Genomic DNA, 49,034 nt, shown 5'->3' with positions numbered 1-49,034 from the left:
CCCGATGCTTGGAGCAGGTCCATCCTGACTCCGTGACACCATCAGTGTGAGGGATGACCACCAGCCCATCAATCTGGCTGGTGAGGCAGCCCGTTACCCCATCTATGATCCCGACAAGTTCATCGCGGTGATGCAGAAATGGGCGTCGGCCTACGCGCCATCGCCGATCACGCCGGTGCCGGGCATGACCCCGCGCGATTTCGCGCGCCTGACCATGCCGACGCTGGTCTTCCGATCCGGCAGGAGCGACCTGTCGCACACCAGGGCAACATCGGAATGGGTCCATCGTCTCGTGCCGCATTCGGTGATGCTTGATCCGCCCTGGGGCGAGGACGAATGGAACTATCGTTCGGCCCAGACGATGTCCGGCAAGGACGGGCATACGCTGTTCAGGTCGTGGCCCCGGCTGGTGCCGCTGATCCTGGATTTCATCGCCGACTGATCGCTGCGCGCCGGGAAGTTTCGGACCAGGAAAGGATAATCGGCAGGCGCCTTGCGGTGTGGCCATCGAGGGCGCCGGGCTGGGTCCGGCCTGAGATTGTTGAAGGGTCGAAGGGTTCGACATTCCTGATCTGTCCGGCTAAGGGCGCACGCATCATGCAGGATACCGACCGCGATCTTCTGCCCGAGGGGCTGGGTGACAGGCTGCCGCAGCAGGCCGCCGCTTCGCAGCGCGTACGCCGCGCCGTGCTCGACGTCATGGCTGGCCATGGCTACGAACGGGTAGAGACGCCGACCATAGAGTTCGAGAAGTCGATGGCGAGCCGCATGGCCGGCGTGCAGGTGCGCCGCATGTTCCGCCTGGTCGATCCCGTATCGCTGCGCACTCTGGCGCTGCGATCGGACATTACCATGCAGGTCGGCCGCGTCGCCGCCACCACACTTGCCGCCGCCGCCCGGCCGCTGCGTCTGTGTTATGCCGGGCAGGTCGTGACCATCAAGGGCGACGGCCTCGATCCCACCCGCGAACGTCTCCAGATCGGCGTGGAACTGATCGGGAGCGATTCGGAGGCCGCGGCGGCCGAGATCGTCGAGGTTGCGATCGAATCGCTCCGCGCCGCGGGCGCCACCGGTATCTCGGTCGATTTCACCTTGCCCGATCTCGTCGATGCCCTTTCCGCCGAAGCGCTGCCGCTTGCCGCAAGCCAGGTAGAGGACGTGCGCCAGATGCTCGACGCCAAGGACGCGGGCGGGCTGGTCGATGCCGGCGGCGAGGCTTACCTGCCGCTGCTCTACGCCGTCGGCCCTTTCGATACCGCGATCGAGCGGCTGGCCGAGTTCGACAGGCTGGGCGTCCTGGCCGGCCGCATCGCGGGTCTTCGCGCCATCGCCGCGCGTGTCGACGGCAAGGCACGCCTGACGCTCGACCCGTCCGAGCGGCATGGCTTCGAGTATCAGTCCTGGTTCGGTTTCACGGTCTACGCCGAGGGCGTTTCCTGCAGTCTTGGCCGGGGCGGTACTTATCGCATTCTCGGCGGGCAGGAGGGCGAGCCGGCTGGCGGTTTCTCGCTCTATCCCGACCCGCTGATCGAAGTGCTGGCCGCCGAGGGGGGAGAGCGCAAGGTGCTGTTCCTGCCGCTCGGCCATGACAAGCAGATTGCCGAGAGGCAGCGCGCGATCGGCTGGACGACGCTGGCCGCCCTGTCCGAAAGCGACGACCCGGTCGCGCTGGGCTGCTCGCACCGGCTGGAGAACGGCGAGGCGATCCCGCTGTAACGCCCCGTCATCCCGGACTTGCTCCGGGACCGGTGGCGGTGTTTACGCGCCGCCTCGCCGAGAGGGCCTGCCGAACGACCGCCACCGGTCCCGGAGCAAGTCCGGGATGACGTTTATCGTCACCCGTGCCTTGCCCTCCGGGCCGGACTCCCCTAGGGCGCGCGGCGGACTTCAGAAACAGCAGTGAAAGCGTCAAACGTTGGCCAACGTAACCGTGATCGGCGCCCAGTGGGGCGATGAAGGCAAGGGCAAGATCGTCGACTGGCTGGCAAGCCGGGCAGACGCCGTGGTGCGTTTCCAGGGTGGGCACAACGCCGGCCACACGCTCGTCGTCGGCGAGCAGGTCTACAAGCTCTCGCTGCTTCCCTCCGGCATCGTCACCGGCACGCTTTCGATCATCGGCAACGGCGTGGTGCTCGATCCCTGGGCGCTCAAGGCCGAAGTCGAGAAATTGCGCGGGCAGGGCGTCGAGATCAACGACGACAACTTCGCCATTGCCGACAACTGCCCGCTGATCCTGCCGCTCCACCGCGACCTCGATGGCCTTCGCGAAGCGGCCGCCGGCGCCGGCAAGATCGGCACCACCGGTCGCGGTATCGGCCCCGCCTACGAGGACAAGGTCGGCCGCCGCGCGATCCGGGTGTGCGATCTGGCCCACCTCGACGCGCTCGATCCCCAGCTTGACCGGCTCTGCGCCCACCACGACGCCCTGCGCGCCGGGTTCGGCCAAGACCCGGTCGACCGCGAGGCGCTGCTCAAGGAACTGCGCGAGATCGCGCCTTTCGTGCTGCAATTCGCGCAGCCCGTGTGGAAACGCCTCAAGAAGGTCCGCAAGGCCGGCGCGCGCATCCTCTTCGAAGGCGCGCAGGGCGTGCTGCTCGATGTCGATCACGGCACTTATCCCTTCGTCACCAGCTCGAACACCGTGTCCGGCACCGCCGCCAGCGGTTCGGGCCTCGGGCCTTCGGCGACCGGGTTCGTCCTCGGCATCGTCAAGGCCTATACCACCCGCGTCGGCTCCGGTCCGTTCCCGACCGAGCTGGAGGACGAGACCGGCCAGCGGCTGGGCGAGCGCGGCCACGAATTCGGCACCGTCACCGGCCGCAAGCGCCGCTGCGGCTGGTTCGACGCGGTGCTGGTGCGCCAGTCCTGCGCGATCAGCGGCGTGACCGGCATCGCGCTCACCAAGCTCGACGTGCTCGACGGGTTCGAGAAGGTGCGGATCTGCACCGGCTATCGCCTGAACGGCAAAGTCCTCGACTACTTCCCGAGCCACGCCGGCGACCAGGCGAACGTCGAGCCGATCTACGAGGAAATGGAGGGCTGGCAGGGTACCACGGCCGGCGCTCGTTCCTGGGCGGACTTGCCGGCGCAGGCGATCAAGTACATCCAGCGCGTTCAGGAACTGATCGAAACGCCGGTCGCGCTGGTTTCGACCAGCCCCGAACGCGAGGACACGATCCTCGTGCGCGATCCCTTCCAGGACTGACGGCGATGCGGGGCTGGCGCAAGATTGCCCCGCTTCTCCTGCTGGTGACCTTGGGCAGTGCGGCGGACGAGCCGCTTGTCCTGCCCGAGATCGACTTCATCCGCGTCGACAAGTCCGAACGGACCATGGAACTCTATGCGGGCGAGGAACTGGTCCACGTCATCGAGGGAATCCAGCTCGGCGGCCAGCCGGTCGGGCCAAAACGGTTCCAGGGCGATCAGCGGACGCCGGAGGGGCTCTACGCGATCGACTGGGCCAATCCCGACAGCGCCTATTACCTCTCGCTCCACATCTCCTATCCGAACGAGGCGGACCGGGCCTATGCGGCCACGAAAGGGCGTTCGGCGGGCGGGATGATCATGATTCACGGCCAACCCAACGCCCTGCCGGCGGGCCGTATTCCGGGCGACTGGACCGACGGCTGCATTGCCGTTTCCAACGAGGAGATGGACGCCCTCTGGAAGGCGGTTCCGGACGGCACGCCGATCGAGATCGGCGCCTAGAGCGGCGTGCCGCTCGAGGGGATCAGAAATCTACCGCGATGCCATTGCGCACCCAGTCGCCGTAGCGGGTGGGTGAAAGGTCGCCATCGGGATCGAGCGCGTCCTTGTCATCCTTTGCTCCTAGCGGTTGGGGTGCGGGATCGTTGGTCCAGTGCGCTGGCTTCCTGAAACCCTCGGGACGTCTGGTGGCGCGTTCGGTCATGCGGCCCATGTGGTGCGACTGGCGGTAAAAGGCAATGCGCTGTAGGGCGCTGCCATGGATATTCCCGGCCTACCGGCGCGCCGCGCCGCGCTCAACCTTATCGATGCCGTCTTGCGGCGAGGCGAAACGCTGGATCGGGCGGCAGGCGCTGCGCTGGCGCGAGTGCGGGGGGATGCGGACCGGGCGCTGGCCCGCGCGATTGCCGGGGAAGTGTTGCGCTGGAAGGTCGATCTCGACGCCCTGATTGACAGCGCCACACACCAGCGCTTGCCGGACGACGCAAAGCCGCGCGCCGTGCTCCAGCTGATGCTGGCGCAGGTCCTGCGGCTGGAAACCCCGCCGCACGCCGTGATCGCGACGGGGCTGCCGCTGCTGGCGGGCGGGCCGAGGCGGCTGGCGCACGGCGTGTTCTCAACGCTGGTGAAGAGGCAGGTCTCGCTGCCTGACGTGCCGACCCTGCCCGAAACGATCCGGGCACGCTGGGGCGGGCGGGCAGAGGACATCGCAGCCGGCCTCGCCGTTCCGCCGCCGCTCGATCTCGCGCTGCGCGATCCGGGAGAGACGGCTGCCTGGGCCGGGAAGCTGGGCGGCGTGTCGCTTATGCCCGGCCACGTTCGCCTGCCGCGAGGGTCGGCGGTCGGGAATCTGGAGGGTTTCCGCGAGGGCGCATGGTGGGTGCAGGATCTCGCCGCCAGTATTCCCGCACGGCTCCTGGGGAATGGAGAGGGACGGCGCGTGCTCGATCTCTGCGCGGCGCCGGGCGGCAAGACGCTGCAACTCGCGTCGGCGGGTTGGGATGTAACCGCGCTCGACCTCAGCAAGCGGCGCCTCGAACGGCTGCGCGAGAATCTCGATCGCACCCGCCTTTCCGCACAGGTCGTCCGGGCCGATGCGCTTGAATGGCAGCCCGATGCGGCGTTCGACGCGATCCTGCTCGACGCCCCCTGCACCGCGACCGGCACTTGCCGGCGCCATCCGGACGTGCTGCACCGCATCGGCCCGCGCCAGATAGAGGAAATGACGCAGCTGCAAGAGCGGCTGCTCGAACGCGCCGCCGGCTGGCTGCGCCCGGGCGGCGTGCTCGTCTACGCGGTCTGTTCGCTGGAGCCGCAGGAAGGCGAGGGGCAGGCGGCGAACCTGTCGCTGTCGCCGTTGCCGATCGGGAAGGACGAGTTGCCGGCGGGGCTTTCGCCCACATCCGAAGGCTGGCTGCGCACCGATCCAGCGATGCTCGCCGAGGCCGGAGGCCTCGACGGCTTTTTCATCGCGCGCTGGCGAAAGGTCTGAACGGTCGGGCGGATCAGGCCCGGCGCGTGCGCCGGCGCCAGAAGGCGAGGCCCACAAGCGCCAGGCCGAACAGCGTCAACATGCCCGGTTCCGGAACGGAGGTTCCACCGGAAGAACTGCTGCTGCTGCTTGAGCTCACAGGCGGATCCTCACTGGAAGGCGGGTAGTAGCCGCCGTTATACGTGCCGACGTGCATCTCGCCATTCTGCTGCAAGGTTCCGAAGACTGCGGAGCCCTGGATGTAATTCCAGGTCTTGGCATCGGCATTCGGCGCCAGCACCGATCCGCCCCAGGCGGTGCTCAGCGACAGGTCTTGCGCATCGGGGAAATTCCAGATGACGTGCTCGCCCAGGTTGTTGGTGCCGCCCAGGAAGTTGTCGTTGAGGTTGATCGCGGGGCCGGAGACGTTGACGATCGCGGTGTCCGCGCTGTTGAGGTTGAACTGAATCTCGCCGATCTTGTCGAGATCCGCCGAACTGATGTTGAACACGGCGACGCCATCGGCGCCGGGCTGCGCATTGAAAGTGCCGCGATTGCCACTGATCGCAAGCTGGCTGTTCGCCGCAAGCGTGCTCATCGAATGGCTGAGGCTGCCCATCGAAGTCTCGATCTGGCTCTTCTGCTGATGGAGCTGCTGGATGAATGCCGGGTCCGATGCGGCAAGGCCGGATGTCACCGTGTTGTTGTTGACATTGGTGTTGCTGATCGACCCGCCGACCTGAACCGTTTGCGGATTGCCGTTGAGATTGAAGCCACTGTTGACGTTACCGCCGACGACCGCGCCCGAACCGTTGTTGAGGTTCTTGTGGCCGCCGTTCACGTCGCCGACCACGGTGAGGCCGGGAACCGAGGTCTCCGGCAGGGCCGTGATCTGGTAATTTGAGGCATTGCCCTCAAGATTGCCCCCCACGAACGTGCGGCCTTCCACTTCGGATGTGGACGTCAGGTCGCCCAGGACAACGAGGTTCCATGTGCGCAGCACATCGGTTCCGGCCACGGTCCCTGAGGACGCGTGCGCGGCGGTGACGGACAGGACGGCGGCCATTGCCGCGAGAGAGGCGGCGGATGTACGGAAAAATGCCACGTTTTCAAAAACCTGCAACAGAGGAGAAGAGAGAGTGGCGCCGTACTATCAATAAACTAATTCGAAAATCTTAATTGCGGCGCCGTCCCGCTTCGGTACACCGCCAGCGCCTAACCTTGCCGGCCGCAAGCATCGGTCGGGCATGGCTGCGCGGCGGGGCCGCCGAAGTTCAGAGCGGAAGATATGCGTGCCTTCTTCCGGGCCGCTCCGCCGCAGGAGAGAGGCCCGGAGACGTCCGTCAATCCTCCTTTGACACCAGTCCGCGTGCGTTCAGCATGGGTTCGATCCGCGGGTCGCGTCCCGTGAAGTCGCGGTACATCTGCGCGTAGTCCCTGCTATGGCCCTGGCCAAGGAACGTGGCGCGGATGTGATCGCCGTTGGCGCGGGTCATGCCGCCGTGATTTTCGACCCAGTCCCACCCGTCATGGGCCAGCATCTCGGTCCAGATATAGGAGTAATATCCTGCTTCGTAGGAGTTGCTCCAGATATGCCGGAAGTAGGGCGTGCGATAGCGCGGGGGAACGAGGTCGGTCTTGAGGCCCATCCGGCCGAGCGACCTGGTCTCGAAGGTCATTGGCGGCTGGCTCGCCTCGGCGGGGGTGAGCGTGTGCCAGTCCATGTCCAGCATCGCCGCTTCGTCGATCTCGCCGAACTTCAGACCCTGGTTGAACTTCTCCGCCGCTTCGATCTTCTTCATCAGTGACGCCGGGATCGTCTCGCCGGTCTTGTAGTGCTTCGCATATCGTTGCAGCGCTTTGGGAACAGTGGCGAAGTTCTCATTGAATTGGCTGGGAAATTCCACGAAGTCGCGCGCCGTCTCGGTGCCGGAGAGCGAAGGGTACTTCTGGCTTGCGAAGAGGCCATGCAGCGCGTGGCCGAATTCGTGGAACATCGTCGTCACATTGTCCCAGGTGGCGAGCGCGGGCTGGCCCTCGGCCGGGGGCGTGATGTTGAGCGTGTTGTGGATCACCGGCTTGTCGCCGGTCAGGTACGACTGCTCGACGAAGTTGCCCATCCAGGCGCCGCCCTGCTTGTTGGGCCGGGCGAAAGGATCGAAGTAGAACAGCGCCAGCTCGCTGCCGTCCTTGTCGTAGACCTGATAGACCCGCATCGTCGGGTGATAGACGGGCAGGTCGGTGCGGCGCTTGAAGGTTATCCCGTAGGTCTGCGTGGCCGCGTAGAAGACGCCGTCCTCCAGCGTGCGCCAGACCTCGAAGTACGGCTTGATCTGTGCATCGTCGAGATCATACTTCGCCTTGCGGACCTGTTCGGCGTAATAGCCCCAGTCCCACGGCTCCAGCGTGATGCTGTCTCCCTGCGCGCGGGCATAGTCCTGCAGCATTTTTGCCTCGCGCGACTGCGTGTCGGCGAGAGCCGGGACGAAGCCTTTCATGAACTCCATCGCCTTGGCGGGGCTTTTCACCATGCGGTCGTACATCTGGTAGGTCGCATAGTCGGGCTGGCCGAGCAGCGCCGCCTTCCTCGCGCGCAGCACGGCGAGCTCGGAGACGATCTTCGTGGTGTCGAATTCGCCGCCGCTGGACGTGCGGTTGATGCTCGCCTCGAACAGCTTTTGGCGGCTCGCGCGGTTCGTGAGATGGGCCAGCGCCGGCTGCTGCGTGGTGTTCTCCAGCGCAAGCACGTATTTGCCGGTCATGCCCTTTTCCTCGGCGCGCTTGGCGGCCGCGGCGATGTCGGCTTCCGACATGCCGGCAAGATCCGCCTTGCTGTCGAAGGTAACGGCAGCGGCGGCGGTGCCGTTTGTCAGGTTCTGCGAGAATTCGGTTTCCAGCGCGGCGATGCGCTGGTTCATCTGCTTGAGCTCGGCCTTCTGCCCGGCAGAGAGCAGCGCGCCCTCATGGACGAAGTTCTCGTAAGTGGTCGCCAGCAGCATCGCGTCCTCGCCGGTCAGGGCCTTGCCCTCGGCGCTGTCGTGGACGGCCTTGACCCGGGCGAAGAGCTTTGCGTCGAGGTACATGTCATCATCGAGCGCGGCGAGCATCGGCGCGGTCGCGGTGTCGACGGCGTCCAGCGTGTCATTCGTGTTGGCCGAGACAAGCTGGTCGAACACGTTCTGGACGCGCTCCAGCAGGCTGCCGGTCTTTTCCAGCGCGACGATCGTGTTTTCGAAGGTCGGCGGTTCGGGACTGTCGGCGATCGCGGAGACTTCGGCGCGCTTGGAGGAGATGCCCGCTTCCATCGCGGGTTGGAAGCCGCTGTCCTGGAACTTCGTGAAATCGGGCGCGTGGAAAGGCAGGGTGCTGGGCCGGGCGAAGGGGCCGTCATAGGCGGGCACTGCCGGCGCGGCGCGCGCGGGCGCTTCAGTCGCGGCGGGCATGGTGGCACAGCCGCCAAGCAGCGAGGCCCCGAGCACAGCGGGGGCCGCGGCCGTCATCAGCCGAATCTTCATGTACGAATCTCCTGGGGGCGGCATCCCGGAAGGGAAGGCGGGCACCGAAATAGGCGCGTGCGCTATGGGATGCCGACATTGTCATGCCTGCGGTTTGAACCGCAGAAATCCCAGATTTGCAAGTGTTTGAGCGGTTTTTTTGAAAGCTTGCGCGGCCGCTCGCAGAGGCATTGCAAAAGGAATGCGCCCCCTGCGCGGGGCGCAAATTTCTTGCGCCGGCGGAACGTGCGCAGGGGACGCTCGGTTACGGTCAGTTCTTGCGGAAGTGACCGCCCGACCAGATTCTCATCGGCGTGCCTTCCTCCTCATACTCGCGAACGACGTCGTCACGCTGACGGTCGAAAATCAGCGAACCGGTCAGGCGGGCAAAGGGGTTCCGGCGGAACGGCAGGGATGGGCCGATCTTCGTGGCTTTCATAGCGGTTCTCTCCTTTCGCTCTTACCCTATCATATAGGAAACGGTTCGCTGGCACCAAGGGTTCCTCCTTCAGAGTGTCGCCGGAATGGGTAGGCGGGATTCCACTGCCGCCTGCGCAAGCGTCTGCTTGTCGAGTTCGGCCAGAAAGGCGTGTATCGCCCGGTCGAGCGACGGGATCAGTCCGCAGTGGCGGCGCATGATGCAGTTGTCGCAGTCCGCCGGCTGAAGGTTCGGTTCGGTCAGCCGCACGACGTCGCCCAGCCGGATTTCCCCCGCCGGCCTGCCCAGCCGGAAGCCACCGCCCCGACCGCGCACGGTTTCCAGCAACCCGGCATTGCCCAGCTCGTTCACAACCTTCATCGCATGGTTGCGCGAGATCCGGTGCGCAGCGGCGACCTCCGCGATCGAGAGCAATGCCTGTGGGTCTTCCGCGGCCGTCAGGGCGGCGTGGAGCAGGATGCGCAGGGCGTAGTCGGTATGCGCGGTGAGGTGCAAGGAAGCTCTCCCGAAAAAATGATGCGTTCTATTTACATCTTTTTGCGTCGAAGTATAGATGCATCCAGTTTGCATCTTAAAGGGGATTCGCAATGACACGATCGCTTTCCGAACAGACCATCGCCACCGTCAAGGCAACCGCGCCCGCGCTGCAGCAGCACGGCGTGGCCATTACCACGCGCATGTACGAGCGCATGTTCGTCAATGCCGACGTCAAGGCCATGTTCGATCAGGCCGCGCAGGAGTCGGGCGAGCAACCGCGTCGTCTCGCCGCCACGATCCTCGCCTATGCCCAGAACGTCGACAAGCTGCAGAACCTCACCGCGCCGGTTCAGCGCATGGTGGAACGCCACGTCGACACCGGTGTGAAGCCTGAGCACTATCCGATCGTCGCCGAGGCACTGCTGCCCGCGATCCGCGACGTGCTGGGCGATGCCGCCAGCGACGAGGTGCTCGCCGCCTGGGGTGAGGCGTACTGGTTCCTGGCGGACATCCTGATCGGCAAGGAAGCCCAGCTCTACGCCGAACAGCAGGCAGCCTGACGTCTGCGGTGCCGGCGCGCGGTCAGCGCGCGCCGACGCCGCGCGCGAACTGCCCTTGCAGGTTCGCAAGCGTCGGTCCAGGCACCGGTGGCAGCGGCCGCGCGGCCTTGCCTTCGCGCAGGGCCTTGCGGTCGCGTTCGGCAGGCCGGACAGCCCGCACACGCACCGTCGCTTTCCCTTTCGCGCGCACGCCGAGCAGCTCTGCGGCGCCTTGCGACAGGTCGATGATTCGCGCGGATTCGCCGAAAGGGCCGCGGTCGTTGATGCGCACGATGATCCGCCGCCCGGTGTCGAGCGAGGTCACTTCCACATATGTCGGTAGCGGCAATGTCTTGTGGGCAGCGGTGTACCAGCGGGGGCGGAAGCGCTCACCGTTGGCGGTCTGGTTGCCGGACTCGTTGCCGTACCACGTGGCGTAGCCCAGCATGTCGTATTGCGGATCGGCGGCGGGGGCATAGGTCACGCCGCGGATGGTGTAGGGCGGGCCGATCCGGACCGGGGTGTCGCTGGCGGGGCGATACTTGGTGCCGCCACCGCATGCGGAAAGGGCCAGGGCGAGAAGCCCTGCGAGGCCCATGCGGTATTTGCCCTCTGTAACCCCCGGCATATCGGCAGGGTAACGAGCCCCAATTCGATTTCAAGTCGCCGGCAATAAAGGGGGCGGGGTCAGTCCTGCCCCCTCCCCCCTTGTTCCTGTCAGATCAGAACTCGTAGGATACCTGTGCGTACCAGTTGCGGGCCCGCGCGTAGATCTTCTCGGCATAGCCAAGCGTGCCGAGCGACGCGTTGCCCTGGATGAGATAGCGCTTGTCGAACAGGTTCTGCACGCCTGCGGACAGCTTCCAGCCGGCTCGGCTGTCCCTCAGGGTAAGCGAAGCGTTCCCCAGGAAGTAGGCGTCCTGCTCGATTTCCGGCACGCTGCCGGTAATGAAGGTGAGGCTCGAGGTGTAGCTGCCCTCGAAGCGCGGGGTCAGTTCCAGTTGCTCGCTCAGGGCGAACGGATAAGCGATGCCGAAATTCCCCTGGAACGACGGCGTCAGCGGCAGTTCGTCGCCCGGGGCTATCGTGGCGGTGGCGCCGGGCACTTCGGTGACGCTCAGGATCTCGTCGTCGAGTGTGCTGAGCCCGGCATCAAGGATCAGGCCCCAGGCAGGACGATAGCTGAATTCGGCCTCGATGCCCTGCATCCGCGCCTTGCCGGCGTTGAACAGCAGCGGCACCACGCCCTGGCGGAAGATGAGCTGAATGTCGTCGTAGTTCGCGCGGAAAGCGGCCAGGTTGAGCCGGACATCGCCAAAGTCCAGCTTGGCGCCGACTTCGTAGCTCTCGACCTTCTCCTCGTCGAACGGCACGGGCACGAAGCCCGGCGGCGGCGCGTTGTAGCGGGTATTGAACCCGCCCGACTTGAAGCTGCGCGAATAGGACACGTAGGTGCTGATCGCGCTGTTCCAGCGGTACTGGACGCTCGCCGAGCCGGTAACCGCCGAAAAGGTCGCGCGGTTGGGCGTGGGAAAGATGAACAGCGGCCCGCCATCGGGAATTGCTTCGGTGGGCAGCGGGTCCGGGTCGGGCAGGGTGGAGGGCGACAGGTTGAGCACCGTGCCCCGATACGTCTTGCGGTCCGTGGTGTAGCGCAGGCCGCCCGAAACCTCGAGCCCGTACATCGGCTTGACGGTCACCTCACCGAAGGCCGCCAGCGAGTCGGTAGTCAGGCGGGATAGCTGCAGGTCACGCGTTCCCGGGCCGCCGGCCAGCAGCCGGCCGATGACCGGCGGAGAGGGCGGGAACGAGAGGGGGACGGAGGCGCGCTCGAAGGTCTCCTCACGGAAGTAATAGCCGCCCAGGATCGCGTTGACCGTGTCCCAGCTGAACTGGGCTTGCAGTTCCTGGCTGAACTGGTTGGAATCGGTGGTGAGGTCGGTCGTCAGGATCTCGAAGGGCGTGTTGTCGGCATCGCGCACGCCGCGTGACTTGGTGGAACGATAGGCGGTGATCGATTTGAACGTGAAGTTCTCGGTCACGTTCGCGATGGCTGTGGCGGAAAGGCCCCAGACTTCGGACGTGCTCCGCACCGGTGCGGTGCCGCCGTTTGTGTAGTTGCCGAGTTCCCAGAAATCGTTGGCGCAGCGCGTATCGTCGATTTGCGGCACATTGGGCGCCCCGAAGCGCGGATCGCCCGGAGCGACCGGCGCGAAGGGAATTGTCGCGCCAGGGCAGCCGGCCGCGACGCTGACGATGGCCGGTACCGGCGCCTGCTCGTTGATGCCCGCGAAAACGAAAGGCGCGCCGTTTTCGTCGCGCTTGTTGTAGTCACCGCGAATGACCAGGCTGAAATCGGACGACGGTTCGACCTTGATCGAACCTCCGAAACTGTACGTGTCGTCGTTGCCCAACCGGCGCCCGTCGAAGATGCGCCTGACGTAGCCGTCACGCTTGCGGAAGCCGCCCGAAACGCGCGCGGCCATGATCTCTCCCAGCGGGATGTTGAGTGCGGCGAAGCCTTCGTAGAGGTCGTCGGTTCCGGTGCGCAGGCGCGCCCTGCCGTTCCATTCGCCGAGATCGGGCTCCCGGGTGCGGACCAGAACCGCGCCGCCGATGGTGTTGCGGCCGAACAGGGTGCCCTGCGGCCCGCGCAGGACCTGCACGTCGGCAATGTCGCCGAAGTCGATCGCGCCGCCGACGGCCCGGCCAAGGTAGACCTCGTCGAGATAGATGCCCACGCCGGGATCGACCGCGGCGGTGGGATCAAGCTGGCCGATCCCGCGGATGAAGACGACGGTGGCCGCTGTGTTGCCCGAAAGCTGACCGGCAGGCTTGAATTGCAGGTTCGGCGTGATCTTTTCCAGATCCTGCGTCGATTCCACCTGACGCTGGGCGAGCATTTCAGCGCTGAACGCAGAGATCGCCACCGGCGTATCCTGAAGGCTTTCCTCGCGGCGGCGCGCGGTTACGATGATCTCGTTTCCGCCGATCGCCCGGGGCTCGCTTGCGGCGACATCCTCGTTGGAATCCTGTGCGATTGCAGGAGCCGCCATTCCCATGCCCGTGGCCAGGGCAATAACGGACACCATGGCCGTAACGGCGCGCCTGCTCGCGTACTGCTCGCTCATAACAGTTCCTCCCTGATCTATTGTTTTATGGCTCGATAAATCACAAACCGTTTTGCTATTGTCAATAGCTACGATTTGGTCGGATCCATCGGCCACCAAATAGCAGGGGGAGCGTCGCGGGGCGGAAACTGAATTTTCGTCTAGTTTCCAGCAGGCGCCAAGGCGGCGCGAAAAGATCTGTTCAGCGTATCGGCATGGGCGGGCATGGACGCCGCCGTCCTGCCGATGATCTCGCGCATTGCGGCAAGAACTTTCGCGCGGTCCGCGGCGGGCACGGCATGGGCAAGGCTGTCATGCCCGATGGGCTCGATGCCCTGACCCAGCATGACCGAAAGCCAGCTGTCGCGTCCGAAGACGTCACCGTCCCGCTCCAGTACACGGCCCGTCGCGCGGAACAGATCGACGCGGGTGGCAAGGGTGTCTGGCAGGGTGATGGTCCGGCAATGCCGCCAAAAGGGCGTATCCTCGTGCTCACCAGCGGCATAGTGGAAAATGATCAGGTCCCGCACCGCTTCCCATTCGCGTACGAACAGACGGTTGTACTCATCGCGGACGCGTGGATCGAACGCCTTGTCCGGAAACCATGAGAGCAGGCGGGTTATGGCCGTCTGGATGAGGTGAAGGCTGGTCGATTCCAGCGGTTCCAGAAACCCGGAGGCCAGGCCGATGGCGACCACGTTGCCCACCCATGCCTGCGCGCGCCGACCGGTAGTGAAGCGCAAGGGGCGTGGGTCGTCCTGCGCGGGGGCATCTAGGTTGGCTAACAGTTCCTTGCGGGCATCACCCTCGTCGAGGAAGGCGCTGCACCAGACAAGACCGTTACCGACCCTGTTCTGCAACGGGATACGCCACTGCCAGCCCGCGCTACGCGCCGTCGAGCGGGTATAAGGCATGGGCGGGGCGACGGATGCGGTGGGAACGGCTATGGCGCGGTCGCAGGGCAGCCAGTGACTCCAGTCTTCGAAGGGCGTGCCCAAAGAGTCCCCGATGAGCAGCGCGCGAAAACCGGTGCAGTCGAGGAAGAGGTCGCCGGTCAGGCGCCGTCCGTCGGCCAGCACGAGTTCGCGGACGTGCCCGTTTTGTGGATCGAGTTCTACACCTTCGATCCGGCCTTCGTGCCGTCGGACGCCCTTCGCTTCGGCCCGCCGGCGCAGGAATGCGGCGTAAAGCCCCGCGTCGAAATGATACGCGTGCGAGAACGTGGACCAGACCGTGGTTCGCCCGGCCTGCGATGGGGGCGGACCGAAGCGTCCCTGTTGAGCGGCAACACTGGTAAGCGAATAGGCGGAGAGCGGGGAGTCGTCACCGGATGCTCGGGCGGCAAGCCATTGCTGATGAAAGGGCACCGGACCGAAATCATCACCGTGACGGCCGAATGGATGGAGATAGCGGTTTCCGCGTCGCCACCAGTCGGCGAATTCGATGCCCAGTTTGAACGTGCCTTGCGTCGCGCGGATGAACTCGCCTTCGTCTATGCCCAGCATCTGGTTGAACACGCGGATCGGGGGGATGGTGGCTTCCCCCACGCCGACCGTGCCGATTTCCTCGGATTCGACGAGATCGATGGCGATACCCGTGCCGCGAAGGATGTGAGCCAGGGCGGCTGCGGCCATCCACCCGGCGCTGCCGCCCCCGGCGATCACTACGCGCTCTATCGGTGCGGTCATGCCAGCTCGCGGGCAGCGCAAGTGCGCGAGATGAATTCGTCGTGTGCCGGCATACGCTCGGCGATTTGCGCGAGGAAGCCGCAGCGCTGTTCCATGCGGGTTCGGATCTGGTCTTCGGGCAGGATGTCGGCGCGGGGGTTATAACCGCGCGGCAGGACGCCCTGGCCCACGAGGACCGCGACCCAGCTCGGCTCCTGATGCGATTCCAGATCGTACAGGGGAATACGGCCGCAAGCGTCCCAGACATCAAGCTTGTGTGCCAGCGTTTCCGGCAGGTCCATCGCCGCCACCTCGCGCCAGAGCGGTTCGTCGCGCCGCGTACGGCAATAATGGGCGATGATGAAATCGCGGATGCGCTCGTATTCGAGCACGGTCTGGCGGTTGTATTCCGCCGCCAGAGCGGGATCCGGGCGGGCGGAAGGCAGGAATTCGATGATCCGCGCGACACCGCCCTGGATCAGCTGGATCGCCGTGGATTCCAGAGGTTCCAGAAATCCGGCCGAAAGACCGATGGCGATGACATTGCCCGCCCAGAACCGTTCGCGGCGTCCCGGCGTGAAACGCAGCAGCCGAGGTTCGGCGAGTTGCTCCCCGTCGATGTGGGCCAGAAGCTGTGCGATGGCTTCGTCGTCGGAGATGAAGCGGCTGGCGTAGACATGGCCGTTGCCTGTGCGGCTCTGCAGCGGGATGCGCCATTGCCAGCCGGCGGGCAGGGCGGTCGAACGCGTCAAGGGTGTCAGACGCCCGGCGCGGCTGGAGGGGACCGCTGCGGCGCGGTCGCAGGGAAGCCATTCGCTCCAGTCGCGGTAAGGGACGCCCATGGCCTGTCCCAGAAGCAGCGAGGCGAAGCCGGTGCAGTCGATGAAGACATCGCCCTCGATGTGGCGGCCGCCGTCGAGGACAAGGTGTGAGACAAGGCCGGATTCGGCATCACGTGCGGTTTCGACGATGCGGCCTTCGACGCGCCTCACGCCCTTGCTCTCGGCAAGCCGGCGAAGGTAGGCGGCATAGAGCGCCGCATCGAAGTGATAGGCGTGGCGGAACTCCGCTGCCTCGCCTTTCATCGACTGCGGCGGTGCGAAGCGGTCACGCTTGGCCAGGGCCCAGGGCACCGACCAATCGTCGAGCGGCGCAATCGGGCTGCTCTTGCGAAGCCTCAGCCAATGCTGGTGGGCAGGCAGGCCAGCAATGTCCGCTCCGAAATCACCGAAGCCGTGGAAGTGCCGGTTTCCCTTTTCACCCCAATCGACGAACTCGATCCCGAGCTTGAAAGTGCCATTGGTGGCGGAGACGAAATCCGGCTCGTGGATGCCAAGCAGGGCATTGAGCTGGCCGATCAGCGGGACGGTTGCTTCGCCGACGCCGATGATGCCGATTTCCTCGGATTCAACCAACGTGATGTGCGCCACGGAAGGCGGAAGAAAACGCGCAAGGACGGCAGCCGCGATCCAGCCCGCGCTGCCGCCGCCGGCGACGATGTATCGTGTGATCTGTCCGCCTGGCCCGTTCATGAGGCCTCTCCCGCTTGTCCGACCGGCCCCCGGTCCGGAATAACCGGGCCGGGGGCCTTGGGAGGAGCTATCAGAATCGGGTGCGGACGACCATGGCCACGCGCCGGTCCGTTTCGGTCCAGCTGTAGCGCGGCTTGAGGCCCGGATCGCCCACGCGCAGGAATGTGCGGGAAGACAGAAGGTTGGTACCCTGCAGGCCGATCTTGAAGTGCTCGTTCACCGTCAGGAGGATCGAAGCATCGAGCTGACCGTAGGAATCCGACCAGACCGGATAATTGATGTTTGCCGCGGAGGTGGTCAGCAGATAGCTCGAACGCCAGTTGTAGGCGACGCGCGCGGAGATGCCGTGCTTCTCGTAGATACCAGCTAGGTTGTATGACCACTTCGACAGACCCTCGAGCGGCAGATCCAGGCCGGCGTTGGTCGTCTGGTTGGGGTCGAACACGTTGACGGCAGTGTTCTTGCCGCCGGTCGAGTCGACGTAAGTCACGTTGCCGCTAAAGCCCAGACCACCGAGGGCGCCCGGCAGGAAGTCGAAGAACTGGGTATAGGCCAGTTCCGCGCCCTTGATCGTGCCCTGCGAGCCGTTGGTCTGCTGCGTCACGTCAAACGTGAGAGTCTGTCCGTTGCTGGTGTAGTCCCGTGCGACAAGGCCCGCGAAGATGTAATCCTTGATGTCCTTGTAGAACAGGCCGAGCGTCAGGCTGTTGGAACGGCCGAAATAATACTCGAAGCTGAGATCGAGATTGGTGGCGCGCGTTGGCTTGAGATCGGGGTTGCCGGCGGAGCCGGTAAACGGCGTGGCCCGACCGCCGACGCCGGTGGCGTTAGGCGTGCCGTCCGGGTTGAACGAGAAGTTCAGCGCAGTGTAGGGGTTGAGTTGGGTGAAGCTGGGGCGCGAAATGGCCTTCGACGCGGCAAAGCGAACCTGCAGGTCGTCAGTGGCAAAGAAGCGCAGATTCAGGCTGGGCAGCACGTCGGTGTAGCTGTTGCTGCCTCTTGTTTCCGTGGTTCCGAGATCTCCCTGGATGAAGGTCAAGGCAGCGAAGTAGTCGGTGCAGTCGCCGGTACAGCCAACCGTAGGCGTGCCGACACCGATGGCCGACCCCACAGCGCCGACTTTGGTATGCACGACCCGCACGCCGATGTTGCCGTCAAACTGGCCGACAGGGCTTTCGTCCAGCCCAAACCGCGCAACGGCATAGCCCGCCCATGTCTCCTGTGACTGGTCGTTGATGCCTCCGCCGCTGGTCGTCTGCGAAAAGTCGTCGCTCAACGGAGTCCAGCCCCAGTCAATGCTCTTGGCTGCCTCCAGGTAGCTATAGGCATGAGCGGTGTCCTGGGTTACCAGCCCCGGAGCCGGGAACCACAGGCCGCTGCTGGGGTTGCCAGTCTCTCCCCGGAAGAAGTTCGGGTAAGTAACGAACCGCGACTGTTGCGGAAGGTCGGAAACCTGCGGTCCGCCGGGATATCCGGTCTCATCCAGATAGACCTCGCTGCCCGGAAGCCAGTATTGCGCGGAGAGGATGCCCCAGTTGTAGGGTGTCTGGCGCGTAATGGCGCTGCGATCGGTCCACCGAGCGCCGACCTTGATCGACTTCAGGAAGCCGCCGTCGTCGTCGAAATTGTACTCGGCATCGCCGCGCCAGCTCCACTGATCGGCTTCGTTGTCCTCAAGGTGGTCCATCGCCGCGGCCCACCAGCCGAGGCTCTTGTCCGCGAACGATTGCGCGGGATTGGTGGGAGTTATGCTGAGCTGGGGCGTATTGCCCGACAAGTCGAAGTCGAACGTGGCCGGAACGCTGACGCCGGTGAAGGCGGTCATGCTGTACACCTTGGCCGTCGACTTCACATATTGCACGTCGGTCGAGAACGTCCAGTGATCGTCCGGAATCCACTCGGCCCTGAACGAATAGTCCTGCGTCTTTTTCTTCTGCCTGCCTGCTCGGGTGTTCATGTTGAGCTGACGGTTATGGGCAACGCCCGAGATCAGTTCGCCCGCGTCGCCGAACTGGAAGGTGGGGGTTTCCGCCGCCGGCTGGTTGTAGTCGCCCATGGCGAATTCAAGATCGTTCGGCGTGGCCTTGGAAATCAACGCCTCTCCGGTGAACGTCAGCGTGCTCGACGGACGCCACTGGATCGAACTATCGAAGGCGGTGCGCTTCTGCTGCCAGTCGATGCGGCGATAGCCCATGCTGTTGGAAACATACACGGTATCACCCGCCGAATACCCGTTCACATCACTTTCAAGGACCGTCGGAACATAGCGGCCAGTCGAAATGGAATCGGTGCGGTTGCCGATGTTGCTGACCGAGTAGGAGACCAGCACGCCGATCTCACCCAACGGCGTATCCCAGCGATTGCTGACCAGGGCGCTGCCCGAGATGAAGCTCTTTCCGCGAAGGTCCGCGTAGTTGATGTCGCCCGAGAAGGCGCCGACGAAGCCGGGCGCGTCGAACGGCTTGCGCGTACGCAAGTCGACCGTGCCGCTGATGCCTCCTTCGATGTGATCGGCTGAAGGGTTCTTGTAGACGTCAACGGCCGACATGAGATCGGCCGAAATGTCCTCGAAGGACAGCGAACGGCCGTTCGCGGCGGAGAACACGTCGCGGCCATTGAGTTCGGAGCGAACGAAGGACAGGCCGCGAATGAAAACGCCGCCGCCTTCGCCCGAAAGCCGTGCCGGATCGCGCGCGTCATTCGTGCGCTGCAACGTGACGCCGGGGATGCGCTGCAGGGCTTCGGAAACCGACCGGTCCGGAAGGGCGCCGATGTCCTGGGCGGTGATGGAATCCATGACCTCTTCGGAATTGCGCTTGCGGCCGCGCGCGCTTTCCAGCGAGGCGCGAATACCGGTGACGACGATTGTTGCTTCCTGCTCACCCGAAGCCAGTTCGTCCGGGGCGGATGAGTCCTGCGCCCATGCGGCGCCCGGCAGAGCGGCCGCCGCCAGCGCTACTGCGGACACCCCTATCCGAAGGATGCTCCGACTTCCGCGGCCCACAGCCTTCGAACGAAATTGATCCAAGTTGGTCACGTTCCACCCCTCCATTATTCAGTGACATTCCGCCAAAAACAATAGCGCTATCACTTTTTGCGACACTCAACCGACCGCACGAATCCTTCACAAGGATCGGCTGGTCTGATTAGTATGCTTAATGCGCCAAACAAGTGAGTGCAACCCAAAAATGTTAAACGCTAACATGCTCGGGGAGGCGTCTTTAGGCCGCGCTTCGGATGCCGGATTTCCGGGCCTGGCACAGGGGGCGTCGTCGTTCAGTTGTTACCTTGAAGCAGCGTCTCGCGAATGGCCGCCTCGGCTATCGGGGCCATTCGCGCATAGCCCGCCGGTAGCGGGTGGAGGCCGTCGCGGGTCAGATCGGCCTGCATCAGCCCGTTCGAGTCGGCAAGGGCCGGAGCATAGTCCGCGAAGCCATAGCCGCGCGTGTCTGCCAGTGTCCGAAGCTGGGCGTTGATCCGGCGCAGCGCGGTGGGCTTGCGTTCCTCCACGACATGGCCGGCGGCGCGGGTGTTGGTCACCGGCAGGATTGAGCAGAGCACGACGTGGATTCCGTGCCGGTCGGCGATATCGGCCATGGCCTCGATGTTCGAGACGATGCCGTCCTCGCTCTCGACCTGCAGGAAGCCCGTGATGTCGTTGACGCCTCCCAGTATCACAACCGCGCTTGGCTTGAGGGCGACGACATCCTGTTCGAAGCGCACCAGCATCTGTGCCGTAACCTGGCTGCCGATCCCCCTGTTGACGTAGGGCTTACCGGGAAAATACTTCGCAAGGTCCCACAGGTCGGTGATCGAATCGCCGATGAACACCACGCGGTCTTCGCCTTTCGCCGGCGGGGGCAGGGCGGCGTTGGCGGGCGCGTAGATATACCGCTCGCCGAAGTCCTGCATGAGCGAGGGCACCAGCTTTTCGCGGAACGGCCCCGCCCATGGCCCCCAATCGCGCTCGTCAACGACCGTGCGGCGCTCGGGGCTCGACTGGTAATGATCCGGTTCGCCGGCGGCGATCGACAAGGCGGCGGCAGGCAGGAGGAAGACCAGGCGCTTCACGCCATGAAAATTCCGTGACGCTTGCCGCAGGCGTGGAACAGGTCTGGCCAGACATGGGCGGGGATGCTGTCGGGCAGGCGGACACCAAAGCCGTGGCCGCCCTTGTCGAACCCGTGGAATTCGGCAGGACGCTGCCGGGCCAGCATGGCATTGTACAGGGCAAGGCTATTGCCGATCGGGACGAGGCCGTCATCGCTCGACGCTGTGAGGAAGACCGGAGGTGTCCGCCCGTTTACGCGGGTCTCCACCGAACCTGCCCGGCGCTGCGCTTCGCTCGCGCCCTTTCCGAGCAAATTATCGCGCGACCCGGCATGCGTGAAGGGCGCGGAAAGACTGACCACCGGATAGATCATGCCGGCAAGGTCGGGGTGCGCAGGCAACTGGTCGGCGCTGTCGACCGGGGTGTAGACCACCTCGTCGAAACGCGTGGCGAGGCTTCCCGCCAGATGTCCTCCGGCGGAAAAGCCGAGCACCGCGACGCGCTTGGGGTCAATGCCAAATTCGCCGACGCGTGCGCGGACCAGCCGCACGGCGCGCTGGGCATCCTGCAGCGGGACGGTCGCACGGTTCGCCCAACCCTCGCCGGGGAGGCGATAAAGCAGGATAAAGCAGGTCACGCCTCGCTCAGTCAGCCATCGCGCCTGCTCCTCCCCTTCATTGTCCAGGGCGAGGAAGCCGTATCCGCCGCCGGGGATCAGGATGACGGCGGAGCCATCGGCGTAAGCCGGGCGCCGGACTTCGAGGGATGGTGAGGCGATCCCGGTGATCCAGCGGTCGTCGAACGCAGCGTCGGTGCTGCGCTGCTCGACTTTGCGCACCGGCAGGTTTGCGGGCGCTCCGGGCGGCTTGCCCGGCCAGAGCGGAATGGTCGGTCCCGAATAGGTGATCGCGGTCGGGCCTGCGACGGCCTTGTTCGTGCTCATCGTTGCCACAAGGCCCGCGGCAGCCATTCCGCCAAGCAGGGCGCGGCGCGAGGTCGGGACTCCGTCGGTCATCGATCGGTCTCCTTACTCGGGGCAGACCGCGCCGGCGGGATCAGTTGCGAGGCGCAAGTCGGAGATGGAGATGGCGAGAGGGCTGTCGGCGTTCAGCGTGAAGGGACGGCTGATGCCGCCCAGATAGGTTCCGTGGTTGGCAAAGCACTTGAGCGGGATGCGCAGCTTGCGCCATTCACCCGGCTGGCCAAGCGCCTCGCCAATGCGCACCGGCCCGGAGCCAAGCGCCAGGGTCACGGGGCCGCCGGCGGCCTTGTCGAGGCGGTACGTGATCTCGACGTTCATCTCGGCATTCGCTTCGCGTTCCAGCGTCAGGTTCGGGCCGAGGATCGAGGCGGTTCCCGCGCCGGACCAGGCAAGCTGAATCGCGCCTTCCTGCCGCGTGGGGCTGCCTACCAGGCGGCGGGATACCGCTTCGCCGGTCTCCAGCGCGAACGGCCTGGCAACGATGCCGTCGACAATGAAGAGGCTGGAGTTGGCATCGGCGGCATCGATGCCGGGCTCCTCGCCCAATCTGTCGACGTGACCGCCGTTCGCATAAGTCAGGCCATAGCCGAGTGGGAAAAGCGGGTCATAGTCCGGTTGCCCCTTGTTGAGGGTGAATTGCGCCGCCGTTTTCGGCCAACTGAAGGAGAGCGTGCCGTGAAAGTCGGCATTGCCGCCCACGAGCACGTCGGCCACCCCCGCGCCTTCCGATCCGGGGAACCATGCGGCGACGAAGGCGTCGGACTGGTTGATTTCCGGATTGACCCAGAGCGGCCTCCCGGAAAGGAACACGGAAACCGTGGGGATGCCCGCCGCCTTGAGTTTCTTCAATAGCGCCAGCGCCTTCTTGTCGCCGAGCTGGAACTCCAGCGTGCGGACGTCCCCGCGCAATTCCGCGTAAGGCTCCTCGCCGAATACGACCACGGCCACATCGGGCTTTTCAGCGAAGGTGCCGTCGGTCGAGAGCACGGCCTTGCCGCCACCGGCCTTCATGGCCTCGGAAATTCCGGCATAGATCGACGTCGCGCCGGGGAAATCGGCATTGGTGTTGCCGTCGCCCTGCCACGAAAGGGTCCAGCCGCCCGACTGCCGGCCGATATCGTCGGCCGCGTCGCCTGCGACGAGCACGGTGGCGCTGGTCTTGATCGGAAGTACGCCCTCGTTCTTGAGCAGGACGAGGCTTTCGCGCACGGCCTGCCGCGCGATCGCGCGGTGTTCGGGCGAACCGATTTCCTGCGGCCTTGCCTCATTGGGCCGGGCCGGATCGAACAGTCCCAGCTTGATCTTCACGCGCAGGATGCGGCGCACGGCATCGTCGATGCGCGCCATTGGAATCTTGCCGGATTGGGCAGCGGCGAGCGTCGATTCGAACAGGCCCTTCCAGCTGTCGGGGGCCATGGCCATGTCGAGGCCCGCGTTGAACGTCGCGGGACAATCGGTGTTGGTACAGCCGGGGATCTGGCCATGCCCGTTCCAGTCGCCGACGATGAAGCCATCGAAGCCCATGCGGCCTTTGAGCACGTCGGTCAGGAGGGCCTTGTTGCCGTGCATCTTGACCCCGTTCCAGCTTGAGAAGGAGGCCATGACAGTCATGGTTCCGGCATCGACCGCCTTGGGATAGCCGGCGCCATGGGTATGGATGAGGGTATTCTCGTCGACTTGCGTGTCGCCCTGATCAATCCCGTCCCTGGTCCCGCCGTCGCCCACGAAATGCTTGACGCTGGCCGCGACATGACCGGCTTGCACGGTGGTACGTGAACCCGGCTTGCCTTGCAGACCTTCCACCATCGGCCCGGCGTAGGCGGCAACCAGCGCGGGATCTTCGGAATAGCCTTCGTAGGCCCGCCCCCAGCGATCGTCCTGCGGCACGGCGAGTGTGGGACCGAAGGCCCAGTGTATACCCGCGGCCGCGGTTTCTACTGCCGTCGCACGGCCAATCCGGCGCATCAGGGCCGGGTCGTGCATGGCGCCCAATGCGCTGTTGTGCGGGAAGATGGTAGCGCCCACCACGTTGCTGTTGCCATGCACGGCATCGATACCGAACATTATGGGGATCGGTTCGTGGCCGGCGCGCTTTCCCATCGCGACGGTGTCGAAGGCCCGAACCGTGGCAATCCAGGCGGAGGCCGGCGACCGATCCGGCGCGCCGATCGGCGGCGAATTGCCGCCGGCCAGGATCGAGCCGAGCGGGTATTGCCTGAGATCTTCCGGTTTGATCGAGGCGGTGTCGGCCTGGATCATCTGACCGATCTTCTCGCGCAGGCTCATGCGCGCCATGATCCGCGTGATTCGGGCCTCGGTCTTCGCGTCGAGCAGGCCCGGGCTTTTGGCCGCAGGCCACAGTTCGGGGTGCACCGGAGTCGGTTCGGGAGCTGTCGTCGGCGCCTCGCTCTGGGCAAGGGCCACGGAAGCGCAGGAAGCCAGCGCAACAGCCGGCAGTACACGGTAAAAACGCTTCATTACATCCTCATTCTATCCCATATGGAAGCTCTATGGCACAACAAATGTTTGCGCTACCATTAAATTGTGCGAGTGAAGGGCGACGAGTGCATTTCGCGCATCGAAAACTTCCTGCTAGAGTTGACGCATGACAGATAGTGAGCGCAAACGCCGCCCGGCGAGATCCCGCCAGACCGGCGCCCCGACGATCGCCGATGTAGCCGCGCTTGCCGGCGTGTCGATCATGACTGTTTCACGCGTCATCAATTCGGAGCCCAAGGTTCGTCAGTCGACCCGCGATACCGTCAACGCGGCGATCGCACAGCTCAACTATGCGCCGAATCGTGCCGCGCGCAATCTGGCCGGGGCGGCCCAGATCAGGCTGGGTCTGCTCTATTCCAACCCGTCCGAGGCGTTTCTGAGCGCCTTTATCGTCGGCAGTCTGGAGGAAGCCGGGCGTGCGGACGTGCAGATTATTGTGCAGAAGGTAGAGGATGGGGAAGACCTTACCCTGGCCACCGAACGCATGGTCGCCAGCGGGGTGGACGGTGTGATCCTTCCGCCGCCGCTCAATGAAACGCCAGAGGTTCTGACGGTTCTGGAACAGGCCGGAATGCCGACCGTGGCGGTGGCAACGGCAAAGGCGCCCGTGGGCGTCGCGGCGATCATGATCGATGACCGCAGTGCCGCGCGCGAGATGACCGCGCACCTGCTCGGCCTTGGGCACGAGAGGATCGGTTTTATTGCCGGTCATCCCGAACTTTCCGCGAGCAACGAGCGTCTCGAAGGCTACCGGGAGGCTCTTGCCGAAGCGGGAATTGCCTTCGACGATTCGCTCGTGGCCCAGGGCTATTTCACCTATCGTTCAGGGCTGGACGCGGCCGAACGCCTGCTTTCCCTGGAGGATGCGCCATCGGCGATATTCGCCAGCAACGACGATATGGCCGCTGCGGCAGTGGCGATCGCGCATCGTGGCGGACTGGACGTGCCGAGCGACCTGACCGTGTGCGGGTTCGACGACGTGGCGCTGGCGACCACGATCTGGCCCGAACTGACGACAATCCGGCAGCCGATCGCGCAGATGAGCCGCCGCGCGGTGGAACTGCTCGTCACGCTCCTGCGCAACAAGCGCAAGAGCGAGATCAACACGCACCGCATCCAGGTGGATTACGAGCTGGTGCGCCGCCAATCCGACGCGGCCCCGCGACGCCGCCGGCCGGCGCTGCGTCGTCCCGCCTGATCGGCCGGCGGGCGCTGCCTTTATGCGCTGCGGATGCGCATCGCGATGCCGCTGGTCGCGCCCGGAGCCAGCGGCACCGGTGGCTCCATGTTGACGGCATTGGGCATCGCGCTCTGCGGCTCGGCGCAGAAGAAGTCCTGCTCTGGCGGCACATAGAGGTGCAGGAAAGGTGTGGCATAACCTTCCAGCAGGACATCGCCGTCCTTGCGCGAGAGCCGTAGGGTTCCATCCCAGCCGGCGTAGCAATGATCGACCAGATCGGCCCGTTCAAGGCTCGCGCCCCGGCTCCAGTCTCCCAGCGTGTCGGCCGCCGCAGTGGCGGTTGGCAGCATGTCCGGGTCGGCCAGCCAGACCGCGCGGGCGTCAAAGGCGATGCCTGTCACTTCCCGGCGGCAGAACCAGGGGTGAAAACCAAGGCTGGCCGGCATCGTGCGCTCATCGGTGTTGCGCAGTTCCAGTCGCGCATCGAGACCTGAAGGGGAAACGTGCAGTGTCTGGTGCAGGGTAAACGACCAGGCCCAGTCCGCACCAGCCTTGTGGTGATGCACGAGCGTCACGTGGTGCGCGCCGTGCGCCTCGATTTCCCACGCGCCAAGCCATGCCGTGCCATGCAGCGGATGGCGCTGCCCGTCGTGATTGGGGGGCAGCGTATAGACGGTGCCCTCCCATTCGAAGCGCCCGTGGGAGATGCGGTTCACATAGGGCGCGAGGGGAAAGCATGCGCTCTCGAATGGCTCGGCGCTGCCGGCCGGCATGGGGCGCAGGATATTGCGCCCCCGCCGTGTCAGCGCGCGGACCATGCCGCCGCGACGGGGGGCCAGCTCCAGCTGCCAGTCTCCCGCCGCGATTTTCACCCTTTCATGTCCTCGAGTTCGCGGCCGCGAGTCTCCTGCACCGCCGCGCGGACGAAGAAGAATGAGATGGCGGCCGCGGTGGCGTAGAGGACATAGGTGATCGCAAGGCCCGGCTTGTCCGCCATGCTGGGGAAACTCACCGAGATCAGGGCGTTGGCGATCCACTGCGCGAAGCCCGCAACGGCCAGCGCCGAACCGCGAATCTGGTTGGGGAACATCTCGCCGAGCATGACCCACATGACGGGACCCCAGCTCAGGTTGAAGAAGACGACGTACGCGTTCGCTGCGATCAGCGCGATGAGGCCCGAGTTGCCCGGCAGGACGACCCCGCCGTTCACGCCAGTGACGGCGGTCGAGAAGGCCCAGGCAACGATCCCGAGTGAGACTGTCATGCCCGCCGAACCGACCAGGAGCAGCGGCTTGCGGCCGACCTTGTCGATCAGGGCGATGGTCGCGAGGCAGGCACCGATCGAAAGCGCGCCCGAGAGGATATTGGTCTGCAGCGCGGAGTCTTCGGTGAAGCCCACCGCCTGCCACAATGTCGCGCCGTAGTAGAACACCACGTTGATGCCGACGAACTGCTGGAACACGGCGAGGCCAATGCCGACCCACAGGATCGGCCGGATACGTCCGGTGGTCTTGTCGATGAGGTCGGACAGGCGCGGGCGATGGTGGTCGACGGCGAGCGATGCGCGGATTTCCGCGACTTTCCGTTCGGCCTCGACCTCGCCGAACAGGCGGGTAAGTACGCTGCGCGCCTCGGATTCACGCTCGCGTGCGACAAGGTAGCGCGGGCTTTCCGGGATAAAGAGCAGGGCGACGAGGTAGATCGCGGCGGGGATGGCCTGGAGCCAGAACATCCAGCGCCATGCCGGAAAATCGAACCACAGCGTCGCCGTGGAGCCGCCGGCCCAGCGGGCGAGCACGAAGTTGGCGACAAAGGCTCCGGTCAGGCCGGTGATGATCATCACCTGTTGCACGCTGGACAGCCGGCCGCGCACATGGGCGGGGGTCATCTCGGAAATATAGACCGGCGAGGTAACGCTGGCCGCGCCGACGCCGAGGCCGCCGATGATGCGCGCGATGATGAAGAGCGCCGAGGTATCCGCCGCGCCGGCCAGGATCGCCGAGACGAGAAACAGCACGGCGGAAAGCATCATCGTGCCGCGGCGTCCGATGAGGTCAGACAGGCGACCGGCGATGAAGGCGCCGATCGCCGAGCCCACCAGGATCGCGCCGACATTCACGCCGATGCCCAGTCGGCCCAGATTGAAGGCCGATTCAAGGCCGTGTTGGGTGCCGTTGATTACCCCGGAATCGTACCCGAACATGAAGCCGCCGATCGTCGCGACCGCGACCACCAGCGCGATGAGGCGCTTATTGATTGTGACCCTGTCCATTGAGACGATCCTTTCCCTGTTTCCCGGGTATTGTAGCTTTGCGACCCGGATCGGATTTCTTCAGGTGTTTGCGTGACGGGCCAGTGGTGCGGGCACTTCCACGCGGAACGTGAAAATGTCGCCAGCCAGCGGCTCGGCCGCCCGTTGCGCGTCGGACAAGCCCTGTCTCGCGGTGGTGGCGTAGGCGGTGTGCCCGTCGGCACCGCCGAGCGCGACTTTGGTGATGTTGCTGACGGGAAAGCGCGCTTCATGCGTCAGCGTCCCGTCGGGGGAAAAACGACGCGCGGCACCCCCGCCGAAGAAACCGAGCCAGACGGCGCCCTCGGCATCGCAGATCGCGCCATCGGGATAGCCCCAGTCCGCGTGGGCGTCGTCGTTAAAGTCGAGGAAGATCTCGCCGGCATCGGCAGTGCCGCCGGGCGCGATCGCGTGGCGGATCACTCTCCGCCCGAGCGTGTCGACGTGGTAAAGCCTGGCGCCGCAGGGCGAGATGGCCGGCCCGTTGGTGATTGTGACCGGGGAGAGGGTGGCTTGCGTAACCGCGCCCTTGTCGAGCACGAAGACCAGGCCGGTCGCGCTTTCCTCGAGGTTGTCCATGGTGCCGAACCAGATCCGGCCCTCACCGTCGATGGCAGCGTCGTTCAGGCGATTATCGGGCAGGTCGGCCTGGACATGGGCAATGCGTTCGAACGCGCCTGTTTCCGGCAGGAACCGATGCGGACCGCTCATCAGCCCGGCAATCAGCCCCCGTTGCCCGGAAGGAAGAACCCAGCCGACATGCTCGGGCGCTTTCCAGCGCGCGAGATCGCGCGAGGCGGGATCGAAGCGGAACACCGTGTCGTTCTTGATGTCGACGAACCACAACGCGCCGTCGATCCAGACCGGGCCTTCGCCCAGTGTCGCGCCGATGGAAAGCAGATGTTCGGCCTGCATGTGCGTTACCTCCATCCGGCGTCCACCCACCAGTCGTGGCCCGTGCACATGCGCGCGCCATCGGAGCTGAGGAACAGCGCCAGGGCGGCGACATCCCGGGGCGTGATACGTCCCGGAAGGCATTGGGCCGCGACGATTTCGGCCTCGCCTTCGGGCGTGTACCATTTCTCCTGTCGCGGCGTTTTCACGTTGCCCGGTACGATGGTGTTGACGCGGATGTTGTCTCCCCCGAGGTCGCGCGCGAGACTGCGCGTGAGGCCTGAAATCGCGGCCTTGGCTGTCTGGTAAAGCACCAGATCGGGCAGCGCCAGATGCCAGCTGATCGAACCGAAGTTGATAATGACGCCGCCCCCGGCATTGCGCATCGCGGGCACGACAGCCTGTGCCGCGAAGAACTGATGGCGCAGGTTCACGTTCATGCGTTCGTCCCAGAACGCCGACGTGACATCCTCGATGGCGTGGCGATCGTCATTGGCGGCGTTGTTGATCAGAATGTCAACTCCGCCGAGCTCGCCGACCATGCCCGCGATCCCGGTGGAAACCGCATCGATGTCGGTCAGATCGAGATGCCGGTAGACCGGTGCATGGCGCGCGCCATTCATCAGCCGGGCGGCGAGCGCTTCTCCCTCGTCATCCTGGATGTCGATGAACATGACCTGCGCGCCTTGCGCGACAAAGGCCTCGACCAGTCCGGCGCCGATGCCGCTGGCGCCACCGGTGATAATGACGCGGCGGTCCTGAAGCTCGGGATAGACGGCGCTCAGGCCGCCGAGGGAAGTCTGTTTGTGCATATTGTTCTGGTTGTCCGTCATGCCGTGAGCAGCCCGCGACGGGCCAGGTTGGAAAAGAGATCGCCGATGCCGAACGCCCACGCCGGCGCTTCTGCCGAAGTGGTGACCCGGTTCACCAGCGTGCCGAGGCGGGCGCTGGAAATGGTAACGATATCGCCGGTCTTGTGGGTGAAGCCGCGGCCGGGTTCGTCGCGGTCCTGCGTAGGTGCGAACAGCGTGCCGCAGAACAGGACGAAGCCGTCGGGATACGCGTGTTCGCTCATGGTCTGGCGCAGCAGCTCTTCGGGATCGCGACTGATTTCCCGCATGGTGCTGTGGCCTTCGAGCATGTAGCCGTCCTCGCCCTCGATCGTCATCGAAACGTCGGCGACGCGCACATCGTCGATGGTGAAGCCCTCATCGAACAGGCGGATGAAGGGGCCGAGCGAGCAGGAAGCATTGTTGTCCTTGGCCTTGCCGAGAAGAAGTGCCGAGCGACCCTCGAAATCGCGCAGGTTCACGTCGTTGCCGAGCGTCGCGCCGACTGCCCTGCCATCGGAACCTGCGATCATCACGACTTCGGGTTCGGGGTTGTTCCAGCTGGAATCGGAACGTACCCCGATTGCAGCTTCCTGGCCAACCGTCGCCAGCACCGGGCACTTGGTGAAGATTTCCGCGTCCGGCCCGATCGCGACCTCAAGGTACTGCGACCACATGCCGTCCTCGATCAGCGTCTGCCTGAGTGCGGCGGCCTCCGGCGAGCCGGGCACGGTGCCGCGAATCGAACCACCTAGCTTGGCCTCCAGGCGTTCGCGTATTTCGGCGGCAACGCTGTGATCGCCGCGCGCGCGTTCCTCGATGACGCGTTCCAGCGCGGAAACCGCAAAGGTCACGCCGCAGGCCTTGATGCACTGCAGGTCGACCGGGCTGAGGAGATGCGCGCTATCGAGCACTTCGATGCCGCCTAGGCGCTCTCGGCCGGAAGTGATGCCCGACGCAATCAGGGCCGATACGGTCGGCGCGACCTTCGCCATGTCGAACACGCTTCCATCGCGAATCAGAATCGGGGTGGGGCCGTCCGCGGTTTCGATCCGACCCAGGAAAATGCCGGCTTGCCAGTCATCGGGAAGGCCGCGATCCGCGACACGAGAATTTTTCGGCATTGCATATTCCCCTGAACGAATGTTAGCGTTATCTATAAAGAGTGACGCAGCGTCAAGATGCGACGCCAAATGTGTGCCGATAGCGCCAAAGCAAACAAGAAAGTTGGAATCCGTGGCCGGTTCAAAGGGAAGAGTTGCACAGCCCTGCTGCCGTCGCAGCGCTGGCGGCGGCTGCCGACGCTTCAGCGAACGCTCCGGCTGACGGAGCATCGTCCATGGCGATCTTGAGAGGGAGAGATAATGAGAAAGACCGGATTCATCGCATTGCTGGCGCTCATGACCGCCGGTCTGTCCGCATCGGGACCTCTTCACGCATCGGATGCGCAAACGCCGCTGCCGCGTCTGGAAAGCCGCGATGGTCGTCATGCGCTGATCGTGGATGGGGCGCCCTATCTGATGCTCGGCGCACAGGCCAACAACTCGAGCAATTACCCCGCGATGCTCGAGGCCATCTGGCCGATGCTCGAGACGATCCATGCCAATACGCTGGAAATCCCGATCGCGTGGGAACAGGTCGAGCCGGCCGAGGGCAAGTTCGACTTCTCTTACCTTCAGGCCCTGCTCGATGCGGCGCGTGCGCACGACAAGCGCTTGGTGCTGCTCTGGTTCGGCAGCTGGAAGAACACCGGTCCGTCCTACACGCCGGCATGGGTCAAGCTCGACAACAAGCGCTTCCCGCGCATGAAGACGCCCGATGGTTCGGATCACTATGTGCTCTCGCCGCTTTCAAAGAGCACGATGGCGGCGGACAGGCGCGCGTTCGTGAAGGTCATGGAATATCTGCGCGACCACGATCGGCAGAACACCGTGATCATGATGCAGCCTGAGAACGAGACCGGCTCCTACGGCCTGCCGCGCGACTATTCGCCGGAAGGCAACAAGCTGTTCGCGCAGCAAATACCCGCAGTCCTGGCGAAAAAGACCGGGAAGACCGGGACGTGGCAACAGGCTTTCGGCAAACAGGCGCCGCGCGCCTTCAACACCTGGTATGTCGCCAGTTTCGTCAACGCGATTGCCGAGGCAGGCAAGGCGGTGAAGCCACTGCCGATGTACGTCAATGCCGCACTGGCCGGCCCCTCGGACGTGCCCGATCTGGAAGGCGTTGCCAGCGGCGGACCGCAGTGGGACGTGCTCGACATCTGGAAGGCGGCCGCGCCGGCGATCGATTTCGCCGGCCCCGACATCTACGACCGCAAGAGCGATAACGTAATCAAGTACCTCGACAAGTACGCGCGACCGGACAACGCCCTGATGGTGCCCGAAATCGGCAATGCGAAAGAGTATGCGCGTTTCTTCTGGCCGACCATCGGGCGTGGCGGCATCGGATTCGCGCCTTTCGGCATGGACGATACCGGCTATTCCAATTACCCGCTGGGAACGCGCGTCCTCGACAAGGAAACGCTAGCGGCCTTCGCGTTGCCCTATGCGACACTGGAGCCGATCATGCGCGATTGGGCGCGGATAGCCTTCACCCGCCCGACCTGGGGCGAGGCAAAGCCGGACGACGGCGCGCCGCGCTCAACGGTCATGGGAAAGTGGAGGATCACGGCGACCTGGGGGCTGTCGCAGTTCGGCGAAGCGGATTGGACGTGGCTGCCCGCCGAACCACCGTCATGGGCCGATGAACCGGTTGGCGGTGTGGCCGTCGCACAGTTTTCGGACAACGAATATCTCGTCATGGGCGATCACGTGCGCGTGCGTTTCTCGCCGGCCGGAGGTGAGCCCAACGGCGTGATCCTGTCGGTCGAGGAGGGGACTTTCAAGGACGGCAAATGGGTCATGACGCGCGTCTGGAACGGCGACCAGACCGATTACGGCCTCAATCTGACCGACAGGCCGCAGGTGCTCAAGGTTACCACCGGCTTCTATTCATCCAGGTAAGACAGCCTGACGGCAAGGGATTGGAACTATGAAACACATTGGAATCGCGGCCTTGCTGACCGGCAGTGCACTTTGCACGATGCCCGCGCTGGCAGCCGAAGCGCAAGTCGAGAAAGTGCCCGGCGGCGTGGTCCTCACCCCCGAGGGAGGCCCTTCCGACCGCGTCGAGGTGACCCTGCATGGGGAAGGCATCTTCCATGTCGTCGCCCGTCCGCGCGGGCTCGACGTGCCCCCGCCCAACCAGAGCCTGATGGCACCCAATCCGCCCGCGGCCGGGGCTTACACGGTCAGCCAGAGCGCCGGGCACGTCACGGTCAAGGCGGCCAGAACCGCTGCCGACATCGACCTTGCCACCGGGCAGGTGCGCTTCTTCGATGCGCAGGGCAAGGTCCTGCTGGCGGAATCGGCGCCAACGGTGTTCACGCAGACGCAGGCGGACGGCAAGCCCTACGTCACCGTCTCGCAGCAGTTCAACCGCGGTACCGACGAAAGCCTGTACGGGCTCGGCCAGCACCAGAACGCGCAGATGGACTATAACGGTGAGGACGTCGAACTCGCCCAGCACAACATGGACATCGGCGTGCCGTTCGTCGTTTCCACGCGCAACTACGGCCTGCTGTGGGATAACGAAAGCATTACCCGTTTCGGCAATCCGAAGCCGTACACGCTGGTCGGCGACACGGGCGGAATGAAAGTAACCAGCGACGGGAAGGCGGGCTTCACGGCGCGGTATTTCCTCGATGGCAAGGAAGCTGTGAAACGGCAGGAAGCGACCGTCGATTACCAGTACATCGAGGACCAGTCCAAGTGGCCGGAAGCCGCAAAGGCGAGAACCGCCGCGGCTGCCGAGGGGCAGAACACCGCAGGCAACGCGGTGCAGTCCCAACAGGTGACCTGGACTGGCGATCTGCACCCGGACAAGACCGGCGTGCACAAATTCCAGGTCTACAGCTCGAGCTATTTCAAGGTCTACGTCGACGGCGAACTGGTACTCGACCGCTGGCGGCAGAACTGGAACCCGTGGTACGCGAATTTCGATCTGCCGATGACGGCGGGAAAGCCGGTGAACATCCGCATCGAGTGGGACCCGAACGCCGGCTACATGGCGTTGCTGCACAACGACCCGCTGCCCGTGGAAGACCGGCATTCCGTCTGGTTCACCAGCGACGTCGCGCGCGACAAGGACTACTGGTTCGTGCCGGGCAACGATATGGACGATGTGATCGCCGGCTATCGCCAGCTTACCGGCAAGTCCGAGATGATGCCCAAGTGGGTCTACGGTTTCTGGCAATCGCGCCAGCGCTATGACACGCAGAAGGAACTGCTCGATGTGCTCGGCGAATACCGCAGGCTGCGTTATCCGATCGACAACATCGTGCTCGACTGGCGCTACTGGAAGGACGACACGTGGGGCAGTCACGAGTTCGATGCATCGCGTTTTCCCGATCCCAAGGCCATGGTCGACAAGGTACACGAGGAAAACGCGCAGATCATGATCTCGGTCTGGCCGAAGTTTTATCCGACCACCGACAACTTCAAGGAACTCGATGCCGCGGGCGCCGTCTATCACGGCAACCTCGAACAGGGGAACACGGACTGGGTGGGGCCGGGCTATCACAGCACGTTCTATGATCCCTACTCGGCCGAAGGACGCGCCATCTTCTGGCGGCAGATCAAGGATCGGCTCGGCATTCTCGGTTTCGACGCCTGGTGGGCCGACGCCAGCGAACCGGACATGCACTCCAACCTCTCGATCGAAAAGCGCATCGACACCATGGGGCCGACAGCGATCGGTCCGGCCGCGGAATTCTTCAATTCCTACCCGCTGATGAATGCGCGCGCGTTCTACGAAGGCGCGCGCGCATTCAAGCCCGAGGTCCGTCCGTTCCTGCTGACCCGATCGGGCTTCGGCGGTGTGCAGCGCTACAGTTCGGCGGTCTGGTCAGGCGACGTGGCGACGCGCTGGTATGATCTTCACGCGCAGATTTCGGCCGGCGTAAACACGGCGATGTCGGGCCTGCCGAACTGGACCCATGACATCGGCGGCTTTTCGGTCGAACCGCGCTACACCGTGGAGAACCCCAAGCCCGAGGATCTGGCTGAGTGGCGCGAACTCAACTTGCGCTGGTTCCAGTTCGGCGCGTTCACCCCGCTGTTCCGCAGTCACGGCGAACAGCCCTGGCGCGAGATCTTCGAGATTTCGCCGGAAGGTTCGCCGATGCGTGCCTCGATGGTGTGGTACGACGAGCTTCGCTACCGCCTGATGCCCTACATCTACACGCTTGGCGCCGACACCTTCATGAAGGACGGTTCGATCATGCGCGGTCTCGTGATGGATTTTCCCGAGGACCGAGAGGCGCGCACGATCAACGACGAGTATCTGTTCGGCAAGGCCTTCCTGGTGGCGCCCGTGACGACCTACAAGGCGCGCGAGCGCGAGGTCTATTTCCCCGGCGCGGGGGAAAAGGGGGGCGTGACCTGGTACGACTTCGAAAGCGGCAGGACGTACGCGGGCGGTACGAGCGCGACGGTGCCTGCGCCCGCCGAACGCATGCCGCTGTTCGTGCGTGCCGGCTCGATCGTGCCGATGGGGCCGGTCACGCAATATACCGACGAGAAGCCCGACGCCCCGGTTACGCTGGCGGTCTATACCGGTGCCGACGGTTCGTTCTCGCTCTACAACGACGATGGCCGTTCGGAGCAGTACAAAGCCGGTGCATGGAGCCGCATGCCAGTGAGCTATGATGATGCCAGCGGTACCGTGACGCTCGGCGCGCGCGAGGGCAAGGGCTACGATGGCATGCCCAAGAGCCGCAAGGTGCGCGTCAAGTGGATATCTCCCGGCGAGAGCGTGGCCGGGCAGACCACTGCCGATGTCGAAGTGACGTGGAATGGCAAGACGTTGCAGGTGAAGCGCCCGCGGCGCTGAGTGGACCGGCCTGTCCCGCCCCCGTGTCTCTTCCCGTCGGGCGGGGGGCCGGTCTTCGGCTAAACCGGGAACCGGACCGGTCCTGTCGGGTCGGGATCATTTCGGACGTTCCTGAACTGAAAGGCGGCAGACCGACATCATGAGAGACATCACGCCCGATCGCCGGACTTTCCTGGCTGCGGCCCTCGCGGCCGGGACTTCCGCGCGCGCGCTGGCAGCCGCTCCGCCCGCCATGGCCAGCGGGCCGGTGGAACCGAGCTGGAATTCGCTCGTCGCCAACTACCGCTATCCCGAATGGTTTCGCGATGCCAAGTTCGGCATCTGGTCGCACTGGGGGCCGCAATCGGTGCCCGAGCAAGGCGACTGGTACGGACGCTTCCTCTACATGCAGGGGCATCCGATGTACGAACATCACCTCAAGACCTACGGTCATCCGGCCGATACGGGCATGATGGAGGTTCAGAACCAGTGGAAGGCCGACCGGTGGGACCCGGAGGGCCTGATGCAGCGGTTTGTGAAGGCGGGCGCAAAGTATTTCGTGAGCCTTGCGTGCCATCACGACAACCTCGACTGTTTCGACAGCACGCACCACGCATGGAATTCGTTGCGTGTCGGTCCAGGGCGCGACGTGGTCGGAACCTGGGAGAAAGTCGCGCGCGCGGCCGGGCTGAAGTTTGGCGTCTCCAACCACACGTCCCACGCCTGGCACTGGTATCAGCCCGCCTATGCCTACGACCCGGAAGGCCCGCGCAAGGGCGAGCGTTACGATGCCTACAGGCTCACCAGGGCGGACGGCGTCGGCAAATGGTGGGAAGGCCTCGACCCGCAGCAGTTGTACACCGGCCGCCATATGGTCGCGCCCGACGGCATTGATACGATCGAAGCCATGAACGAATGGCACGACAAGCACGACGGCCAATGGATCGAGACCGCGCCTCCGGGTGACGACACGTTCGCCCGCCAGTGGCTGCTGCGGCAGATGGACCTCGTTTCCAGGTACAGGCCGGACTTCTGCTATTTCGACAACTACGAGCTGCCCTTCGGCCGGTACGGCCTTGCGGCGCTGGCCGATTACTACAACCGCTCGATCGAATGGCATGGCAAGATCGACGTTGTCCTGACGGCGAAACAGTTGAAGCCCTATGCGCGCTTCGGCCTCGTGCAGGATGTCGAGCGCGGCTTCTCCGATCACTTGTGGGACGAGCCCTGGCAGACGGACACCTGCATCGGCGACTGGTTCTACAATCGCGCGCGTTACACCAACAGGAGCTATGTCGGCGCAGAGGCCGTGATCCAGCGGCTGGCCGATGTCGTTTCCAAGAACGGCAACCTCCTGCTTTCCATCCCTCAGCGGGGCGACGGAACGATCGATTCCGAGGAGGAGAAGATCCTCGACGATCTCGCCCGCTGGATGACTGTCGGCGGAGAGGCGATCTTCGCTTCGCGTCCCTGGCGCGTCTACGGCGAAGGGCCGACGGAACTGCAGGTCGGCATGCAGAACGAGGGGCGCTTCAAGGGCTTCGTCGAGGGCGACGTGCGCTTCACCACCAAAGACGGCGCGCTCTACATGCTGATGCTGGTGCCGCCCACCAGGCCTCTGTCGGTGCGCGCGCTCGGTCGCCGCATGACGCGCGGCGAAATCGCGCGAGTGAGCCTGCTGGGCGGCGGCCCGGTTCGCTACCGGCAAACAGCCGAACACACGGTATTCGACCTGCCGCGATCCGAAGGGGTCGTGCCGGTCCTGAAGATCGCGGGGCGCGGACTCGTCTGAACCGGTCAGAGGTATGGAACTGGCTTGAATACCCTGATCGCGGGCAAATGCCGCGAAAGCGGCCCGTTCCAGCGAGATCGTAGACGACCGGAATGTTGCCGGGTCCGGAAAGGCGGGTTTTGGGGCACAAGACCGATAAGCTGACGTTCTATGCCTGACGAAAAACACCTGTTTTCCGCACAGCCGAGCGGCAACAGCCGCTTTTCGGTTTTTATGCCTAAACCGGACTTTCCGCACGCGCCAACAAGAACGTTCCTTCTTCGGCGGCGATATTCGAATGGAGCGGCGGCCGTGGCGAACCTCCTGCCCGTGAGCGTCGGACAGGCCTTTCCCGCCCCAGCCTTATCTCGCGCAGATGCTGGATCAGCATCTTCTCGCTGATCTCCGTCGGGCCGGCTAGCTGGTTCCCTGCATTCCCATTTGGGGACTTACTTACTCTGAGCGAGATGCAAGTGATGCTCGCGCGGCGGAGATCACTTTTCCCGCCGAAAAATTTAGCACGGGAGAGCAGATTGGATCTTCAACTCGCAGGACGCCGTGCGCTCGTCACCGGCAGCAGCAGCGGTATCGGGCAAGGCATCGCCACTGTGTTGGCCGAGGAAGGCTGCAGGGTAGTGGTCCATGGCCGCAACCGCGAGCGTGCCGAGAAAGTCGCGCGCGAGATCGGGGCCGTCGGCGTCGCGCTCGGCAGCCTATCGACCGACGAGGGCGCAGCGAGTGTCCATGAGCAAGCTGTAGCCGCGCTCGGCGGGCCGATCGAGATTCTGGTGAACAATGCTGGCGGCAGCGAAACCGACAGCACCACGCGCCCACCGCTGGACATCTCGATCGAGGAATGGCTCGGCAACTATAACGGCAACACCCTGTCCTCAGTGCGGATGGTGCTGCATGCGGTGCCGGCGATGGTGGAGGCCAAGTGGGGCCGTGTTATCCAGATCTCCAGCGCGGTAGCGCTTCAGCCGAACAATCTGGGTTCGGACTATTCGGGCGCAAAAGCGGCGCTGAACAACTTTACGGTCAGCCTCGCCGGTTCGCTCCATGCCTCGGGTGTCACCATCAACACCGTTACGCCGGGCGTGATCATGATGGACAGCCTGCTCGACTGGGGCCGATCACAGTACGGCAATCCCGACATGACGGTCGAGGAGGTCACAAACCGGATGGCCGCCGACAAGATCTTCGATCTGCCGCCCGCCGGTCGCCTCGGCAGCCCCGACGACATCGCTGTGGTTGTAGCCACGCTCGCGAGCCCGCGTTCGGGCTTTGTCACCGGTTCCAACTACCGCGTCGATGGCGGGCAGGTGCGCGCCGTTCTGTAATTTTGCGCGACACGACAAGTAATAAAAGAGAGGAAACCCAATGTCCCAGAAAACCTATCGCGTCATCCAGTGGGCCACTGGCACGGTCGGCACGGTCGCATTGAAGCACTTCATCGCGAACCCGGTGTTCGAGCTTGTCGGTGTTTACGTCACCAATCCGGACAAGGTCGGCAAGGATGCGGGTCAGTTGACCGACCGCCCGGCAACCGGCGTGTTGGCCACGGACAGCGTTGACGCGATCCTCGCGCTGGAGGCTGACTGCGTGCATTTTTCCCCGCTGCTGCCGGACGTCGACACGGTTTGCGCCCTTCTGCGGTCGGGCAAGAACGTCGTTTCGCCGCTCGGTCCGGTCTATTCCAACGATATTTGCAGCGGCGATGTCGAGAAGATCGAGGCAGCGTGCAGGGAAGGGAGCGCGTCATTCCACGGCAGCGGCATTCATCCCGGCTTCGTGGGTGACATTCTTCCATTGACGCTGACCCGTCTATCTGACCGGATCGATTGCATCGAGGTGTCCGAAATCGCCGACAAGCAGAAGACGCCCTCCGTCTACATTGACTTCATGGGCTTCGGCCAGACGCCGGACGAACTGCTCGCCAAGCCTAACTGCATGACCGGCGCAATGCACGCCTTCGCCCAGTCCATCGCGCTGCTGGTCGAGGGTCTTGGCAAGACGATCGAAAACCTCACCGAGACGCACGAGATCGCAACCGCAAACAGCGACATTCCTTATCCCGGTGGTACGATCCGCAGGGGCACCGTGGCCGGTCAGCATTGGGAATGGACGGCTTGGGCCGACGGAAAACCGCTGGTTGTCTATCACCTCTACTATCGCGTCGGTGACGACATGGAGCCAGCCTGGCACCTTGGGGACAGCCGCCATCATATCGTTGTCCACGGTAGCCCGTCGTTTGAAGTGACGCTTCAGGCAACCAAGGACGCGGATGGTCATCGTCCGTTTCTGGGGATTACCTGGACCGCACTACTCGGGTGCACGACGATACCGCAGGTCTGCGATGCAGGCCCAGGCTTCGTCACACACATCGATCTCGGTGTCGTTCAACCGCGCGGGCTGATCCGGTAGCGAAGGGCTGAACCGATTCCGTAAAGGGGGCGTCACATAAAACGGGCACAGAACTACGCTAGGATCGCCTTGTACCGGAAAACACAGTTTGTCGTGGCGCGCAAATTCCTGTCACCATTTGGTCCGATCGCACTGAAGTCGGCATACCAAAATCCTCATCGGATTAATGGATGGTACGAAAACCTCGAACTTGGGGTTTTCCGACACAGGCAAATGGCATGGACCCGACACTCGGCGATATGAATGGAGGGCAAGTTTCAGGCACCTCATCCGAGTCCTTGGACGACCGAAAAGTTGCGCAAAGCTGCCGATAGCACTGCTTCGCGGCAGCGGGAGCCGTGAGCGAAGAGCGGACGTCCGGCCACGCGTGTGTGTTACGGCCTAGACGAAAAGCTTTGCCAGCTCTTCGCGCAGAGCCTTCTTCTGCACCTTGCCCATGGTGTTGCGCGGCAAGGCGTCGACCAGTTCGACGTGTTTGGGCACTTTGAAATTGGCCAGTTGCGCCTTGGCATAGTCGATTATGGCTGCCGGATCGGGCGCTTGCCCCGACTGCGCCACGACGACCGCCACCACAGCCTCTCCAAAATCGGGGTGCAGCACGCCGATAATGGCGCTTTCCTTCACCCCCTCGAATCCATTGATCACGTCTTCCACTTCCTTGGGATAGACGTTGAGCCCGCCGGTGATCACCATGTCCTTCGACCGGCCGACAATGCTGACATAGCCGTCAGGCCCCAGCATCGCCTGATCTCCAGTGTCGAACCAGCTGCCTTCGCGGAAGTCCTCGCGGGTCTTTTCGGGCATCCGCCAATAGCCCCTGAACACGTTCTCGCCACGCACCTGCAGATTGCCCACTTTGCCCGCCGGCACCGGTTCACCGGCGTCGTCCACCACGCGCACTTCGACGCCGGGCAGGGGCGGGCCAACGGTTCCCGGCTTGCGCTCGCCCTCGAGCGGGTTGGAGGTGTTCATGCCCGTTTCTGTCATGCCGTAGCGCTCCAGGATCCGGTGCCCGGTGCGCTGCTCGAATTCGTTGAAGGTTTCCACCAGCAGCGGCGCCGATCCGGACGTGAAAAGGCGGATATTGCTGCAATGTTCGCGTCCGAACTGCGGATCGGCCAGCAGCCGCGTGTAATAGGTCGGAACGCCCATCATGGTTGTGCATTCCGGCAGATGCGCCTTGGCTGCCTCAGGCGAAAATCCTGCTGCCCAGCGCATGGAGCCGCCCGTCAGCAGGATGCAGCCCAGCGCCACGAACAGGCCGTGGACATGGAATATCGGCAGGCAGTGGAACAGCCGATCCTGCGCGCTGAAGCCCCATGCTTCGACAAGCGTCCGGGCATTGGACAGCAGATTGTCGTGGGTCAGCATGATGCCCTTGGGCACACCGGTGGTTCCCGAGGAATAGAGCAGGCAGGCCAGGTCGTCGCCCGCACGCTCCACGGTTGCAAAACTGTCCGGCATGGCATCGGCGGCGTCCGCCAGCGTGCCCATTCCGGCCTCGTCCATGGTGAAGATATGGGCGATGCTGCAATCGTCGGACAAGGCCTGCACCATGGGCAGCTTATCCGGGTCGCAGACAATCGCGAAGGGCTCCGCATTACGCAGGAAATAGTCCACTTCGCCCTGCTGGTAGGCCGGGTTGAGCGGGTGATAGACAAGGCCAGCCTGAAGGCACGCGAGATAGAGGCACAGGCACTCGACCGATTTGTGGACCTGCACGGTGATCCGGTCCCCCGGCTGCGCGCCAAGCCCGTGCAGGGCATTGGCGATCTGCGCGACGCGGGCCAGAATCTCGCCCCGGCTGTAACCTACGCCATCGGTCGTGGTCAGGAGTTCCGCATCCGGCGACGGACGCAGGGTGTCTTCGATTGCCGCAAAAAGATTCATCGTCAGCCCAGCAGTGCCTTTACGCAAATGTAGAGAATGGATGGCGCCAGCAAGCAGCCGACCCCAGTATAGAATGTAGCTGTCATGGCGCCATAGGGAACCAGCTTCTCATCGGTCGCCGCCAGTCCGGCAGCGACGCCGCTGGTGGTGCCCATCAGCCCGCCATAGATCATCGCCGAGGCCGGATTATCGAGGCCGATAAGGCGCGCCACAAGCGGTGTGCCAACCATCACCATGACCGACTTCACCAGCCCTGCCGCAACGCTGAGCGCAATGACGTCGCTGCTCGCGCCCAGCGCCGAGCCGGTGACCGGACCCACGATGTAGGTTGCGGCGCCAGCGCCGATCGTGGATACCGAAACAGCGTCGCCATAGCCAAAGGCCACGGCCACCACTGCGCCCACGATGAAGGACAGGACCACGCCGATAATGACCGACAATCCGCCGACCAGCCCGGCCCGCCTGAGGGCGGAGAGATCGGCGCCAAAGGCTGTCGAAACAATCGCAAAATCGCGCAGCATCGCGCCGCCCATGATGCCAACGCCCGCCAGTATCGGCACATCGGCAATGCCATCGGACCCGCCGGTGTATTTGCCGCCCAAATAGGCCAGCACCAGCCCCAGCGTAATGGCCACGGCCGAGCCATGCAGCCGGCCCCTGGTCAGCAGGTGCGACAGCCGGTAGGACAAGAATACGAGGAGGCCGACAAAGACAAAGGCTGTGAGAAGGCCGTTCTTGACCAGGATTTCGCTGACGATTTCCATGTTCATGCGCGCATCTGCAATCTGGTGAGCAGCGGGATCAGGGCAAAGCTGGCAAGCACCGCGCAGCCGCCTGCCGCCAGCGCCATCCATCCGCCGGATATGGCCGCATAGACATCCTGCTTGGCCGCCATGGCGACCACGATCGGGATGTACATGGCGGAAAAGAACGTGATCCCGCTGGCGGTAATGGGTTTGAGCGAGAAGCTTCCCTGGCTCTGGCTGGTGATTGCCAGCAACAGGAGCATGGCAATACCCACGCCCCCGACATTGGCATTTATGCCCATCAAGACGCCCAGCAACTTGCCCAGAATCGCACCGATCAGAGTGCAACCGGCAAGGATGGCCACGCCATAAATCGTCATAATCTCTCCCGCTTCCCCCCTCCCGTCTTTTGGGTGTTTTTATCTGGGAGCCCCGTAGGGCTGTTCAGCTAAAGCGATTTGCGCAAGCGTTCCAGTAGTAAAGCGTCGTCCAAGCGTCTTGCGTACAAACTGCGCTGCCCGCATCAAATGCCCAGCATGTGACAGGCGACGTTTGCCTTCATGCTGCCTGAAAGCTTGCCTGCCGACCCGACGAGACATGAGTTAACAAAACGTCCGCTCCCCCGATTGCCCAGACATCGGCCCTGCTGCAGGCCGCGGAGAAGCTGCCGATCCGCTTTGCGAAGCCGTCCTCGGCGCCCGAACGACAGGAAAGTCGCGCCCCCCGTCACATCCCTCCCGCCCCAATGAGAAGGGCCGCACCGGGTGTCCGGTACGGCCCTTCGCATGGTCAGCGGCCGGAAGTGCCGCCAGCGAAACCTTTATCGCCTGATCAGGACTCAGCGATAATGCCTCGCGACGGAAATTGCCGACCTCTCTGCTGAACCATGAGACATCGGATCACCTCCTTTCGCGCTGTTAAGCCAAAGACCACCGCTTTCGCGGCTGGGATTTCAGGTGCTTCCGGGCGCGTTTGCCGGGACCTTCGATCCTGCTCAATGTGTGTCTGATTCGGCGCCGCTCAACAAGACTTGCAATCCATTTTTTTGCGGTCATTATCAGCACTTCAGGCCAGTTTTCCCCAGCCATTCGGCCAGATGAAAAGGCGGTTCGGGGAACGCTTTGGCGCGGCCGAAATCAGGCGAAAATCAGGGAAAATGAAGCGGGCCGGGGCGGAGGGGCCGGGCCTTCGAGCAACCTTTCGAGTCGCCCGGCGCCGGCGCCGTTCTTCAGCGGCAGTCTTCGATGACGCGGGATATTTCGGTCCAGCTCGGAATGTAGAGCGGCGGCGTTCCGGCGGCCTCGACCGCGAAACGTCCCCGGCTGAGGGCTATGGCGTCGAGCAGCGGATCGCGGGCCGGCACCGAAACCGCCATGCCGCCGGCGACCGGAACCGCCGTCAAGGCGCGCGCGCCGCTTTCGGTCCTGATCGTGATCGTCACCGGCGCGCTGGCGCTTCCAGATCGCATCAGCGAGACCGCGCCCTGTTCCCGCGCGCAGCGCATGATGAACTGGCCTGCGGCGAAGTTCGCGGTCGAAACCAGGCCGGTCACGCCCCATTGCCAGTCGCCCGGCGTGATCGGCGCATCGCGCCAGTCGGCGGCGGGCTTCGCCACGGGAGCCGGTGCGGGGACCGGCGCCGTCGCAGGCGTCGGGGCCTGCCGGGGCGGCGGCTCGGACACTTGCGGCACGCAGGATGCCAGCAACATGGCGCCGGCCGCGAGAGGCAGCGCAAGGATGGGAAGGGGGGCGGGGCGCAGGCGCGGATTTGCCTTCATCCGCTCCCTATGGAATGACGCGCGCTCCATCTCAAGTGCCAAGGCCCGATGACCGCCCCATCTTCGCCACTATCCGCCGGAAAACAAAAGACGGCCAAGGTCCGCGTCGACCAGATGCTCGTCGATCGCGGCCTGGCCGAGAGTCGCAGCCGGGCGCAGGCGCTGGTGCTGGCGGGACTTGTGTTTTCGGGCGAGACGAAGATCGCCAAGCCCGGCCAGACCCTCGCCGGCGACGCGCCGCTGGTAGTTCGGGGCCGCGATCACCCCTGGGTCTCGCGCGGCGGCATCAAGCTCGCCCACGCCATCGAGTACTTCGGCCTCGATCCGGCCGGCGCGGTGGCGATGGACATCGGCAGCTCTACCGGGGGCTTTACCGACGTGCTCCTGAGCAAGGGCGCGGCGCGCGTCTTCGCGGTCGATTCTGGAACCAACCAGCTTGCCTGGAAGCTGCGGCAGGATCCGCGCGTGACGGTGCTGGAGCGGACCTCCGCGCGGGTTCTCACGCCCGAACTGATCGACGCGCCGTGCGATTGGGTGGTGTGCGACGCGAGTTTCATCGGCCTTGCCAAGGTGCTGGAAGTGCCGCTGCGGCTCGCGGCGCCGCGCTGCCGCCTTGTCGCGCTGATCAAGCCGCAGTTCGAAGTGGGGCGCGGCGAAGTCGGCAAGGGCGGCGTGGTGCGCGACCCGGCGCTGCACCAACGGGTCTGCGACGAAGTCCGGCAATGGCTGGACAGCGAAGGGTGGGTGGTAGAGGGTATCGTCGAAAGCCCGATCAGGGGGCCGGAGGGAAACGTGGAATTTCTCGTTTCGGCACGGCGGGATAGCCAGGAGCCGACGCCCTAGTGATTGCACCTTTTGCAAAGCCGTTACACAAATTGCCTAATTCCGTCGGTTTCCAAGGTGATTCGGGGGTTATGCGGGGATGAACCTGCTTGCGTCGTCAGGTCAGTTGCGTGCGAGTTTCATGCGGTGGGCGCTCGTCTGCGTCCCGGCCGTCGTCCTGCTGGGCTTCATTTCCGGCCAGATGGCGCAGAACGGCCCGCAAAGTCCGTGGTTTTCCGCGCTCGTCAAGCCAGCGGGCTATCCGCCGCCGGAAACCTTCGGCATCGTCTGGACCGTGCTCTATGTCCTGATGGGACTGGCGTTCGCCATGGTCGTCGCGGCGAGGGGCGCGCGGGGGCGTGGCTTCGCGGTGCTCGCCTTCATCGTGCAGTTCGGTCTCAACCTTGCCTGGTCGCCGGTGTTTTTCGGCGCGCACCAGATCACCGGCGGGCTTTTCGTGATCGTCGCGCTCGATGTGGCGCTGATCGTGACGGCGGTGCTGTTCTACCGGGTGCGGCCGCTCGCGGCGGTGCTGCTGGTGCCCTATATCGTGTGGGTTCTCTTCGCGACCTATCTCAACTTCGCGCTGCTCGAGGCTAATCCGAACCTGGATGGGGTGGACATGGCGCCGGCGGTCGAGCGCTTCGAGATCTGATCCCTCTTGCGCCCGGTTCCGGACCGTACCATCTTAGCGCGATGCAAAGTGAAAACCCCTTGGTCGCCGACGTCGTAAAGATGATGAACAGCGCTGCCGGCACGCTCGCCGGCATGGGCCGCGAGGCTCGAGAGAGCACGCGCCAGCGGTTCAGGGAACTGGTGGGCGACATGGACTTCGTCAGCCGCGAGGAATTCGACGCCGTGAAGGAAATGGCGGCAACCGCGCGCGAGGAGGCCGAGGCGCTGAAAAAGCGCGTCGACGAACTCGAGACGAAGCTCACCGCCAAGGGCTGAGGCCCTCGGGGCGTTACGACCAATGCCCAGTCTTTACCTGATAATCTCCAACGCCGTGGCGCTGGCGGTGGGCCTTGCGCTCGGCCACGCCGCGAAATCGCGCTGGGACGGGCAGATGCCGCGCTGGCTGCCCCCGGCGGTTCTCGTACCCGGCCTCGTTCCCATCGCCTGGCATTTTCGCCGGATTGCCGACTTCATCGCGCCCGTGCCCGCCCTGACAGGAGGATCGGACGCGGCGCGCGAGCTGGAAACGCTCTCGCTCGCGCTGCCATTCGCGGTCGTGGCGGTCTGGGGTCTGGCGATCCTTCTGGCGCGCCGCGTTCCTGTGTCCGCCGTGGCCTTCCCGACGGTGGCGACCGGACTTTACCTGTTCGGCATGGCGCAGGCGGCTCCGCATGTGCGAGAGGTGATGGACGCGCGTTCGGCCTGGCTCGCGCTGCTGCTCGCTTCGCAGGTTCCGGTGACCCTTGCCATGGCGGGATTTCTCCGAAACGCGCTCGGCCGCGCCGCCCTTTTCATTCCATGGCAACTGCGCCGGCGCTGACCGCGCTTGCCGTCGGGGGCGGCGCGTAGCACAGGAACGCAATGCAGCTTCGCGCGCCCGCCATTGTCTGTGCCACCCGGCCGCACGGGGAGACGGCGGCGATTGCGCTGCTGCTGACCGAGCACAGCGGCATCGTTGCGGCCTACGTCGCCGGGGGAAGGGGGCGGCAACTGCGCCCGGTGCTGATCCCCGGCAATCTGGTTCAGGCGGAAGTGCGCTCTCGTTCGGAAAGCCAGCTGCCTTTCGCGCGGCTGGAACTGCTTGAGAGCCGGGGGCCATGGTTGTCCGAGCCGCTGCCGTCCGCCGCGATCGCATGGGTGACGGCGCTGACGGCGACGGCATTGCCGGAACGTCAGGCTTTTCCGCCGCTCTATGAGGCTCTTTGCGCGCTGCTGGAGGCGATCTGCGTGGCCCCTTCCGCGCGGGGCTGGGCCGTGCCGCTGATGTCCTACGAGGTTCTGTTGCTGCGCGAGTTGGGCTATGGCGTGCCGGTTGCCCGGCCACGGGGTGAGGACTGGAACGAAATTCTCGCCGCTTTCGACAGGCTCGGCCGCGAACTGGCGCGCTATCCGCTTGCCGATCGGCGCAGAGACGTTATGGCGGCGCGCGCCCTGCTGCGTGAGCGGCTGGCACGTATCGAAGGTTGAAGACGGGTCTGGAGACATCATGCGCATCGCGGTTTTTGCAGGGGACGGAATCGGTCCCGAGGTTACCGAGCAGGCGGTGCGCGTGCTCGAGAAGCTCGGCCTGCCGGGCCTCGAACTCGTCGAGGGCGACGTGGGCGGCATGGCCTATCGCAAGCACGGCCACCCGCTGCCGCAGGCGACGCTGGACATCGCGCGCGGCGCCGATGCGATCCTGTTCGGCGCGGTCGGCGACTTTTCCTGCGACAATCTCGAACGCCACCTGCGTCCCGAACAGGCCATCCTGGGCCTGCGCAAGGAACTGGGGCTATTTGCGAACCTGCGCCCGGCACGCGTATTTCCCGGCCTCGAGCATCTGACCACGTTGCGCCGCGAAGTTGCCGAAACCATCGACCTGCTCATCGTGCGCGAGCTTAACGGCGACGTCTATTTCGGCGAGAAGGGCATCCGTACTCTTCCCGATGGCCGCCGTCAGGGCTGGGACATGATGTCCTATGCGGAGGATGAGGTCCGCCGCATTGCCCGCGCCGGCTTCGATGCCGCGATGACGCGCGGGCGCAGGCTCTGCTCGGTCGACAAGGCCAACGTCCTCGAAACCTCGCAGCTCTGGCGCGACGTGGTGATCGAAGTTTCGGCCGAATATCCCGAAGTCGAACTTAGCCACATGTACGTCGACAACGCGGCGATGCAGCTCGTCAAGAACCCTGGCCAGTTCGACGTCATCGTCACCGGCAACCTCTTCGGGGACATCCTTTCCGATCAGGCGAGCATGTGTGTCGGCTCGATCGGCCTGCTTGCTTCGGCCTCGTTGGCGGAAGGTTCCTTCGGCCTCTACGAGCCCATCCACGGTTCGGCGCCGGACATTGCCGGCAAGGGCCTGGCCAATCCGATGGCGACGATTCTTTCGGCGGCCATGCTGCTGCGTCACAGCCTCGGGATGGAAGCCGAGGCGGCCCGCATCGAGGCCGCCGTCGCAAGGGCGCTGGCCGACGGGATCAACGGCGGAGACCTGGGGGGCAGCGCGGGGACGCGGGAAATCGGTGACGCGGTCGTCGAACGCCTCTAATGGTCACAATCGTTTCTTGATGTTTACCTGGTAAGTGCGGGGGCGCATGAACATTACCCGTTCCGATCTTGCACAGGCGCTGGACGTTGCGGCCAAGCCGCTGGAACTGGCGATCGTCCTGCCGACCTACAACGAGCGCGGGAACGTCGCGACCATGGTCGAGCGGCTGGACACCGCGCTCGGCGGCGTGGTGTGGGAGGCGATCTTCGTCGACGACAACAGTCCGGACGGCACCTCGGAAGAGGCGCGCCGTATCGCGCTGAAGGACCCGCGCGTGCGCTGCATCCAGCGTATCGGTCGACGCGGACTCGCCAGTGCCGCGATCGAGGGAATGTGCTCGACCGCCGCGCCGGTCGTCGCGGTCATGGACGCGGACCATCAGCACGATCCGGAGCTGCTGCCGAAGATGCTGAGGGCCGTGCAGTCCGGCGAATACGATGTGGCCTATGCCTCGCGCTTTGCCGAAGGCGCGAGCACCGAGGCGTGGGGGCGCCCCGACCGGGTGAAAGTCTCGGGGCTTGCCAACAGAATCGCCAACAAGGTCACCGGAGTCGAGCTGACCGACCCGATGAGCGGCTTCTTCATGCTCCGCGCGGAGACGCTTCGTGCAGATGCCCATCGCCTTTCCGGCGTGGGATTCAAGATTCTTCTCGACATCCTTGCCACGGTCGACAAGCCGTTACGGGTCAAGGAATTTCCCCTGAACTTCGCCGCCCGCGCGGAAGGCGAGAGCAAGCTGGACCAGACCGTCGTGTTCGAATTCCTTATCGGCCTCTATGACAAATGGCTCGGGCGGATCATCCCGACCCGCTTCGCCCTGTTTGGCACCGTCGGCGCCATGGGCGTCGTCGTCCAGCTCGCGGCGCTGTGGATCATGCTGCATGTCGTTTTCGGCGAGCGCTTCGTCTACGGCAACTGGTCCGAAAGCGCGACTTTCAACGTCGCCAACACGTTCGCGGCGGTGGTCGCGATGACCTTCAACTTCGTCCTCAACAACGAACTGACTTATTCCGACAAGCGGTTGCGCGGCCTGGTGCCGCTGGTGCGCGGCTGGGCGCAGTTCGCGGTGACCTGTTCGCTGGGGCTGCTCACGAACGTCGGTTCCGCGGCCATGCTCAAGACCATGGGCTTTCATGATGTCGTTGCCGTTGTCTGCGGCATCATCCTCGGCTCGGTCTGGAATTTCGCGCTTTCGTCCAAGTTCGTCTGGGGCAAGTACTGATACCAGAGCGCGGAGAGGCTGACTCACGTCGGGGATTCCCAAACTGCTGAGATTATGATTCGTTGGCACAGGCACACGGAGGCTTGTGATGGCGGCAGCGATTG

Annotated in this window: 41 protein-coding genes; 19 read left to right on the top strand and 22 right to left on the bottom strand. The window is 64.5% G+C overall.

Annotated elements, in window-relative coordinates; translation table 11 throughout:
* Positions 1–46: 46 nt before the first annotated feature.
* The 4 genes from IEX32_RS15760 (at position 47) to IEX32_RS15745 (ending at position 3,708) form a co-directional block, all read left to right on the top strand.
* Entirely contained in the window at positions 47–442 is a 396-nt protein-coding gene (locus tag IEX32_RS15760) for a hypothetical protein (RefSeq protein WP_188772502.1), read from the top strand.
* A gap of 155 nt (positions 443–597) precedes the next feature.
* Positions 598–1,716 carry an ATP phosphoribosyltransferase regulatory subunit gene (locus tag IEX32_RS15755; RefSeq protein WP_188772501.1) on the top strand — a complete coding sequence of 373 codons (1,119 nt, stop codon included), beginning with the start codon at positions 598–600 and terminating at the stop codon, positions 1,714–1,716.
* A 199-nt stretch (positions 1,717–1,915) separates the two neighbouring features.
* Positions 1,916–3,205: an adenylosuccinate synthase gene (locus tag IEX32_RS15750; protein ID WP_188772500.1), complete on the top strand. Its 1,290-nt coding sequence runs from the start codon at positions 1,916–1,918 to the stop codon at positions 3,203–3,205.
* A gap of 5 nt (positions 3,206–3,210) precedes the next feature.
* The gene (locus tag IEX32_RS15745) at positions 3,211–3,708 is read left to right on the top strand and encodes a L,D-transpeptidase family protein (RefSeq protein WP_188772499.1); all 498 of its coding nucleotides are present in this window, start codon (positions 3,211–3,213) and stop codon (positions 3,706–3,708) included.
* A 22-nt stretch (positions 3,709–3,730) separates the two neighbouring features.
* Here IEX32_RS15745 and IEX32_RS15740 read toward each other — a convergent pair whose 3' ends face one another.
* On the bottom strand, positions 3,731–3,910 hold the full coding sequence (locus tag IEX32_RS15740) for a DUF1674 domain-containing protein (protein ID WP_188772498.1): 180 nt from the start codon (positions 3,908–3,910) through the stop codon (positions 3,731–3,733).
* Positions 3,911–3,964: 54 nt separating this feature from the next.
* Here IEX32_RS15740 and IEX32_RS15735 point away from each other — a divergent pair, with 54 nt between their 5' ends.
* Complete coding sequence (locus tag IEX32_RS15735; protein WP_188772497.1) at positions 3,965–5,197, top strand: RsmB/NOP family class I SAM-dependent RNA methyltransferase; 1,233 nt, start codon at positions 3,965–3,967, stop codon at positions 5,195–5,197.
* Positions 5,198–5,210: 13 nt separating this feature from the next.
* Here IEX32_RS15735 and IEX32_RS15730 read toward each other — a convergent pair whose 3' ends face one another.
* The 4 genes from IEX32_RS15730 to IEX32_RS15715 form a co-directional block, all read right to left on the bottom strand.
* Positions 5,211–6,281 (bottom strand): choice-of-anchor A family protein, encoded by a 1,071-nt coding sequence (locus tag IEX32_RS15730; RefSeq protein WP_373285460.1) that lies wholly within the window; start codon positions 6,279–6,281, stop codon positions 5,211–5,213.
* 238 nt (positions 6,282–6,519) lie between these two features.
* The gene (locus IEX32_RS15725; protein ID WP_188772496.1) at positions 6,520–8,691 is read right to left on the bottom strand and encodes a M3 family metallopeptidase; all 2,172 of its coding nucleotides are present in this window, start codon (positions 8,689–8,691) and stop codon (positions 6,520–6,522) included.
* A gap of 250 nt (positions 8,692–8,941) precedes the next feature.
* Positions 8,942–9,109 carry a hypothetical protein gene (locus IEX32_RS15720; protein WP_188772495.1) on the bottom strand — a complete coding sequence of 56 codons (168 nt, stop codon included), beginning with the start codon at positions 9,107–9,109 and terminating at the stop codon, positions 8,942–8,944.
* Positions 9,110–9,178: 69 nt separating this feature from the next.
* Positions 9,179–9,604 (bottom strand): Rrf2 family transcriptional regulator, encoded by a 426-nt coding sequence (locus IEX32_RS15715; protein WP_188772494.1) that lies wholly within the window; start codon positions 9,602–9,604, stop codon positions 9,179–9,181.
* A gap of 92 nt (positions 9,605–9,696) precedes the next feature.
* Between IEX32_RS15715 and IEX32_RS15710 the strand changes: the two genes are divergently transcribed.
* Positions 9,697–10,146 (top strand): globin domain-containing protein, encoded by a 450-nt coding sequence (locus IEX32_RS15710; RefSeq protein WP_188772493.1) that lies wholly within the window; start codon positions 9,697–9,699, stop codon positions 10,144–10,146.
* Positions 10,147–10,168: 22 nt separating this feature from the next.
* Here the strand turns inward: IEX32_RS15710 and IEX32_RS15705 are convergent, their stop codons facing one another.
* From IEX32_RS15705 to IEX32_RS15670, 8 genes are all read right to left on the bottom strand, one after another.
* Positions 10,169–10,723: a septal ring lytic transglycosylase RlpA family protein gene (locus IEX32_RS15705; RefSeq protein ID WP_373285459.1), complete on the bottom strand. Its 555-nt coding sequence runs from the start codon at positions 10,721–10,723 to the stop codon at positions 10,169–10,171.
* Between the two features lie 124 nt (positions 10,724–10,847).
* Complete coding sequence (locus IEX32_RS15700; RefSeq protein ID WP_229736411.1) at positions 10,848–13,256, bottom strand: TonB-dependent receptor; 2,409 nt, start codon at positions 13,254–13,256, stop codon at positions 10,848–10,850.
* 140 nt (positions 13,257–13,396) lie between these two features.
* Positions 13,397–14,923, bottom strand: a complete 1,527-nt coding sequence (locus IEX32_RS15695; RefSeq protein WP_188772491.1) for a tryptophan halogenase family protein — start codon at positions 14,921–14,923, stop codon at positions 13,397–13,399.
* A complete protein-coding gene (locus IEX32_RS15690; RefSeq protein WP_188772490.1) occupies positions 14,920–16,434 on the bottom strand; it encodes a tryptophan halogenase family protein in 1,515 nt (504 codons plus the stop codon). The genes IEX32_RS15695 and IEX32_RS15690 overlap by 4 nt, the downstream gene beginning before the upstream one ends.
* Positions 16,435–16,504: 70 nt before the next feature.
* Complete coding sequence (locus IEX32_RS15685) at positions 16,505–19,402, bottom strand: TonB-dependent receptor (protein WP_229736410.1); 2,898 nt, start codon at positions 19,400–19,402, stop codon at positions 16,505–16,507.
* Between the two features lie 308 nt (positions 19,403–19,710).
* Positions 19,711–20,505: a GDSL-type esterase/lipase family protein gene (locus IEX32_RS15680; protein WP_188772488.1), complete on the bottom strand. Its 795-nt coding sequence runs from the start codon at positions 20,503–20,505 to the stop codon at positions 19,711–19,713.
* The gene (locus IEX32_RS15675) at positions 20,502–21,500 is read right to left on the bottom strand and encodes an alpha/beta hydrolase (RefSeq protein WP_188772487.1); all 999 of its coding nucleotides are present in this window, start codon (positions 21,498–21,500) and stop codon (positions 20,502–20,504) included. Before IEX32_RS15675 ends, IEX32_RS15680 begins: the two co-directional genes overlap by 4 nt.
* Positions 21,501–21,512: 12 nt before the next feature.
* The gene (locus tag IEX32_RS15670; protein ID WP_188772486.1) at positions 21,513–23,945 is read right to left on the bottom strand and encodes a glycoside hydrolase family 3 protein; all 2,433 of its coding nucleotides are present in this window, start codon (positions 23,943–23,945) and stop codon (positions 21,513–21,515) included.
* Between the two features lie 127 nt (positions 23,946–24,072).
* Between IEX32_RS15670 and IEX32_RS15665 the strand changes: the two genes are divergently transcribed.
* The gene (locus IEX32_RS15665; protein WP_188772485.1) at positions 24,073–25,164 is read left to right on the top strand and encodes a LacI family DNA-binding transcriptional regulator; all 1,092 of its coding nucleotides are present in this window, start codon (positions 24,073–24,075) and stop codon (positions 25,162–25,164) included.
* 20 nt (positions 25,165–25,184) lie between these two features.
* Here the strand turns inward: IEX32_RS15665 and IEX32_RS15660 are convergent, their stop codons facing one another.
* Genes IEX32_RS15660 through IEX32_RS15640 form a run of 5 tightly spaced genes read right to left on the bottom strand, consistent with a single transcriptional unit; the run spans position 25,185 to position 30,284 of the window.
* A complete protein-coding gene (locus tag IEX32_RS15660) occupies positions 25,185–26,018 on the bottom strand; it encodes an aldose 1-epimerase (RefSeq protein ID WP_188772484.1) in 834 nt (277 codons plus the stop codon).
* Entirely contained in the window at positions 26,015–27,427 is a 1,413-nt protein-coding gene (locus tag IEX32_RS15655; protein WP_268236752.1) for a sugar porter family MFS transporter, read from the bottom strand. Before IEX32_RS15655 ends, IEX32_RS15660 begins: the two co-directional genes overlap by 4 nt.
* A 51-nt stretch (positions 27,428–27,478) precedes the next feature.
* On the bottom strand, positions 27,479–28,351 hold the full coding sequence (locus IEX32_RS15650; protein ID WP_188772482.1) for an SMP-30/gluconolactonase/LRE family protein: 873 nt from the start codon (positions 28,349–28,351) through the stop codon (positions 27,479–27,481).
* A 5-nt stretch (positions 28,352–28,356) separates the two neighbouring features.
* Positions 28,357–29,163: a D-xylose 1-dehydrogenase gene (xylB, locus tag IEX32_RS15645; RefSeq protein WP_308421064.1), complete on the bottom strand. Its 807-nt coding sequence runs from the start codon at positions 29,161–29,163 to the stop codon at positions 28,357–28,359.
* A complete protein-coding gene (locus IEX32_RS15640) occupies positions 29,160–30,284 on the bottom strand; it encodes a fumarylacetoacetate hydrolase family protein (RefSeq protein WP_188772481.1) in 1,125 nt (374 codons plus the stop codon). The genes xylB and IEX32_RS15640 overlap by 4 nt, the downstream gene beginning before the upstream one ends.
* Positions 30,285–30,560: 276 nt before the next feature.
* Between IEX32_RS15640 and IEX32_RS15635 the strand changes: the two genes are divergently transcribed.
* The 5 genes from IEX32_RS15635 (at position 30,561) to IEX32_RS15615 (ending at position 39,268) form a co-directional block, all read left to right on the top strand.
* Positions 30,561–32,165 (top strand): DUF5597 domain-containing protein, encoded by a 1,605-nt coding sequence (locus tag IEX32_RS15635; protein ID WP_188772505.1) that lies wholly within the window; start codon positions 30,561–30,563, stop codon positions 32,163–32,165.
* Between the two features lie 28 nt (positions 32,166–32,193).
* On the top strand, positions 32,194–35,094 hold the full coding sequence (locus IEX32_RS15630; protein WP_188772480.1) for a TIM-barrel domain-containing protein: 2,901 nt from the start codon (positions 32,194–32,196) through the stop codon (positions 35,092–35,094).
* Positions 35,095–35,233: 139 nt separating this feature from the next.
* Entirely contained in the window at positions 35,234–36,865 is a 1,632-nt protein-coding gene (locus tag IEX32_RS15625; RefSeq protein ID WP_188772479.1) for an alpha-L-fucosidase, read from the top strand.
* Positions 36,866–37,377: 512 nt separating this feature from the next.
* On the top strand, positions 37,378–38,184 hold the full coding sequence (locus tag IEX32_RS15620) for an SDR family NAD(P)-dependent oxidoreductase (protein ID WP_188772478.1): 807 nt from the start codon (positions 37,378–37,380) through the stop codon (positions 38,182–38,184).
* Positions 38,185–38,224: 40 nt separating this feature from the next.
* On the top strand, positions 38,225–39,268 hold the full coding sequence (locus tag IEX32_RS15615) for an NAD(P)H-dependent amine dehydrogenase family protein (RefSeq protein ID WP_188772477.1): 1,044 nt from the start codon (positions 38,225–38,227) through the stop codon (positions 39,266–39,268).
* 381 nt (positions 39,269–39,649) lie between these two features.
* Here IEX32_RS15615 and IEX32_RS15610 read toward each other — a convergent pair whose 3' ends face one another.
* The 4 genes from IEX32_RS15610 to IEX32_RS15595 form a co-directional block, all read right to left on the bottom strand.
* The gene (locus IEX32_RS15610) at positions 39,650–41,158 is read right to left on the bottom strand and encodes an AMP-binding protein (RefSeq protein WP_188772476.1); all 1,509 of its coding nucleotides are present in this window, start codon (positions 41,156–41,158) and stop codon (positions 39,650–39,652) included.
* Positions 41,159–41,160: 2 nt separating this feature from the next.
* Complete coding sequence (gene madM, locus IEX32_RS15605; RefSeq protein WP_229736409.1) at positions 41,161–41,928, bottom strand: malonate transporter subunit MadM; 768 nt, start codon at positions 41,926–41,928, stop codon at positions 41,161–41,163.
* Positions 41,925–42,284, bottom strand: a complete 360-nt coding sequence (gene madL / locus IEX32_RS15600; RefSeq protein WP_188772475.1) for a malonate transporter subunit MadL — start codon at positions 42,282–42,284, stop codon at positions 41,925–41,927. Before madL ends, madM begins: the two co-directional genes overlap by 4 nt.
* Positions 42,285–43,132: 848 nt before the next feature.
* The gene (locus IEX32_RS15595) at positions 43,133–43,681 is read right to left on the bottom strand and encodes a hypothetical protein (RefSeq protein WP_229736408.1); all 549 of its coding nucleotides are present in this window, start codon (positions 43,679–43,681) and stop codon (positions 43,133–43,135) included.
* 48 nt (positions 43,682–43,729) lie between these two features.
* Here IEX32_RS15595 and IEX32_RS15590 point away from each other — a divergent pair, with 48 nt between their 5' ends.
* The 7 genes from IEX32_RS15590 (at position 43,730) to IEX32_RS15560 (ending at position 48,930) form a co-directional block, all read left to right on the top strand.
* Complete coding sequence (locus IEX32_RS15590; protein WP_188772474.1) at positions 43,730–44,524, top strand: TlyA family RNA methyltransferase; 795 nt, start codon at positions 43,730–43,732, stop codon at positions 44,522–44,524.
* A 79-nt stretch (positions 44,525–44,603) separates the two neighbouring features.
* On the top strand, positions 44,604–45,158 hold the full coding sequence (locus IEX32_RS15585; RefSeq protein ID WP_188772473.1) for a TspO/MBR family protein: 555 nt from the start codon (positions 44,604–44,606) through the stop codon (positions 45,156–45,158).
* A gap of 41 nt (positions 45,159–45,199) precedes the next feature.
* Positions 45,200–45,454 (top strand): accessory factor UbiK family protein, encoded by a 255-nt coding sequence (locus tag IEX32_RS15580; RefSeq protein ID WP_188772472.1) that lies wholly within the window; start codon positions 45,200–45,202, stop codon positions 45,452–45,454.
* A 22-nt stretch (positions 45,455–45,476) separates the two neighbouring features.
* The gene (locus IEX32_RS15575; protein WP_188772471.1) at positions 45,477–45,998 is read left to right on the top strand and encodes a hypothetical protein; all 522 of its coding nucleotides are present in this window, start codon (positions 45,477–45,479) and stop codon (positions 45,996–45,998) included.
* A 41-nt stretch (positions 45,999–46,039) separates the two neighbouring features.
* The gene (gene recO / locus IEX32_RS15570) at positions 46,040–46,645 is read left to right on the top strand and encodes a DNA repair protein RecO (RefSeq protein WP_188772470.1); all 606 of its coding nucleotides are present in this window, start codon (positions 46,040–46,042) and stop codon (positions 46,643–46,645) included.
* 19 nt (positions 46,646–46,664) lie between these two features.
* Positions 46,665–47,708, top strand: a complete 1,044-nt coding sequence (gene leuB / locus IEX32_RS15565) for a 3-isopropylmalate dehydrogenase (RefSeq protein WP_188772469.1) — start codon at positions 46,665–46,667, stop codon at positions 47,706–47,708.
* A gap of 46 nt (positions 47,709–47,754) precedes the next feature.
* On the top strand, positions 47,755–48,930 hold the full coding sequence (locus IEX32_RS15560) for a glycosyltransferase (protein WP_188772468.1): 1,176 nt from the start codon (positions 47,755–47,757) through the stop codon (positions 48,928–48,930).
* Positions 48,931–49,034 lie beyond the last annotated feature (104 nt).

The sequence above is a fragment of the Novosphingobium endophyticum genome (genome assembly GCF_014640675.1).
Classification (GTDB): Bacteria; Pseudomonadota; Alphaproteobacteria; order Sphingomonadales; family Sphingomonadaceae; genus Novosphingobium; species Novosphingobium endophyticum.
Note: the sequence above shows the minus strand (reverse complement) of the source record. Positions and strands in the feature narration are given on the sequence as shown.

Bases quoted from the DNA above. Each gene is read 5' to 3' on its own strand.
- IEX32_RS15705 (WP_373285459.1), bottom strand. From the start codon at position 10,723: ATGGGCCTCGCAGGGCTTCTCGCCCTGGCCCTTTCCGCATGCGGTGGC.
- IEX32_RS15580 (WP_188772472.1), top strand. From the start codon at position 45,200: ATGCAAAGTGAAAACCCCTTGGTCGCCGACGTCGTAAAGATGATGAAC.
- IEX32_RS15610 (WP_188772476.1), bottom strand. From the start codon at position 41,158: ATGAATCTTTTTGCGGCAATCGAAGACACCCTGCGTCCGTCGCCGGAT.
- IEX32_RS15740 (WP_188772498.1), bottom strand. From the start codon at position 3,910: ATGACCGAACGCGCCACCAGACGTCCCGAGGGTTTCAGGAAGCCAGCG.
- IEX32_RS15635 (WP_188772505.1), top strand. From the start codon at position 30,561: ATGACCGCCGGTCTGTCCGCATCGGGACCTCTTCACGCATCGGATGCG.
- IEX32_RS15675 (WP_188772487.1), bottom strand. From the start codon at position 21,500: ATGACCGACGGAGTCCCGACCTCGCGCCGCGCCCTGCTTGGCGGAATG.
- madL (WP_188772475.1), bottom strand. From the start codon at position 42,284: ATGACGATTTATGGCGTGGCCATCCTTGCCGGTTGCACTCTGATCGGT.
- IEX32_RS15755 (WP_188772501.1), top strand. From the start codon at position 598: ATGCAGGATACCGACCGCGATCTTCTGCCCGAGGGGCTGGGTGACAGG.
- IEX32_RS15720 (WP_188772495.1), bottom strand. From the start codon at position 9,109: ATGAAAGCCACGAAGATCGGCCCATCCCTGCCGTTCCGCCGGAACCCC.
- IEX32_RS15560 (WP_188772468.1), top strand. From the start codon at position 47,755: ATGAACATTACCCGTTCCGATCTTGCACAGGCGCTGGACGTTGCGGCC.
- xylB (WP_308421064.1), bottom strand. From the start codon at position 29,163: ATGACGGACAACCAGAACAATATGCACAAACAGACTTCCCTCGGCGGC.
- IEX32_RS15595 (WP_229736408.1), bottom strand. From the start codon at position 43,681: ATGAAGGCAAATCCGCGCCTGCGCCCCGCCCCCCTTCCCATCCTTGCG.
- IEX32_RS15615 (WP_188772477.1), top strand. From the start codon at position 38,225: ATGTCCCAGAAAACCTATCGCGTCATCCAGTGGGCCACTGGCACGGTC.
- IEX32_RS15585 (WP_188772473.1), top strand. From the start codon at position 44,604: ATGAACCTGCTTGCGTCGTCAGGTCAGTTGCGTGCGAGTTTCATGCGG.
- madM (WP_229736409.1), bottom strand. From the start codon at position 41,928: ATGAACATGGAAATCGTCAGCGAAATCCTGGTCAAGAACGGCCTTCTC.
- IEX32_RS15725 (WP_188772496.1), bottom strand. From the start codon at position 8,691: ATGAAGATTCGGCTGATGACGGCCGCGGCCCCCGCTGTGCTCGGGGCC.
- IEX32_RS15735 (WP_188772497.1), top strand. From the start codon at position 3,965: ATGGATATTCCCGGCCTACCGGCGCGCCGCGCCGCGCTCAACCTTATC.
- IEX32_RS15640 (WP_188772481.1), bottom strand. From the start codon at position 30,284: ATGCCGAAAAATTCTCGTGTCGCGGATCGCGGCCTTCCCGATGACTGG.
- leuB (WP_188772469.1), top strand. From the start codon at position 46,665: ATGCGCATCGCGGTTTTTGCAGGGGACGGAATCGGTCCCGAGGTTACC.
- IEX32_RS15630 (WP_188772480.1), top strand. From the start codon at position 32,194: ATGAAACACATTGGAATCGCGGCCTTGCTGACCGGCAGTGCACTTTGC.
- IEX32_RS15665 (WP_188772485.1), top strand. From the start codon at position 24,073: ATGACAGATAGTGAGCGCAAACGCCGCCCGGCGAGATCCCGCCAGACC.
- IEX32_RS15710 (WP_188772493.1), top strand. From the start codon at position 9,697: ATGACACGATCGCTTTCCGAACAGACCATCGCCACCGTCAAGGCAACC.
- IEX32_RS15625 (WP_188772479.1), top strand. From the start codon at position 35,234: ATGAGAGACATCACGCCCGATCGCCGGACTTTCCTGGCTGCGGCCCTC.
- IEX32_RS15745 (WP_188772499.1), top strand. From the start codon at position 3,211: ATGCGGGGCTGGCGCAAGATTGCCCCGCTTCTCCTGCTGGTGACCTTG.
- IEX32_RS15690 (WP_188772490.1), bottom strand. From the start codon at position 16,434: ATGAACGGGCCAGGCGGACAGATCACACGATACATCGTCGCCGGCGGC.
- IEX32_RS15700 (WP_229736411.1), bottom strand. From the start codon at position 13,256: ATGAGCGAGCAGTACGCGAGCAGGCGCGCCGTTACGGCCATGGTGTCC.
- IEX32_RS15695 (WP_188772491.1), bottom strand. From the start codon at position 14,923: ATGACCGCACCGATAGAGCGCGTAGTGATCGCCGGGGGCGGCAGCGCC.
- IEX32_RS15575 (WP_188772471.1), top strand. From the start codon at position 45,477: ATGCCCAGTCTTTACCTGATAATCTCCAACGCCGTGGCGCTGGCGGTG.
- recO (WP_188772470.1), top strand. From the start codon at position 46,040: ATGCAGCTTCGCGCGCCCGCCATTGTCTGTGCCACCCGGCCGCACGGG.
- IEX32_RS15590 (WP_188772474.1), top strand. From the start codon at position 43,730: ATGACCGCCCCATCTTCGCCACTATCCGCCGGAAAACAAAAGACGGCC.
- IEX32_RS15650 (WP_188772482.1), bottom strand. From the start codon at position 28,351: ATGCAGGCCGAACATCTGCTTTCCATCGGCGCGACACTGGGCGAAGGC.
- IEX32_RS15670 (WP_188772486.1), bottom strand. From the start codon at position 23,945: ATGAAGCGTTTTTACCGTGTACTGCCGGCTGTTGCGCTGGCTTCCTGC.